Origin of the sequence: Sulfurimonas sp. HSL3-7 (genome assembly GCF_039645985.1) — a bacterium.
GTDB classification, from domain to species: domain Bacteria; phylum Campylobacterota; class Campylobacteria; order Campylobacterales; family Sulfurimonadaceae; genus Sulfonitrofixus; species Sulfonitrofixus jiaomeiensis.
This window is the reverse complement of record NZ_CP147919.1, coordinates 856489-914159: the sequence shown is the minus strand read 5'-3', so window position 1 is coordinate 914159 and position 57671 is coordinate 856489. Positions and strand designations below refer to the sequence as shown.

General features: G+C 47.4%; 54 protein-coding genes, 2 tRNA genes and 3 rRNA genes (1 of these 59 running past the window's edge). 17 read left to right on the top strand and 42 right to left on the bottom strand.

Going from position 1 to position 57671, the window contains the following annotated elements; all coding sequences use genetic code 11:
* Both edd and eda read left to right on the top strand, forming a co-directional pair.
* Nucleotides 1–266 carry the 3' end of a phosphogluconate dehydratase gene (edd, locus tag WCY20_RS04685; protein ID WP_345977391.1) on the top strand. The gene continues 1564 nt to the left of window position 1, outside the view, so 266 of the gene's 1830 nt are visible here — the last part of the coding sequence; its start codon lies off the left edge, out of view; it ends in the stop codon at nt 264–266.
* On the top strand, nt 263–886 hold the full coding sequence (gene eda / locus WCY20_RS04680) for a bifunctional 4-hydroxy-2-oxoglutarate aldolase/2-dehydro-3-deoxy-phosphogluconate aldolase (RefSeq protein ID WP_345977390.1): 624 nt from the start codon (nt 263–265) through the stop codon (nt 884–886). Before edd ends, eda begins: the two co-directional genes overlap by 4 nt.
* A 42-nt stretch (nt 887–928) precedes the next feature.
* On the opposite strand, the gene WCY20_RS04675 is transcribed toward eda, so the two are convergent.
* Complete coding sequence (locus WCY20_RS04675) at nt 929–1894, bottom strand: carbon-nitrogen hydrolase family protein (RefSeq protein ID WP_345977389.1); 966 nt, start codon at nt 1892–1894, stop codon at nt 929–931.
* Nucleotides 1895–2173: 279 nt separating this feature from the next.
* On the opposite strand from WCY20_RS04675, the gene WCY20_RS04670 reads away from it, so the two are divergent.
* From WCY20_RS04670 to WCY20_RS04630, 9 genes are all read left to right on the top strand, one after another.
* Nucleotides 2174–2398 carry a hypothetical protein gene (locus WCY20_RS04670; RefSeq protein WP_345977387.1) on the top strand — a complete coding sequence of 75 codons (225 nt, stop codon included), beginning with the start codon at nt 2174–2176 and terminating at the stop codon, nt 2396–2398.
* A gap of 181 nt (nt 2399–2579) precedes the next feature.
* Nucleotides 2580–2945 carry an STAS/SEC14 domain-containing protein gene (locus WCY20_RS04665; RefSeq protein WP_345977386.1) on the top strand — a complete coding sequence of 122 codons (366 nt, stop codon included), beginning with the start codon at nt 2580–2582 and terminating at the stop codon, nt 2943–2945.
* A gap of 108 nt (nt 2946–3053) precedes the next feature.
* Complete coding sequence (locus WCY20_RS04660) at nt 3054–3551, top strand: DUF2628 domain-containing protein (protein WP_345977384.1); 498 nt, start codon at nt 3054–3056, stop codon at nt 3549–3551.
* 130 nt (nt 3552–3681) lie between these two features.
* On the top strand, nt 3682–4275 hold the full coding sequence (locus tag WCY20_RS04655; RefSeq protein WP_345977382.1) for a DUF2238 domain-containing protein: 594 nt from the start codon (nt 3682–3684) through the stop codon (nt 4273–4275).
* Nucleotides 4276–4398: 123 nt separating this feature from the next.
* A complete protein-coding gene (locus WCY20_RS04650) occupies nt 4399–4605 on the top strand; it encodes a hypothetical protein (protein WP_345977381.1) in 207 nt (68 codons plus the stop codon).
* Between the two features lie 27 nt (nt 4606–4632).
* Nucleotides 4633–5019, top strand: a complete 387-nt coding sequence (locus tag WCY20_RS04645; RefSeq protein WP_345977379.1) for a hypothetical protein — start codon at nt 4633–4635, stop codon at nt 5017–5019.
* A gap of 482 nt (nt 5020–5501) precedes the next feature.
* Nucleotides 5502–6032 (top strand): DUF4136 domain-containing protein, encoded by a 531-nt coding sequence (locus WCY20_RS04640; protein ID WP_345977377.1) that lies wholly within the window; start codon nt 5502–5504, stop codon nt 6030–6032.
* A 72-nt stretch (nt 6033–6104) separates the two neighbouring features.
* Nucleotides 6105–7433 carry a hypothetical protein gene (locus tag WCY20_RS04635; protein ID WP_345977376.1) on the top strand — a complete coding sequence of 443 codons (1329 nt, stop codon included), beginning with the start codon at nt 6105–6107 and terminating at the stop codon, nt 7431–7433.
* Complete coding sequence (locus tag WCY20_RS04630; RefSeq protein WP_345977375.1) at nt 7430–8518, top strand: trypsin-like peptidase domain-containing protein; 1089 nt, start codon at nt 7430–7432, stop codon at nt 8516–8518. Before WCY20_RS04635 ends, WCY20_RS04630 begins: the two co-directional genes overlap by 4 nt.
* Nucleotides 8519–8525: 7 nt before the next feature.
* Here the strand turns inward: WCY20_RS04630 and WCY20_RS04625 are convergent, their stop codons facing one another.
* Nucleotides 8526–9095, bottom strand: a complete 570-nt coding sequence (locus tag WCY20_RS04625) for a YceI family protein (protein WP_345977373.1) — start codon at nt 9093–9095, stop codon at nt 8526–8528.
* Between the two features lie 142 nt (nt 9096–9237).
* Here WCY20_RS04625 and WCY20_RS04620 point away from each other — a divergent pair, with 142 nt between their 5' ends.
* The gene (locus WCY20_RS04620; protein WP_345977372.1) at nt 9238–11193 is read left to right on the top strand and encodes a M3 family metallopeptidase; all 1956 of its coding nucleotides are present in this window, start codon (nt 9238–9240) and stop codon (nt 11191–11193) included.
* Nucleotides 11190–12191, top strand: a complete 1002-nt coding sequence (locus WCY20_RS04615; RefSeq protein ID WP_345977370.1) for an endonuclease/exonuclease/phosphatase family protein — start codon at nt 11190–11192, stop codon at nt 12189–12191. The genes WCY20_RS04620 and WCY20_RS04615 overlap by 4 nt, the downstream gene beginning before the upstream one ends.
* A 3-nt stretch (nt 12192–12194) precedes the next feature.
* Here the strand turns inward: WCY20_RS04615 and ung are convergent, their stop codons facing one another.
* The 15 genes from ung to WCY20_RS04540 form a co-directional block, all read right to left on the bottom strand.
* Nucleotides 12195–12869, bottom strand: a complete 675-nt coding sequence (gene ung / locus WCY20_RS04610) for a uracil-DNA glycosylase (RefSeq protein ID WP_345977368.1) — start codon at nt 12867–12869, stop codon at nt 12195–12197.
* Nucleotides 12866–14833 (bottom strand): bifunctional diguanylate cyclase/phosphodiesterase, encoded by a 1968-nt coding sequence (locus WCY20_RS04605; protein WP_345977367.1) that lies wholly within the window; start codon nt 14831–14833, stop codon nt 12866–12868. The genes ung and WCY20_RS04605 overlap by 4 nt, the downstream gene beginning before the upstream one ends.
* Nucleotides 14834–16243 carry a DUF3373 family protein gene (locus WCY20_RS04600; RefSeq protein ID WP_345977365.1) on the bottom strand — a complete coding sequence of 470 codons (1410 nt, stop codon included), beginning with the start codon at nt 16241–16243 and terminating at the stop codon, nt 14834–14836.
* 9 nt (nt 16244–16252) lie between these two features.
* Nucleotides 16253–16513 (bottom strand): hypothetical protein, encoded by a 261-nt coding sequence (locus WCY20_RS04595; protein WP_345977363.1) that lies wholly within the window; start codon nt 16511–16513, stop codon nt 16253–16255.
* A 629-nt stretch (nt 16514–17142) separates the two neighbouring features.
* Nucleotides 17143–17258, bottom strand: a 5S ribosomal RNA gene (gene rrf / locus WCY20_RS04590).
* 156 nt (nt 17259–17414) lie between these two features.
* Nucleotides 17415–20326 (bottom strand): 23S ribosomal RNA (locus WCY20_RS04585).
* 173 nt (nt 20327–20499) lie between these two features.
* Nucleotides 20500–20575: transfer RNA gene (locus WCY20_RS04580), tRNA-Ala, on the bottom strand.
* 23 nt (nt 20576–20598) lie between these two features.
* Nucleotides 20599–20675, bottom strand: a tRNA-Ile gene (locus tag WCY20_RS04575).
* Nucleotides 20676–20794: 119 nt separating this feature from the next.
* Nucleotides 20795–22305: ribosomal RNA gene (locus WCY20_RS04570) — 16S ribosomal RNA — on the bottom strand.
* Together the 16S, 23S and 5S rRNA genes with 2 tRNA genes alongside form the textbook arrangement of a ribosomal RNA operon.
* A 386-nt stretch (nt 22306–22691) precedes the next feature.
* Nucleotides 22692–23285, bottom strand: coding sequence for a type II secretion system protein (locus WCY20_RS04565; RefSeq protein ID WP_345977361.1), 594 nt, complete (start codon nt 23283–23285; stop codon nt 22692–22694).
* Nucleotides 23286–23910: 625 nt separating this feature from the next.
* The gene (locus tag WCY20_RS04560; protein WP_345977360.1) at nt 23911–24513 is read right to left on the bottom strand and encodes a type II secretion system protein; all 603 of its coding nucleotides are present in this window, start codon (nt 24511–24513) and stop codon (nt 23911–23913) included.
* 170 nt (nt 24514–24683) lie between these two features.
* Nucleotides 24684–26501: a citrate/2-methylcitrate synthase gene (locus WCY20_RS04555; protein WP_345977358.1), complete on the bottom strand. Its 1818-nt coding sequence runs from the start codon at nt 26499–26501 to the stop codon at nt 24684–24686.
* 9 nt (nt 26502–26510) lie between these two features.
* Nucleotides 26511–27830 (bottom strand): ATP citrate lyase citrate-binding domain-containing protein, encoded by a 1320-nt coding sequence (locus WCY20_RS04550; RefSeq protein WP_345977357.1) that lies wholly within the window; start codon nt 27828–27830, stop codon nt 26511–26513.
* An 86-nt stretch (nt 27831–27916) separates the two neighbouring features.
* Nucleotides 27917–28921 (bottom strand): hypothetical protein, encoded by a 1005-nt coding sequence (locus WCY20_RS04545; protein WP_345977356.1) that lies wholly within the window; start codon nt 28919–28921, stop codon nt 27917–27919.
* 179 nt (nt 28922–29100) lie between these two features.
* Nucleotides 29101–29670, bottom strand: a complete 570-nt coding sequence (locus tag WCY20_RS04540; RefSeq protein WP_345977354.1) for an aminodeoxychorismate/anthranilate synthase component II — start codon at nt 29668–29670, stop codon at nt 29101–29103.
* Between the two features lie 233 nt (nt 29671–29903).
* Between WCY20_RS04540 and WCY20_RS04535 the strand changes: the two genes are divergently transcribed.
* Nucleotides 29904–31073 carry a hypothetical protein gene (locus WCY20_RS04535; RefSeq protein WP_345977352.1) on the top strand — a complete coding sequence of 390 codons (1170 nt, stop codon included), beginning with the start codon at nt 29904–29906 and terminating at the stop codon, nt 31071–31073.
* 129 nt (nt 31074–31202) lie between these two features.
* On the opposite strand, the gene WCY20_RS04530 is transcribed toward WCY20_RS04535, so the two are convergent.
* The 4 genes from WCY20_RS04530 to mqnE form a co-directional block, all read right to left on the bottom strand.
* Complete coding sequence (locus WCY20_RS04530) at nt 31203–32420, bottom strand: diguanylate cyclase (RefSeq protein WP_345977350.1); 1218 nt, start codon at nt 32418–32420, stop codon at nt 31203–31205.
* Nucleotides 32421–32707: 287 nt separating this feature from the next.
* The gene (locus tag WCY20_RS04525) at nt 32708–33517 is read right to left on the bottom strand and encodes a glycosyltransferase (RefSeq protein ID WP_345977349.1); all 810 of its coding nucleotides are present in this window, start codon (nt 33515–33517) and stop codon (nt 32708–32710) included.
* A gap of 290 nt (nt 33518–33807) precedes the next feature.
* On the bottom strand, nt 33808–34107 hold the full coding sequence (locus WCY20_RS04520; RefSeq protein ID WP_345977347.1) for a hypothetical protein: 300 nt from the start codon (nt 34105–34107) through the stop codon (nt 33808–33810).
* Nucleotides 34108–34219: 112 nt separating this feature from the next.
* Nucleotides 34220–35281 carry an aminofutalosine synthase MqnE gene (gene mqnE / locus WCY20_RS04515; RefSeq protein ID WP_345977346.1) on the bottom strand — a complete coding sequence of 354 codons (1062 nt, stop codon included), beginning with the start codon at nt 35279–35281 and terminating at the stop codon, nt 34220–34222.
* A 132-nt stretch (nt 35282–35413) separates the two neighbouring features.
* On the opposite strand from mqnE, the gene WCY20_RS04510 reads away from it, so the two are divergent.
* From WCY20_RS04510 to WCY20_RS04500, 3 genes are read left to right on the top strand one after another with little or no spacing between them, the layout of a single operon-like run.
* The gene (locus tag WCY20_RS04510; protein WP_345977344.1) at nt 35414–37930 is read left to right on the top strand and encodes an HD domain-containing protein; all 2517 of its coding nucleotides are present in this window, start codon (nt 35414–35416) and stop codon (nt 37928–37930) included.
* The gene (gene glmS / locus WCY20_RS04505; RefSeq protein WP_345977342.1) at nt 37930–39744 is read left to right on the top strand and encodes a glutamine--fructose-6-phosphate transaminase (isomerizing); all 1815 of its coding nucleotides are present in this window, start codon (nt 37930–37932) and stop codon (nt 39742–39744) included. The genes WCY20_RS04510 and glmS overlap by 1 nt, the downstream gene beginning before the upstream one ends.
* On the top strand, nt 39737–39871 hold the full coding sequence (locus WCY20_RS04500; RefSeq protein WP_345977340.1) for a hypothetical protein: 135 nt from the start codon (nt 39737–39739) through the stop codon (nt 39869–39871). The genes glmS and WCY20_RS04500 overlap by 8 nt, the downstream gene beginning before the upstream one ends.
* A gap of 76 nt (nt 39872–39947) precedes the next feature.
* On the opposite strand, the gene WCY20_RS04495 is transcribed toward WCY20_RS04500, so the two are convergent.
* The 21 genes from WCY20_RS04495 to WCY20_RS04395 all read right to left on the bottom strand — a co-directional run bounded on the left by WCY20_RS04495 (nt 39948) and on the right by WCY20_RS04395 (nt 57581).
* The gene (locus WCY20_RS04495; protein WP_345978218.1) at nt 39948–40253 is read right to left on the bottom strand and encodes a polymer-forming cytoskeletal protein; all 306 of its coding nucleotides are present in this window, start codon (nt 40251–40253) and stop codon (nt 39948–39950) included.
* Nucleotides 40250–41191: a M23 family metallopeptidase gene (locus tag WCY20_RS04490; protein WP_345977339.1), complete on the bottom strand. Its 942-nt coding sequence runs from the start codon at nt 41189–41191 to the stop codon at nt 40250–40252. The genes WCY20_RS04495 and WCY20_RS04490 overlap by 4 nt, the downstream gene beginning before the upstream one ends.
* Nucleotides 41192–41292: 101 nt before the next feature.
* A complete protein-coding gene (locus WCY20_RS04485) occupies nt 41293–42825 on the bottom strand; it encodes a BatD family protein (protein WP_345977337.1) in 1533 nt (510 codons plus the stop codon).
* On the bottom strand, nt 42806–43642 hold the full coding sequence (locus WCY20_RS04480) for a tetratricopeptide repeat protein (RefSeq protein ID WP_345977335.1): 837 nt from the start codon (nt 43640–43642) through the stop codon (nt 42806–42808). Before WCY20_RS04480 ends, WCY20_RS04485 begins: the two co-directional genes overlap by 20 nt.
* Nucleotides 43635–44606: a VWA domain-containing protein gene (locus WCY20_RS04475; protein WP_345977333.1), complete on the bottom strand. Its 972-nt coding sequence runs from the start codon at nt 44604–44606 to the stop codon at nt 43635–43637. Before WCY20_RS04475 ends, WCY20_RS04480 begins: the two co-directional genes overlap by 8 nt.
* Nucleotides 44596–45492, bottom strand: coding sequence for a VWA domain-containing protein (locus WCY20_RS04470; RefSeq protein WP_345977332.1), 897 nt, complete (start codon nt 45490–45492; stop codon nt 44596–44598). Before WCY20_RS04470 ends, WCY20_RS04475 begins: the two co-directional genes overlap by 11 nt.
* Nucleotides 45485–45871 carry a hypothetical protein gene (locus WCY20_RS04465; RefSeq protein WP_345977330.1) on the bottom strand — a complete coding sequence of 129 codons (387 nt, stop codon included), beginning with the start codon at nt 45869–45871 and terminating at the stop codon, nt 45485–45487. Before WCY20_RS04465 ends, WCY20_RS04470 begins: the two co-directional genes overlap by 8 nt.
* Nucleotides 45871–46701, bottom strand: coding sequence for a DUF58 domain-containing protein (locus tag WCY20_RS04460; protein ID WP_345977328.1), 831 nt, complete (start codon nt 46699–46701; stop codon nt 45871–45873). The genes WCY20_RS04465 and WCY20_RS04460 overlap by 1 nt, the downstream gene beginning before the upstream one ends.
* An 8-nt stretch (nt 46702–46709) precedes the next feature.
* Nucleotides 46710–47657 carry a MoxR family ATPase gene (locus tag WCY20_RS04455; RefSeq protein ID WP_345977326.1) on the bottom strand — a complete coding sequence of 316 codons (948 nt, stop codon included), beginning with the start codon at nt 47655–47657 and terminating at the stop codon, nt 46710–46712.
* Between the two features lie 365 nt (nt 47658–48022).
* Complete coding sequence (locus WCY20_RS04450) at nt 48023–48949, bottom strand: DUF302 domain-containing protein (RefSeq protein ID WP_345977324.1); 927 nt, start codon at nt 48947–48949, stop codon at nt 48023–48025.
* Between the two features lie 10 nt (nt 48950–48959).
* Entirely contained in the window at nt 48960–49394 is a 435-nt protein-coding gene (locus WCY20_RS04445; RefSeq protein ID WP_345977323.1) for a DsrE family protein, read from the bottom strand.
* A 22-nt stretch (nt 49395–49416) separates the two neighbouring features.
* A complete protein-coding gene (locus WCY20_RS04440) occupies nt 49417–49806 on the bottom strand; it encodes a DUF255 domain-containing protein (RefSeq protein ID WP_345977321.1) in 390 nt (129 codons plus the stop codon).
* A complete protein-coding gene (locus WCY20_RS04435) occupies nt 49799–50710 on the bottom strand; it encodes an MBL fold metallo-hydrolase (RefSeq protein ID WP_345977319.1) in 912 nt (303 codons plus the stop codon). Before WCY20_RS04435 ends, WCY20_RS04440 begins: the two co-directional genes overlap by 8 nt.
* Before the next feature lie 17 nt (nt 50711–50727).
* Nucleotides 50728–51936: a hypothetical protein gene (locus WCY20_RS04430; protein ID WP_345977317.1), complete on the bottom strand. Its 1209-nt coding sequence runs from the start codon at nt 51934–51936 to the stop codon at nt 50728–50730.
* A 188-nt stretch (nt 51937–52124) separates the two neighbouring features.
* Entirely contained in the window at nt 52125–53891 is a 1767-nt protein-coding gene (gene soxB, locus WCY20_RS04425; protein WP_345977315.1) for a thiosulfohydrolase SoxB, read from the bottom strand.
* Nucleotides 53892–53902: 11 nt separating this feature from the next.
* Nucleotides 53903–54673: a sulfur oxidation c-type cytochrome SoxA gene (gene soxA / locus WCY20_RS04420; protein ID WP_345977314.1), complete on the bottom strand. Its 771-nt coding sequence runs from the start codon at nt 54671–54673 to the stop codon at nt 53903–53905.
* 3 nt (nt 54674–54676) lie between these two features.
* Nucleotides 54677–55012, bottom strand: a complete 336-nt coding sequence (gene soxZ, locus WCY20_RS04415; protein WP_345977312.1) for a thiosulfate oxidation carrier complex protein SoxZ — start codon at nt 55010–55012, stop codon at nt 54677–54679.
* A gap of 50 nt (nt 55013–55062) precedes the next feature.
* Nucleotides 55063–55530, bottom strand: a complete 468-nt coding sequence (gene soxY, locus WCY20_RS04410) for a thiosulfate oxidation carrier protein SoxY (protein ID WP_345977311.1) — start codon at nt 55528–55530, stop codon at nt 55063–55065.
* A gap of 12 nt (nt 55531–55542) precedes the next feature.
* Nucleotides 55543–56103: a sulfur oxidation c-type cytochrome SoxX gene (soxX, locus tag WCY20_RS04405; RefSeq protein WP_345977309.1), complete on the bottom strand. Its 561-nt coding sequence runs from the start codon at nt 56101–56103 to the stop codon at nt 55543–55545.
* A gap of 121 nt (nt 56104–56224) precedes the next feature.
* Nucleotides 56225–57391 (bottom strand): HAMP domain-containing sensor histidine kinase, encoded by a 1167-nt coding sequence (locus WCY20_RS04400; RefSeq protein ID WP_345977307.1) that lies wholly within the window; start codon nt 57389–57391, stop codon nt 56225–56227.
* Nucleotides 57381–57581, bottom strand: a complete 201-nt coding sequence (locus tag WCY20_RS04395) for a hypothetical protein (RefSeq protein WP_345977305.1) — start codon at nt 57579–57581, stop codon at nt 57381–57383. Before WCY20_RS04395 ends, WCY20_RS04400 begins: the two co-directional genes overlap by 11 nt.
* Nucleotides 57582–57671: the final 90 nt, after the last annotated feature.

Sequence of the window (57671 nt, the reverse complement as noted above, 5' to 3'; positions counted from 1 at the left end):
CCATCCACCTCTCCCCGGAAGCCAAGGATGGCGGGGCAATCGCCAAGGTCGTCACCGGCGACATGATCCGTATGGACATCGAAAACGGCGAGATCACCCTGCTGATTGATGAAGATAGATTTGATACCCGTCCGCTTGGAAGCTGCGAGCTCACACCGCGTCACCACGGTTTCGGCCGGGAACTTTTTGCAGCGGTACGCCAAGAGGTCAACAGTGCCGAAGAGGGTGCGACCATCTTTGACCTTCCCGGAGAGGAGCGCGCATGAACGCCTATGATGTCATGAGTATCTCGCCGATCGTCCCCGTTATCGCCCTGGACAATGAAAGAGACGCCCTCCCTTTGGCTGAAGCGCTTTTGGAAGGCGGTATCAGGATCATGGAGATCACCCTCCGCACTCCGGCCGGGTTGACGTCCATTGAAACGATCGCCAAAACGATGCCCGAGATGCATGTCGGTGCGGGTACCGTCTGTAATCCGTCCGACCTGAAAAGTGCACTCGAACACGGGTCCGGTTTTGTCTTCAGCCCCGGTATCACGCCGGGGCTCATCGCCAGTGCCGAAGCGAACAAGATCCCTTTTATCCCGGGTGTCGGCAGTGCCTCCGAGGTCATGCTCGCACAAAACAGCGGCCTGCTGCACGTCAAACTCTTTCCTGCAACGGTCGTCGGCGGGACATCGGCACTCAAAGCCTTTGGCGGCCCTTTTGCCTCTATGCGCTTCTGCCCCACAGGCGGTATCACCCTTGCCAACATGAACGACTTTTTGAAACTCGACAACGTTTTATGCGTCGGCGGCAGCTGGATCGTCCCGAAAGGGGCGATCATGCAAGGCGATTTCAAACAGATCACCGCCCTGGCCAGAGAAGCACTTCAGAGCATACGCTGAATAGGCTCACCGACTCTCAAAAAAAACATTCCGTGTCGGGCATTACGCCTCCTCGGTTTCACTTTCTCCCTTTTGCGACTCGTCTCTGTTCTGCTCAAAGGTCCGCGTCCAAAGGCTGAAGGCATCGGGACGGGCATAGTGTCCGGCGACATCGAGGTTCCACTTACTCCCCAACAGCTTTTGCGGGTCGACCTCCGCATATAGGGTCCCCTCCTCTTTACTAAGCGGTTCTGCCAACACATTGCCGTTCGGATCGGCGATCATGCTGTTGCCTTTGTTGATCCACTCGCCCACGTGCTCGTAGAAGGGTTCCAGTTCGGGCAGCGCCTTCAGCACATCCTCTTTGCGCAGGACCATGCAGCATCCGGCGATATAGACGCGCCCCTCTTTACCGATATGGCGCATGCTCGCCTGCCACGCCTCCCCTTCGTCATAGGTGGGTGCGACATAGAGGCCGATCCCTTTTTCATAAAGACTTTGGCGCACCAGCGGCATGTAGTTCTCCCAGCATATAAGGCCGCCTAGCCTGCCGATCTCCGTCTCGTAGACCTCCAATGTCGCCGGGTCGCCATACCCCCAGACCGTGCGTTCGGCGATGGTCGGCACCAGTTTCTGATGACAACCGAGAATTCCGCCGTCAGGTCCGAGGTAGAGCAGAGAGTTGTAGACAGAACCGCCGCTTGAACTGCGCTCATTGATGCCGATGCTCAGGTAGACACCGGCCTCTTTTGCCGCCTCCCCCAGCCGTTCGGTCGCATCCGAAGGCACGGAAACAGAAGCTTCGAGAAGTTTGGCGTACAGCGACTGGTTCAGACGCATTTGTCCGGGCGGGACCTGCCATATCCAGTCCGGATAGCCGGGGATAAAAGCTTCGGGAAAGACGACAAGTTTCGCCCCCGCCTTCCCCGCTTCCGCTATGAGTCCACAGGCCTTTTCAACGCTGGCGTCACGGTCCATAAAAACAGGGGTAGCCTGAACCACGGCCATTTTAAAAGGTGAATGCTGCATAACAACCTCCTTTTACGCTTTATCATTCATTATCGCTCGCCCGAGTATGATATAAGCTTCTGCAACAGAGCTAATCGCATATTCCAAAAAAAGTTTAAAACAGTCGCACCCAGCGTTCCCCGGTATGCAAACCTTTTTCTGACAGAGGAAAAGAGAAACCGCACTGCCTATTTAATAGACATTTTTTTGCATCTTTAGTGCTCTATTTTTGATATTATTTTTCAAATATATATTTTCAAATAAGCGATCTACCCCGTGTAGAAAAAAGGATGCCTGTTTATGAAAGATAATGTTTTTGTGATTCGCTCGTTGGACAACGGTTGGGACTGGCCCGATATTGACAATGAAAATGACATCGAGCTTTACTGCCTCGAAGAGCTGGAGGTCCCTGAAGAGCTGATCGACGACGTCGCCTGTTTTGACCATGCCTTTCAGCTCACTCTCAAACGCAAACGAAGCTACCGCCGCGACGACTGGTACGTCAACCTGCTGCGCAGCGCATAAGAACGGATACAAAACCGGAAGGTTACGTTTTCCGGCTCCCCGCAAAGACAAGGCCCTCAACAACCTCGGAGAACCTGACCCGGCCAACCCTGATGTCGGCATAGTCACTCTTTCAGGCGAATCCGTATAAGATAGTATGACGGAGCACACAACGCGCAACGTCACACATCAAGGAGCCTCAATGTTTACAGTCACGCGCGTCGGTGCGAACCGGTTAGAGATCGAGATGAGCGGGAAACTGGATGCGGGGCAGATGCAAAAGGCGTTGAACGAGCTGGTTGAGAAGTCCGAAGGCATTGAACATGGACAAATGCTCTACGACATTGTGGATTATCACCTCCCCTCTTTTGACGCGATCATCCTCGAATTTTCACGCTTTCCTTCGATGATAGGGTTTATAACGCAATTCGACAAAGCCGCCGTTTTGACCGATAAATTGTGGTTGAAAATGGCCAGTGAGTTTGAGGGAGCTGTCATTCCGGAGCTGGAGATCAAGGCGTTCAAAAGAGATCAAAAAGCCGAAGCCGAAGCCTGGTTGGCAAGCTGATACGCAGCATGTCAACACGACTGCAAAGCCGTCAGGAAAACGTTGTACGTTCCCCCTTTAATCGTTTATGCGATATAGTTTTTCATATTTACTAACAAAGGTATGGAAATGGTATCGACAGCCGACACAATGAATGATTACGACGACAAAATGGTCGAAGCCTTTGTCAACAAGCCTGAGTCTACCGCCTGGTACAGATATGCTTTTAAACAATACAGCGTCAACGGCATTGACAAGATGTCATGGGTCTGGAGCTGGTGGGCTTTTTTCGGCGGCATCTTCTACCTGCTCTACCGCAAAGCCTACATGGCTGCCCTTGGCCTTTTGGCCCTCTCAATCGTCAGTTTCGCTATTCCTTTCGGCGGGTTGATCGTCTGGATCCTCACCGGAGGACTCGCCCCCTACTTCGTCTATAAGACCTACCAGAGTAAAAAAGCGGAGATCGAAACAAACATCGCAGACGAACAAAAGCGCATCCAGACCATGCGCGCCGTCGGCGGTTACAACAACTGGGCTATTTTGCTGGCCGTCGCGTTTCACACGTTAATTTGGATCTGGGTCTTCTTTGCATTCTCGACTATGATGGCGATGCTGTCGCAGCAATAAACTTGACGATGTTAGATTCTTTTCTCGTTCTATCTCTCTTGAGATGGAACAAGAAGGAGAAAAATCTACGCAGCTATGTTAAAATCATTGTAAAAGCTATAGCCCTCAATAAGGAAAGTAATCAACTGTTATGTTCAAAAAAAGCTTGATCGTCATCTTTGTTGCATTGTGGATCGTACTTGCGATCAACCCGGTCGATGTCGGCATCTGGGCACTCGAAAACATTCTGGTCGTCACGGTGTTTCCCGTCGTGCTCTGGCTCGACAAACGTTACCGCTTTAACAACCTCACCTACCTCAGTCTGACAGCCTTTGTCATCTTGCATCTCTTCGGCGCGCACATGACCTACAACAACATGACCTATTTCATCTGGTATTCGGACTGGTTCGGATGGGAGCGGAACTATTACGACCAGTTCATCCATTTTCTTTTCGGCCTCATGGTCTTCGTGCCGTTTTTTGAGGTCTTTTACCATCAGGGCATCTCCAGGCGGCTCAGCTACCTGATCGCGTTTTTGTTCATCACCAGTATCGGTGCCGGGTATGAGATCCTGGAGTGGCTGAGCATGGAACTGTTCTGCCCGAAACCTCAGGAGATCTGTTTAGAACAACTCACACAGGGCGACATCTGGGATGCGCAAAAAGACATGCTCTTCGCTGTTATCGGTTCGGTTTTGGCACTGATCCTGCATAGCCTTTGGGGCAAAAAAACGCCCATTAGGTAACAAAACCGTCCGCTTTCTAAATGTTTCCATATTGAGACATTCCTGTAATCCTATCGATATCCTTAGCAATTACAATCTCCTCATCTTGTTTATAACGGGGCTATAATGAAAGATAATGTTTTTTTGATCCGTTCTTTGGACAGCGGTTGGGATTGGCCGGATATTTACAGCGAAAACGATGTAGAACTGTACTGCCTTGAAGAGCTGGAAGTCCCTGAAGAGCATATCGATGATGTCGAATATTTAGACAACGCATTTCGCTTGACCCTCAAACGACAACGTAGCTACCATCGTGATGACTGGTATGTCAACCTTTTGCGCAGTGCGTAATCGTAATCTACTATGACAGGAAAACAGATGAAACAGATGAGTGTCCAGGAGTACGCCAAGCTGATCGGCAAAAACGAGAAAACGGTCTACCGCATGATCAAAAAATCGAGCATTGTCGCCGTTAAAGAGAAGGGCAAACTCCGTATCAACGTCGACAAAAATCTGTTAAATGTAATCGACAGGGCGCAGCAGGCACTCGAGGAGGCAAAAGCCATCCTGCTTAACATTGAACAGGCATCCGAAAAGATCGTGAAACCGGCCAAAAACCTTATTAAAACAGCCCAGCCTGTCGCTAAAAAAAGCGTTCCTAAGAAAAAAATGATTACTAAGAGCACGAAAACTGCTGCAAAGCCCGTGAAAAAAACGGTTAATAAAGCTGCTGCCAAGAAAACTGTGCAGAAAAAGGGAAAATAGGCTGCAGGCAGTATCTCTGCCAGGGGTCATCCCTGATTTTCTCAGTGAAGAAAGGGGAGGCCCATTATCGCTGCACGCCTCAAGCGACTCGGCATCGGCCGGATTCACTTCTCAAGACACTCGGGAGAACGACCGGGTACCTTCCGGCCGGCAGATGGGTTCGGACAGAATGTTACCGATAGTAGCACTAAAAACCATGCTCTTTTCACTTCTATTTAGGATTAAAGTTCTTTAGGGTACGATTTCCTTCGTACCTTTTTCGGCATGTTTGGGGAATAAACAATTCTAAGCATGCCGAAAAGGGTATACCCTTCATCGGCTATCACCTAAAAATATTTCCAAACAAAATACTAAGCTACAGATCGAATCAATACCGTATATTCTCCGGAATAGAGCCGCTAGTCATCTACAAGAGCACATTTTTCAGCTTGATCGCGATAGAAATAGCTACAATATTATATTTTACGATCCAAGGAGTTCCCATGCGTATTTATCTGCTAGCTCTTTTTCTGATCTTAGTCAGCGGATGTTCGTCGCTGAAGGTCCAAACCGATTATGACCCCGACACCGATATACGTGCACCCAAAAATTTTGCTGTTGTCCACAAAACATTTGAAGGTGAAGACACCCTGACCTCCGACCGCATCATTGCCGCCCTCAAAAGTGAACTGACGCGAAAGGGTTATGTCGAATCGCCGCAGGAAGAGGCCGACTTCTATCTGCTTTTTCATACCGGGGTCACCTCAAAGACCCGTATCGACACCGACTACCAATATGTCAATATGTACCCCTACACCTACGGTTACGGCTACCATACCATCGCTGTGCCGCAGACGCGGACCTACAGCTATGAAGAAGCCAAACTGATCGTCGACGCAGTCGTTCCCAAAAAGAACAAGATCATCTGGCGCGGGACCGCGGTGGATTATCTCAAAGAGATGAAAACACCGCAGAAGAAAACGGCCTACATCAACAAGGTCGTCAAAGAGCTGCTCAAAAGCTTTCCCAAATAAAAGCGGCTTCATACGCTTTTCAGGCGACGCACTCTATACTCGTTTTATATTCGTAAAAAGCAGGAGTGTACGATGAGTGAATGGTTATACCGTCTTTTTCACCATTCAAAAGCTGCTCACCCGATACGACACTATTTCGGCCGCAGCATCAATGCACAACGCCATCCCCAGGAGAACGAGCTTTTCAACCAGGCGATGGAGGCCTTTAGCGAAGGCAGGACGGTACAGGCCTACGAACACTATCTGCGTTCACTTGAAAACTTCAACGCCGCAGAGTCCAACGAGAATATTCTGCTCCATTATGCGGATGACACCCTCCACTTTGAACTCTATCAAGGCACCGCCGTTATCCGCGGCAGCGTAAGCGATAAATATTTTGAAGCCCATGCGGTCATCACCGCGAAGGCACTGATGAATATCGCCATCAAACGCCATCTTCTCGAACGCAATGACCAGCTGACCTATGTGCGTTATTACACCCATGGCGAATTTTTGCAGCTCAAGCTCTATCTGGACAACACGACCATGACGCCCCAGAAGATCTTCTACCCGCTTCGTGAACTCGCCCTCAATGCCGATTATGAGAAAGAGTACATCCACTACCACTTCAAACAGAAGAAGCTGACCGAGGTGGAACATCTCCAGAGTATTGATGAAGATGAGCTTCGCATCAAATACGGTGCCATGCAGCAATGGATAGAGGATTGCCAGCTAGCGCTCAAACAGCTCCCGGCTAACGACAATAACAGCACTGTCTCTTTTACGCTCTTGAGTCTGCTGCTTCAGATAGACTATCTGATCGTCCCGCAAAATGACATTGCGCAGGAGATCATTGAAAAGATCAGCAGCTACTTTATGGAGGACGAACGTCTGGTCGAACAGAAGAATGATGAACTTCTCAACTTCATCCTGAAACTCCAGAAACTCGATTTCGAAACCTTTGCACCCTATTTTTACAAGGCCTGTTACACCTTTTCGCCGATGGAGCGTGCCACGATAGAAGAGCTGATCCAGTTTATAGAAGCCTCGCTGGAAAAGTCACGCTGGTTCAGACACCATCGTTATCCGCATGTCGTCTCGACCATCTATCACTATATGGCATTCTACATGCTCTACAACTACGGTCTTCACCCCTCTTATCAGGCGTTGCTGCATCTGCTCGTCGAGGTCAATAACAGTGACTTCTTTGTTGCACTGGGGTACAGACCGCTCTATCATACGCAGAGCAAGCATTTTGAAAAAGAGGCGATCATCAGAGCGGTCAATGATGCTATAGAGCCCTATCAGAAAGAGTTCAGCAACCTCGTACCCTTTGGAAAAGAGCTGAACTATACAACGTTGGAGGAGTTCAGTCACAGTTTTTACCTGCATCTTAAAAACCTGAACTATACCGAACTATGAACACACAGACGATACTGCAGACCTACATCAACAACATCATCCAGGTCAACACCCCCTACAGCAGCGGGAGCGGTTTTGTGGTCGACGGTGTCATCGTCACCAACGCCCATGTCGTCAGCGGCCTGAAAGAGGTCGTCATCTCGGCCAAAACGCTCAAACGCCAAAAAGCAGCCGTGATCTACGACGATCAGGTTCTGGATCTCGCCTTCATCGCATTGCCGCCACTAAATATTGAAAACCCCCTTCATCTAAGTTCAAAAGAGGTCCGCGACGGTGATCTTGTTGTTGCCGTCGGTCACCCGTACGGCCTCAACTACTCGGCAACAGAAGGGATCGTCTCCAAAGCAGACCGGCTGGAAGGCGAACTTGAATACCTGCAGATCGATGCCGCCATCAATCCCGGCAACAGCGGGGGACCGCTGCTGAATAAAAAGGGCGAGGTGGTCGGAGTAAACACCTTTATCCTGCTCAATGCACAGAACCTCGGGTTTGCCCTTCCCTACTATTATGTCCGTGAAGCACTCGATGCCTTCAAGGCCTTGAACAAGACAAATATCATCCGCTGTTTTTCGTGTAAAAACCTCATCGAAGAAGAGACAATAGAAAATGACTGCTGCCCCCGCTGCGGGGTCAAGTTGAATGTCGCGAAAGAACGGCGTCTGGGGTATCGGCCTTCAGGGACCGTTGCCCTGATCGAAAAGATTCTCTCCGCACTTCACATCGACGTGACCCTGGCACGCGAAAGCCAGCGCAGCTGGAAATTCACGCAGGGCAGTGCCCACATCAATGTCAACTACTTTGAAAGCGGCGTCATCGTCGCCGACGCCCTTCTCTGCAATATGCCGAAAGAGAATATCGAAGAGATGTATGACTATCTCCTCGAAAAAAATGACAGCTTCAACTACCTGCAGTTTGCGATCAACGAGAACAGTATCATCCTCTCCTACCTCATCATCGACTCTTCACTCACTTTCGAAGAGGGAAAAAGGGGGCTCGAACGCCTCAAACTGGCCGCCAACCGGTACGACGACATCCTGATCAATCAGTTCGGAGCGACCCGGCCGAAACGCGAAGACGAATTTTAGGGTTTTCCTAATCACAGTGCTTTGCAAGATCAAAAGAGAAACCGACTGCGACATCTTTCCACGTCTTCCCTTCGTGGGGTGCATAACAGTTTAAGGTCAACATCTTCAGTGGTTCTTGCGCATTAAAGTCGAAAAGGTCAAGGACACCCTTGGCACGGAATTTCCCGTCTTTGACGGTATAGCGCAAAGGGATATCGATGGCTCTGTTGTTCATCCCAATATTCACCACTAAACGGCCTGACGCCTCATCGCCCTCTACCGATATTATTTCGGCATCGATCACGGCACCCTGCATCATATTAAAAAAGAACTGAACCAACTTCGCATCTCTGAAAGGATCGTTGGTGTCGACATTGTTGACCTCTAGCTGAACACGGCTTTTAGTCAGTAGACGTTTTAGATCTTCCGCCTCTTTGTTGCCATGATATACCGTTGCCAGAAAGCCGCCGTCGACACCTATTTTTTTAGGCGTTTTATAGGCTGTCCACTCAACCTTGACCGGTGTGGTCATCTCAAGTCGGCACTCCGCCTGCAGAATCCCCGCCGTTGCCAATAGTATCATAAACAGTCTATTCATATTTTGTCCTAATTTTTGTGCAATAATTATAAGCAGATTAACTTTAATAGACTAATATTCATTAATAATTAGAGATCATTGAATAGATATTGCATATCTGGTTTTTATTCAAAGAACTCAACACAATAACAGCAGGATCCTTATGAGCAAATCACCTTTTATCCCTTTTGAAACCAATCTTGACAGCTTTATCAGCGAACTGAGCGAACGGCTTGACACCAACCGTAAAACACTTATCCAGCTTCTCGACATCAAGGAAAAAACCTACCAGAACTTCGTCAAACCCTTTGAGATGATGGACGAAAGGCTCGATCACTTCTTCACCCCCCTCTCCCATCTCAATGCCGTCAACAACTCCGAGACGACACAGAAGGTCTATGCCGACGCCCTGCCGCTTCTGACTGAATATTCGACGGAGATCGGACAGAACCTTGCCATCTATGAGGCTTTTAAAATCATCAAGGAACGCGAGTACCCTGCTCTAAACAAAGAACAGCGCCGGGTCATCGACCTGAACATCCAGGGATTTGAGCTCTCCGGTGCCCACCTTGACCACGGCCCGAAAGAGCGTCTGAAAGCGATCAACCTTCGCAAAAGCGAACTGACGAACGATTTTTCCCAAAACCTGCTTGATGCGACCAATGCCTATGAACTTCTTATCCCTGACGAAAAAGATGTCGAAGGTCTGCCGCAAAGCGATATCGAGGCCGCCAAAGTCGAAAAGGAAGGTAAGACGTTCTACCGTTTTACTCTGCAGATGCCGTCGTACATCGCCTATATGACCTATGGCCCCAACAGAGAGTACCGTGAAGAGCTCTACCGGGCCTATACCACTAGAGCCCCGCAGAACAGTGCCATTATCGATGAGCTGCTTGCGCTGAAGATGGAGAGGGCACAGCTGCTGGGCTTTAAAAGTTTCGCCGAGTACTCTCTCGCAACGAAGATGGCACCGACGACACAGAGTGTCATAGACTTTTTGGAAGAGCTTGCGGCCAATGCCCACCAACAGGGGCAGGAAGAGCTAAAAGTACTCAGAGGGATGAGCGAAGAGCCGCTGGAGAGTTTCGACACCGCCTACTACAGTGAGATCCTCAAAAAAGAGCAGTACGATATCGATGCGGAGACCTATCGTCCCTATTTTGAACAGAACTCCGTCGTAGAAGGGATGTTCGTCTTTCTGCACCGCCTCTTCGGTGTCAGCTTCAGGGAGACGGATGTGAAGCTGTGGGATGACAAAGCGGGCGCCTATGATCTCTATGTCGATGAGACGCTTCGCGCCCGCCTCTACCTCGACCTTGAAGCCAGAGAGAGCAAACGCGGCGGCGCATGGATGCACAACTGGCAGAGCCACTGCAAAGACGAGAACAACCATGAGCAGCTCGCCTCGGCTTTTGTCGTCTGCAACTTCCCGCCGTCCAGTGCCGAGAACCCTTCTCTCCTGCGCCACGATGACGTCGTCACCCTCTTTCATGAGATGGGTCACGCGCTCCATCACCTGCTATCAACGGTAGATGAAAACGGGGTGAGCGGGGTCAACGGCGTCGAGTGGGACGCGGTGGAGTTTCCGTCACAATTTCTGGAGAACTTCGCCTACGAGCCTGAAGTCCTCAAACTCTTTGCAAAACATTATGAAAGCGGTGAGATCCTAAGCGATGTGATGATAGAGAAACTCGTGCGGGCCAAGAACTTCCAGTCTGCGATGGGGATGCTCCGCCAGCTCGAGTTCTCTCTGTTTGATTTCAAACTGCACCTCAGCCTTTATCAGAAAGAGGAGGTACAGCAGCTGCTGAACCGTGTTCGCGAGAAAACAGCACTGATCACGCCGCCGAGCTACAACAAGTTCCAAAACGGGTTTTCGCATATCTTTGCCGGCGGCTATGCGGCGGGGTACTACTCCTACAAATGGGCAGAGGTCCTGAGTGCCGACGCCTTTTTCGCTATTGTCGATCAGGGTATTTTCGATACGAAACTGGGCAGGGACTATCTCAACATCATCCTGGCAAAAGGCGGATCACAGAGCATGCAGGAGCTCTTTCTTGAACTGCTCGGACGGGAACCTGAAACACAGAGCCTGCTGCGTCTTAACGGCATCAAATGAAAAGGGCCCTGCTCCTTGCACTCTTTTTGGCAACACTACTCACAGGAGCAGAAGTGAAAATAGCGACCTATAATGTCGAAAACCTCTTTGACCTCACCTACAGCGGGCACGAATATGAGGAGTACATCCCCAACAGTTCCTGGCAGTGGAACAGCGACACCTACCGCAAAAAACTCAAAAATATCGCCCGGGTCATTGCTGATATAAAGCCCGATATCATTGCGCTTCAGGAGATTGAGTCCCTGCAGGCGCTCAAAGATCTGAAAGCGCAGATCCAAAGAGAGGGACACTATTTTCCTTACTATGCCATCGCCACCGCAAAAGAGACCACCGTTAAAGTAGCACTGCTTTCAAAGCACCCTCTCCAGACACAGGAGCTACGTGTCACCGCCTCTTACCAGTACCGCAACATCATCGAAGCCAAAGTACAGCTCGGCAGTGAAAAGCTCTATATCTTTGTCAACCACTGGAAGTCCAAGTCAGGTCCGGAGAGCATGCGCATCACGTCTGCAAAAGCGCTGAAACAACGGCTTAACACCCTTGGTGATGTTAACTACGTCCTTTTAGGTGACTTCAATTCGGACTACATAGAAAACGTAACATTTAGCAAAAAACGAAAACTCAATAACACAGACGGCATCACCGGTATCAACCATATCCTGAAAACGACAGCGCATAATGAAGCGGTTACCTATGATGATCTAAAGGGATGTACGAATTGCGCCTTCAACCTCTGGTATGAACTCCCGAAAAAACAGCGCTGGAGCCACAAATACCGCGGTCGGGGCGAAGGGCTTGACAGCATCATCATCGCACCAAAACTTGCGGATGGTAAAGGGCTAGAGTATGTCAGAGGAAGCTTTCAAAAATTTGATGCCCCTTATCTCTTTAAGAAAGACGCCATCAATCGATGGGAACGCAGCCGAAAATACCCTAAGCACCACACCGGGAGAGGCTACTCCGACCATTTGCCTATATACGCTGAATTCAGCTATTAAGCGTTATGAATCCAGGCACCAGTCTATCGGTCCTATTCCATTCGCACGAAGATAGGCATTGGTCTTAGAAAAAGGTTTTGAGCCGAAAAAACCTCTATAGACTGATAACGGTGAAGGGTGTGGCGCTTTTAAGATCAGATGCTTATCCGCGTCGATCAGCTTCTCCTTACGTTGTGCCGGCTTGCCCCATAATATAAAGACCAGATGCTCCTTCTCGTCGTTCAACAACTTTATCGTTGCATCGGTAAACCTCTCCCATCCTTTTTGCTGATGCGAGCCCGCTTCCGATGCACGCACACTGAGTACCGTGTTGAGCAAAAAAACCCCTTGTTCGGCCCAGAAAGTCAAATCCCCCTCTTTGGGCATAGAACAGCCGATATCATCGACCAGTTCCTTATAAATATTCTTAAGCGAAGGCGGCAATATATGCGTGCGCTTGACCGAAAAAGAGAGGCCATGCGCCTGGTCGGCGCCGTGATAAGGGTCCTGACCCAAAATGACCACCTTCACATTTTCATAGGGTGTCATATTGTAGGCGTTAAAACGGTCTTCTTTCGGAGGGTATACCGTCGCTATCTCATCCTCTTGGCGCAAAAAAAGTATCAGCTCTTTATAGTACGTTTTTTCAAACTCACCGGCTAGCTTTTCCCGCCAGCTTGTCTGCTCTCCCTGCATCATGAAAGGCTCTTTTTGATCTCTTTGAATGGTACCGGTTTACCCAGCCAATACCCCTGTGCCCAATCCACGCCAAGGTCTTTAACGGTATTATATATCGCTTCCGAACTGACAAATTCGGCAACGGTTTCAATCCCAAGCTTCTGCGCAAGTTTGACAATGGTCTCCACCATTATTTTTGAGTTCTTGTCTGTATCTATGTTTGAGATCAGTGAGGAGTCGATCTTAATATAGTCCACCTCTATATTTAAAATATGGGAAAAATTGGAATAGCCCGAACCAAAATCGTCGATGGCCACTTTCGCCCCGAAAGAACGCACTGAGTCTATAAAAAGCTGCACATCGGCATAATTATCCATTGCCTCTGTTTCCAAGATCTCAAACGTTATAAAATGGTTATACTCAAAAGAGTCAAGTGCATTAGTGATCATTTCTACGATTACGCTGTTATTAATATCATCGACCGATAGATTGATCGAAACAGCTATCATTTCATTCTGTATCGTCTCCAATACTTTATAAAACATTGCACGTGTGATTTCAGGGTAGAGGCGCAGACGCTTGGCAATGTCAAGAAACTGGAACGGAGGTGTCACCGTGCCATCTTCTTCTATCATACGGGCAAGACCTTCGTAACGAGCAGGCGCAGCACTCTCTTTAAGTGAGACGATAGGTTGATAGTAAGGTACGACATTACCGCTGTTAATGGCATGCACCAGTTTTTTGGAGCAGCGAAGATTCGATTCATATACCTTCTCCATCTCCATCGTCGATGTATAGACAGAGAGCCCGGTATGATGTTTTTTTGCCTCTTTCAAAGCGATATCTGCGCAGGCCAGCTGATTGAAGCTGCTCGAAGCGACACCCACACTGGCCGTTAGGAAATAGACATCTTCGCCATAGACAAACTGTTTTGAGTTAAGACGCTGCTGCAGTTCTCTTATACTCTCAGCGAACTCCTCTTTTACTCGGACCTTATTGCTCAGAAGTGCAAACTCATCGCCGTTTACATGATAAAGACCGCAAGAATCGGGTGTACTCTCTTTTAAAAATCCGGCCATCTCTTTAATGGCTATATTACCGAGTTCTTCGCCGAAGTAGTCATTGAATTCCTGAAACTTGTCAAGATTGAAAAGTGCAATATTGACACTCCCCATATTTCTAATATCCTCGATCAAACGATTGCGATTCGGTAGCTGTGTCAAAGGGTGATGATAATAACGGTACTCCAACTCTTCTGTTTTTTTCGCCACATCACATTCGAGATCATGGGAATAGTTTTCCAGACGTTTTTGCAGTTTTCGTTGCTCCGCTTCTGCCTCCAATGCCCGTTCGGTCTGCGTCTTGTATTTTTCATTTAACCGATGCATAGAGTAAAAGGCAAAAAGCAGTAGAATGATCCCTCCAAAAATAGAGTAGATCACAAGCTTTTTAGCCTTGTCGCTGCGCTCTTGTATCTGTGATATCGCCTGACTTAAAAAGATACCGCTGAGATCCTGAAGTTCAGTGACATCGCTTGTCACTTTTTCAGTGACACTGTCGTAGCCTGCCAAAGCATCTGTAAAATCGATCTTTTCACCGTTTTTCCACGCGCCAACCATTGATTCTTCGACCAACTTGAATGCAATAATGCGTTTATGAAGTCGCGCAAGATGGCCTTTTAGTTCAGTATTATCCGTTCTTTCTACCATAAGATCAAGCAACTTGATGTTATCTTCAAGCGCAAAGCCTTCTTCACTAAGATCGATCTCCTCTTTTCTGATCATTTTTTCCAAGATTAGGGTTCGGTGCTCTTGTACATTGTGCTTGACCGCGTAGGTCAATTCCACCAGATTCAAGAGTTCGTCTTGAATATTCTGTATAATGGTTTTAGCATTTGAAATGGCGCTGTTACCTACATAAAGAGGTATAATAAAAAGGAAGATGGAAAAGACAATCAGTATATAACTGCGAACTCTCAGACTCATCTAAAAACTCGCATTCAATTGCAAATATCCTACCTGTTGAAGACCGTTTTTTTCAATCGGCGTACCAAAATGCCATCCCGAACCGGTATAGGCCTCTTTAGTGTACATATAGCCGACCTTGGTGAACATATAGCGGTCAAACTTCCAAATCAGGTATCCTTCGCCGACATGACCGCGAGTCGCGAGTTTATTATACATATCTTCCGCTCCCTGTGTCGCAGCAAACCAATATTTGCTTCCGTAATTGTATTCGCCTCCCAATATCCATGTGTGGCCAAGGTCATACAGTATCCCCGTATAAACGGAATACCCGTCAGTCGAGAGCATCTCACCTGTCGCATAATCCGAATTACTAAAGTTGACACTGCTCCCTGGTCCATAATCGTCTACGTTTCCGTTAGCACGAGGATGAGACATTGCCGTATGAACAAAAAGTGTCATACCGCTGTCGGCTATCTTTTCCGCATCTACTCCCAGACCAAATGTAACCATAGTTCCAAGATTATCTGCATTATCCGCTGTCACATCAGGCCCTAAATAGGGATGGGCTTTAAGAGCATGCAGAATATTGACCCCCGCACTGAAAAGTGTATATGGGGTCAAACGGGTATCAAAGTAGAGTCCATAGATATCGGCATTGTCTATCGTCTCTCGGTTACACTGATAGGGATATATATTCGGGTCTAATGTATAAGCCTGCGCTGCGATCGCACGCAAAAAACTTTTACCGCCGAAAAGATGAGTCAATTCTGACGTCAGAATTACGCCGTAGCTGTCCATATCAAAGACAAGTGCAGGAAAGACTGATTGACGGGCACGGACTTCTGCATATTGCATCGGTGTACCTCCGGAAGTGGGCAGTACGCCAAAACTGAAAATAAATGGGTAGTCGGAATGGTGAGAAAAACGGTAATCAAAATAGGCCCTGTCAAAATCGATACCGCTGATCGAACCGGAAGTTTTGATATCATTTGAAAGTATACAAAGGCGCTGGTCGGATTGCGTCGAATGCTGAAATACCAGACGACCGTGAAAAGAAATATCTTCAAGGAGTTTTGCCCGCATGTTCAGTCGGAAGCGGACCGAAGAAGCAATCCCAAAGTCTTTGTCAAAATCATCCCGATTACGGTCGATAGAACCATCTGAACTCGGAGTTGGAACAGGTTCAAATTCTCCGACTTTATAGTGCATCTTGTCAAAACGCAGTCTTACTTCTGGCGTAAAGTCAATAACGTCAGTAAAAGATTTTCTCTCAACACTATCTACGACAGATTGCATATCATCTATATTGGAAGCAGTCGTGTTATGTTGACCTTCCAAGTGCAATATTCGGTCTTCTAAACTTTTAATACGTTCATCAGCTGCATCAGCGATAAGTATAAGTGGAAAAAAAAGTAATAATAAACGCATCTATATCCTTTATAAACCTGGAACCATTGGCTGAGATGAATCTGCAGCATGCTTGATCAAATACGTTTTTAATAATACTTGCGTTTCAGGAGACAACTGATCAATACCGTATTTACGTTTGCGTTTTTCACTGCTAAAAACTCTTTCCCACTGAACAATAGCTTTTGAAGCCGGTACAAGTTTTAACTCTTTACATATACCTGCTATAGCATTATTATTTGCATAGGAAGTAGATACAAACAGAAAAAAAAGTATGAAAATCTTTTTCACACAAAAACCTTTTTAAGAAATCCCGATTATAACAGAATGAAGATGATAGATAAAAGAAACTTGTAGGGAAATAGCTAATTTGAATTTAAAATAAAAAGAGAACCGACAGAGAAGTAGGCTCTCGTATACTGTGATCAACATCAACGTCAACATCGCGGCATAAAATAGACCTGATACATGCACAGAAAAGATGTGCAGAGGCATGTTTTATGTGTGGATAAAGATATAGCGCACAGATAGTTTGTAATTAAATGATTATAGGGATGTGAGATAAATCCGAGAACAAGGATATGCCAGAGAAAAGGAGACCGACGTCTCGTTTTGTCTGGATAAAATGATAATAGATAAAGAGCGAAGCGATACAATAAGCCGCCGAAAGCCGCCGATTTGTATGTGATAAAAGTTTATGAGTAATGATTGTGTAAGTAATGTTTGAAGTGATTGTAAATCCGAGAACTAGGATATCTCATAGAAAAGCTGACTAAATGTCAGGTTTTATCTGAGTAAAGTCGCATAAGATGGAGCAAATGAACGAAGTGAATACGCAGACAATAGCCGCCGATATGGATGTGAAAAAGTTTATAATAATTGTAAATGATTGAAGTTTAAAAGTTGAAGTAAATCCGAGAACTAGGCGGCGACCTACGTTTCCACACCTGAAAGGTGCAGTATCATCAGCGAAGGGAGGCTTAGCTTCTGGGTTCGGAATGGAGCCAGGCGTTTCCCTCTCTCTATAGCCACCTAGACAATCGGAAGTAAAAGCATCGAGATGATCTTACTTCCAACTGCTTGGATATATTGGAGTAGTTAATTATTGTCAGTCAACAGGTTTTGTAACTATAATCGATTCATGCTGCTCATTCGATATATACTGAATAAGGCAGTGATTACGCAATTATGAAAGAAAAAGACGAACGGACTATTAGTACTGGTCAGCTAAACATATTGCTATGCGTACACACCCAGCCTATCAAGCTTGTAGTCTTCAAGCGTCCTTCAGGGAAAGTTCATCTTGGAGTTGGCTTCCCGCTTAGATGCTTTCAGCGGTTATCACATCCGTGCGTAGCTACCCAGCGATGCTCTTGGCAGAACAACTGGTGCACCAGTGGCACGTTCCCGGTCCTCTCGTACTAGGGGCAACTCTCCTCAACTTTCCTACGCCCACGGAAGATAGGGACCGAACTGTCTCACGACGTTCTGAACCCAGCTCGCGTACCGCTTTAAATGGCGAACAGCCATACCCTTGGGACCTGCTCCAGCCCCAGGATGCGATGAGCCGACATCGAGGTGCCAAACCTCCCCGTCGATGTGAGCTCTTGGGGGAGATCAGCCTGTTATCCCCGGCGTACCTTTTATCCTTTGAGCGATGGCCCTTCCACACAGAACCACCGGATCACTATGACCGACTTTCGTCTCTGCTCGACGTGTATGTCTCACAGTCAGGCTAGCTTATGCCATTATACTCTACGATGGATTTCCAACCCATCTGAGCTAACCTTTGTAAGCCTCCGTTACTTTTTAGGAGGCGACCGCCCCAGTCAAACTACCCACCAGACATTGTCCTCGCACGAGATAATCGTACCAAGTTAGCTATCAGAATATTCAAGGGTGGTATCTCAAGGATGCCTCATCATGAACTGGCGTCCATGAATCAAAGGCTCCCACCTATCCTGCACATGAATATCCCAATAGCAGTGTCAAGCTATAGTAAAGGTGCACGGGGTCTTTCCGTCTTTCCGCGGGTAGGAGGAATTTTCACCTCCACTACAATTTCACTGGATTTACTGTTGAGACAGCTCCCATCTCGTTACGCCATTCATGCAGGTCGGTATTTAACCGACAAGGAATTTCGCTACCTTAGGACCGTTATAGTTACGGCCGCCGTTTACTTGTGCTTCAATTCACCGCTTCGCAAAGCTAACGGATCCTTTTAACATTCAAGCACCGGGCAGGCGTCACACCCTATACATCCTCTTACGAGTTAGCAGAGTGCTGTGTTTTTGGTAAACAGTCGGGAGGGACTCTTTGCTGCGACCATGTAATGCTTTCGGGAGCAAGTCCCTAAACATTTATGGCACACCTTATTCCGAAGTTACGGTGCTAGTTTGCAGAGTTCCTTAACAGTAATTCTTCCACGCGCCTTAGAATACTCATCTCACCCACCTGTGTCGGTTTACGGTACGGGCAACGGTTGTTCTCATTTAGAGGCTTTTCTCGGCACGACGGCATCATCGATTCTCCTCGCTAGCCGAAGCTATTGAAGAGCCTGTAAGATCTCGGTCTAATGTACAGCGGATTTTCCTACTGTACAACCTACGTCCTTCGACCCACTATTCCATCAGTGAGCTCGATTAGCCCTATGCGTCCCCCCATCATTCAAACAAACAACCGTCGGTATCGGAATATTAACCGATTTGCCATCGTCTACCCCTTTCGGACTCGACTTAGGTCCCGACTAACCCTACGATGACGAGCATCGCGTAGGAAACCTTGGGTTTACGGCGAAGAGGATTCTCACCTCTTTTATCGCTACTCATGCCTGCATGCTCACTTCCAAACGCTCCAGCACTCCTTACCGGTATACCTTCAACGCTGTTTGGAACGCTCTCCTACCACTCGTACAAGTACGAATCTAGAGCTTCGGTGACTGTCTTAGCCCCGTTATATTTTCGGCGCAGAATCGCTAGACCAGTGAGCTGTTACGCTTTCTTTAAAGGATGGCTGCTTCTAAGCCAACCTCCTGGTTGTCACAGCAACTCCACATCCTTTTCCACTTAGACAGTACTTAGGGACCTTAGCTGCTAGTCTGGGTTGTTCCCCTCTCGACATAGGATTTTATCACCCTACGCCTGACTCCCGAGGTTACACATGAAGTATTCGGAGTTTGATAGGGTTTGGTACCGCTGTATGCAGCCCTAGCCCTGTCAGTGCTCTACCCCTTCATGCTACTGCTCGAGGCTATACCTAAATATATTTCGGAGAGAACCAGCTATCACTAAGTTTGATTGGCCTTTCACCCCTATCCACAAGTCATCCGAAGACTTTTCAACGCCTACCGGTTCGGTCCTCCACCGGCTCTTACACCGGCTTCAACCTGCTCATGGATAGATCACTTAGTTTCGGGTCTGCAGCATCTGACTAATTCGCCCTATTAAGACTCGCTTTCGCTACGGCTTCTCGTTTGATTAACCTTGCCAGATACCACAACTCGCAGGCTCATTATGCAAAAGGCAGTCCGTCACACGTATATATAATCGTGCTCCGAATGATTGTAAGCCATAGGTTTCAGGTTCTATTTCACTCTGCTCACCGCAGTTCTTTTCACCTTTCCCTCACGGTACTGGTTCACTATCGGTCTGGTAGTAGTATTTAGGATTGGAGGGTGGTCCCCCCGGCTTCAGTCAAGATAACACGTGTCCCGACCTACTCTGGATCCTGCTAGCGTTCTTCTGATTTCGACTACGAGGCTATCACTCGCTATGGCCCGACTTTCCAGACGGTTCGTCTATCATCCAAACTACATATCGCAGTCCGCAACCCCAAGCACAAGTGCCTGGTTTGTCCTAATCCCATTTCGCTCGCCGCTACTATGGGAATCTCGTTTGATTTCTCTTCCTTCAGGTACTGAGATGTTTCACTTCCCTGAGTTCGCCCCCCGTAGGGTAACATGAATCGCTCCATGCTGGGTTGCCCCATTCGGAAATCCCCGGATCAAAGCTTCTTGGCAGCTCCCCGAGGCTTTTCGCAGCCTAGTACGTCCTTCATCGCCTCTACCAGCCAAGGCATCCACCTATGGCCCTTAATATCTTTATTCTAATTTGCGTATTCACTACCTTATTCAATATACATCAAATAAAGCAGTCAATGAATTAATTGTAGTTACAATTTTGTTGACTTTGACAATAATAAGTTAAATAACATCTAGACTTCTAAAAGTCTAATTCAAATACTTCGTTTAGTACTTGAATTAAACTTCTAACCTCTAATGGTGGAGAATAGCGGGATCGAACCGCTGACCTCCTGCGTGCAAGGCAGGCGCTCTCCCAGCTGAGCTAATTCCCCATCCGGTCTTCGTGATCTTTACATGGTGGGCCTAGGAGGACTTGAACCTCCGACCTCACCCTTATCAGGGGTGCACTCTAACCAGCTGAGCTATAGGCCCTAATTAATATGTTCAAATAACATAGATCACTGAAAACTAAGTAAGTAGACACGTTAACTCTTCTAAGACGTGAGATTTTCTCTTGAGTTCGTCAATCGAATGCGAACTCGTTACTCTAGAAAGGAGGTGATCCAACCGCAGGTTCTCCTACGGTTACCTTGTTACGACTTCACCCCAGTCGCTAATTCCGCCGTAGAGGGTAGCTACTTTAGCATCCCCGCTTCGGGCGAAATCAACTCCCATGGTGTGACGGGCGGTGAGTACAAGACCCGGGAACGTATTCACCGTAGCATTGCTGATCTACGATTACTAGTGATTCCAGCTTCATGTTCTCGAGTTGCAGAGAACAATCCGAACTGAGAGACGCTTTGTGAGATTGGCTCCACCTCGCGGTATCGCAACTCTCTGTACGCCCCATTGTAGCACGTGTGTAGCCCTAGCCATAAGGGCCATGATGACTTGACGTCGTCCTCACCTTCCTCCTCCTTGCGAAGGCAGTCTCGCTAGAGTGCTCAGCCGAACTGTTAGCAACTAACGACGAGGGTTGCGCTCGTTGCGGGACTTAACCCAACATCTCACGACACGAGCTGACGACAGCCGTGCAGCACCTGTTTTCAAGCTCCCCGAAGGGCACTCTCTCATCTCTGAAAGATTCTATCAATGTCAAGGCTAGGTAAGGTTCTTCGCGTATCTTCGAATTAAACCACATGCTCCACCACTTGTGCGGGTCCCCGTCTATTCCTTTGAGTTTTAATCTTGCGACCGTACTCCCCAGGCGGAATGCTTAATCTGTTAAGTGCATCACCGAAGAGACAAGCTCCCCGACGACTAGCATTCATCGTTTAGGGCGTGGACTACCAGGGTATCTAATCCTGTTTGCTCCCCACGCTTTCACGCCTCAGCGTCAGTAATGTCCCAGCAGGTCGCCTTCGCTTTCGGTATTCCTAGTGATATCTACGGATTTTACCCCTACACCACTAATTCCACCTGCCCCTTCCATACTCTAGGTTCCCAGTTTCAAGTGCAGTTCTATGGTTGAGCCATAGGATTTCACACCTGACTTAAAAACCCGCCTACGCGTCCTTTACGCCCAGTGATTCCGAATAACGCTTGCTCCCTCCGTATTACCGCGGCTGCTGGCACGGAGTTAGCCGGAGCTTATTCATCAGATACCGTCATTTTCTTCTCTGATAAAAGGAGTTTACACACCGAAATGCGTCATCCTCCACGCGGCGTTGCTGCATCAGGGTTTCCCCCATTGTGCAATATTCCTCACTGCTGCCTCCCGTAGGAGTCTGGTCCGTGTCTCAGTACCAGTGTGGCGGATCATCCTCTCAAACCCGCTATGTGTCATCGCCTTGGTGAGCCATTACCTCACCAACTAGCTGATACAATATAGGCCGATCCCTTAGCGAAAAACCTTTCCCGACTTGCATTAAACAAGAAGGAGTATCCGGTATTAATCACCGTTTCCAGTGGCTATCCCAGACTAAGGGGCACATTACCTATATATTACTCACCCGTGCGCCACTCGTCAGCAAGAAGCAAGCTTCTCCTGTTACCGTTCGACTTGCATGTGTTAAGCACGCCGCCAGCGTTCATTCTGAGCCAGGATCAAACTCTCCATAATTAATTATGTAAAGACTGCCTAAGCAGATTACTGATCTTATGCCCAAGATTTTAAAATCATTGGCTATAAAAAATAGTGTCAATTTCAATCTAAGTATTTAAACTTCAACTGAAATAGACGGTTGTGTTTTTGTGTCTTATAAAGTTAACTTCCAACCCCGAAAGGTCAGTGTCAAACTTACTTAGTTTTCAATGATCTCAAACTTTTAAAAAGCTTCAACTCGAAGTCTTTCTCGTCTCTCTTTCAAGCGACTCATCGTTTGTGGACGGGAATTATAGACAAATCAAAACCCTATGTCAAGAGCTTTTCGCGCGAATTGTCAAATTTCTTGAAATTTGTATTTTTTTGTAAAAAACAATCAATATATTGACTACTTTGTATGCATCTCATTCAAAGGATAGTACTTTAACGTAACCTGTTTCCGGTAAGATAGATATGACCGCCTTTCTCAAGCCGGCATGTAATGTAATGAGACATTCCGATATGATAAAGTCGTTCGCACTGGTCAAAGTCTTGTGTGGTCGCCCCATATAGTCAAATGCTATAAATCTGTTATTACCGCATGTTCTGCTAAATTCAATTCTGTCAATCCCGTATTTCTCAAATAATAGCATTTTACTGTCATCGCCTGGTTCCAGTATGCAGTCGGTATTTGAGTAAAGCAATGTTTTTGTTAAAGGATCTGTAGTAGATTCATCTCTATCGTAATTCATATCTAGGTCAGTATTGCTGGAGACAACATAACAGTTATTACTTCTAAAACTTATACGCCACATCGCTTTATACCACTTAGCCTCTGTCGTGTTGTATATATCATTGACCAGTGCCAATTGTTGAGTATAGCGGATATGTCTTAACACTTGTTCTGTCGCTTCTACTAAAGGGGCTCTTTCCAGACGCGGAATTATCGTTATAGCAAGAATACCAGTCGTTATTATCACAATAATTAACTCTATCATAGTAAATGAACTTTTGTACATAAAACATCTTTGAATTATTTTTGTTAAATTTTATTCTATTATGTTTTCCATATTCTGTCAAGGCTTTTTTTGCTTTAATTTATATCCGTTATACAGCACCAGGATCATACTCGATAGACCGAGAGCATATATCTACTATTTTCGTAACGGAAAGCAGACCCGTAATTAATCTGGTATATTAGTTTATTACAGTAGAAACAGTTTTGTCTCCGATACAACTGCAAAGAGAAGTTTGAAGGGCTATTAAAATTATCCTGTATAGCGTTGATCTCTCTCTGTCAAAATGAAAGAAGCACCTATAAATGATTGCACACAGTTAACCGAAGTACAAAAAGATAAGATTACCACTATAAAAACGAGAAGTTGCGTCAAAAGGCAGCCACGTCTAATATCGAAAAGATTACCTACTGACTGTATAAGACCGACGTTTGTTTTGTTCTTGCCTATGCCCTCTTCTATTTAATAGGTAGAGGGTTCAAAAAGATCTCGAAAGAGCGGATCAAGATTGTTCAAACCAAGATCAATCATGCCAGAGAAAACCTCCGGAGCTCAAAACACGATATCAACTCTTTTTTGTTAAAACATTAGCAGGTTTAATAGCATATGCAGTGAATGGGGATCAAGCTTATAGATCGTCTATAGCTGTTATTCGGGTGTATCCTGTTTCAGGTTCAACAGTTATGACAGCAGATCGTTCACCGTTAGACAATGTGATTGTACACGGCGCAGTAATAAAATCGGATGCATTTCTGGTTTTCAACGGACGTCCAAAATTGTCAAATGCTATGTAATTATTACCGCCTTGGCAACTTTCAGATAAAGATACTGTGCTGATATCGTATTTGGTATTTAAAAATAGATCATTATTATTTAACACATTTTCTGTACAGGAAGTACTGGAGTATAGATATTGTTTTGATAAAGGGTCATAAGCAGCCTCTGTTTGCGAAATTCCACCGCTTAGATCATTATCGCTTGCAACGATATAGCATTTTTCAGCATCAGTTCTAAAACTGATATGCCAATAGGCTTTTTCCCAGTCAACGCCCGCATTATACACATCATTAACCATCGCTAAGTGCTGTGCATATTGAATATGGCGCACAACTTGATTTGCTCCGTCTCTAAGCGGATCGCCATCAAGTTTTGGCATCATTGCGACTGCCAGTATACCGGCCACAACAATCACAATAATAAGTTCGATCATAGTAAACGCAGATTTTTTCAAAATATCACCTTAATGGACATGAACTAAATTCTGTACAGTTCAATGTACTCTGTTGTTATGTAATAGTCAATTATAGCTAAAATATTCAAAGATAGAATTAGGGAGTAACTAATTAAATTGCGGATAAAAAAGAGGTGAAGAGTCAAAGACTCTTCAGAAACAGAAGTCGATTAGAGCTCTTCTGCTTTTTCGACATTGTAAAGAATGTCAGATGTCGGGTGACGGTACATTGGCATACCGAGACGTTTTTCGTCAAGGATGTGACCGATGAAACCGATCGAGCGGCCGACAACGAAGAATGCATTCAGTGCACCCGCGTCGATGAAACCGTCAATCTCTTCTTCAGAGTATCCAAGAGCACGCCACATATCAACCATCAAGATACCGATAGTACCGTCAACGTTTAGGATAAGGTTGTCTTTCTTAGATGTTGTCAATTTTTCTACTTCAAGTGCATAGTCAAGAAGCGGTGTTGCCGGGAAGTTTTCCGCAGCAAACTTCTTAAGACCTGAAACACGAAGGTCCGGGTTACGTACCGATTTGATACGGTGACCGATACCAGAGATCGTCTTACCCTCTTTTTTCATATAAGAGATGAATTCAGCCGGACTCATACCGTTGTCGTTTGCATATTTAAAATAACGTGCCGCATCGTCAATCGCACCACCGAAACGCGGACCGATAGTCAATAGACCGGTTACCAATGCAGAGATAACATCTTTACCTGCACGTGCTGTTACTTTTGCATTATGTGCACCTGATACGGCCGGACCATGATCAGCAACAGTTTTGATAACAGTTTCGATGTAATCTGTTGCCCATTTCGGATAACGTTTTTTGAACCAAAGAAGTGAAATCACATCACCGATACCGAAACCGGTTTCCGGTGTTGCAACAGCAGAAATTGGATAACCTGCATATGTCGCTTCTTCGCCAGTGTCATCAGAGATCGTACAGATGAACTCTTTAGCACGACGAACTTTAGGAACGACTTTTAGTTCCAGCTCAGCGATATCAGTAATGACACCTTTGGCTTTAAGGTCATTGTACACTTCATTGATCTTAGCAGGAAGGTCATTGAATGATGCCGGTACGTGAATACCTGCTTCAGCCATTGCAGCATTTTTAGCTGCAGCCGTCTCAGCGTCAGCATTAGCAGATGCACCTGCGTGACCGAACTGTACACCTGAGCTGAAGTGCTTAGCAATCGTACCGATACACCATGCGATGATCGGCTTTTTGATCTGACCGTTTTTAACTGCCTCGATCACTTTGTACTCTTCAGTACCACCGACTTCACCAAGAAGGATCATGTATTTAACGTCCGGATTGCTTTCCATACGTAGAAGGTTGTCAATGAAAACAGAACCTACGAAACGGTCACCACCGATAGCAACACCCTCGGCGATACCGTCAGCATTGATGGCGATGATGTTGGAGAGTTCGTTAAACAGACCGCCTGAACGTGTAACAAGTCCACAAGAACCTGCACGGTGCAGTTTAGAGTTAACGATATTTTCGATTGTACCACCAACATTAGCGATCTTGAAAGCACCTGGAGCAATACCACCGACCGTTGCAGGCCCGATGACAGTTACACCGGCATCACGAGCCGCTTGGTTCATACCACGTGCAAGACGTTCAGGGATACCTTCTGCGGTTACCATGATCGTTTTGAACTGACCTTTAATCGCGATCGCTTCCATCGTTACATCATATGCTGTACGGAAAGATGCAAAGTTCAATAGTACATCAGCATTTGGGAATGCTGCTGCCGCTTCAGTCGTACTTCTGAACATCGGAACCATGATCTCATCCGGACCATAGAAGAATTTCTCAAACTTGCTACTTGAAGTCGGTGCAACGATTGCCGCAACAGAAGGCGTCTTACGATCAATTGTATAGTCGTAATCAAGCATACGCTGGATAGCACTTTTGTTGTTATTCCAGAAAATCGCTTGTGTGTCTTTAGTAAATAATGCTGCCATATCTCTCCCCTACTTCTCTAATGCCATACGCACGATATCAGTTACGTGTGTTTCCGGACCATATACTTCAATATAAAGACCAAGACGGTCTGCCGCCTCTTTAATATCTTTAAGACCTTTTTCATAGTTTGGTCCACCACGACGAACATAAATCTTAACGTTATGCTCTTTCATCTTCGCTACATTTTCTTCAAATGACTGGATGATACCTGTAAATGTTTTTGCAACATCGGTAAAGTTCGCAATCGCACCACCGATGATAAGGATCTTATCACGGCCTTTAGCATCTTTATGGCGAGTCATAAGGTCGATCAATGTATCTGCGTAGAACTTAGTCTCACCCGTAGTCGGTCCACCTGAGTACTCACCGTAGTTGGCAAGCTCTTTGACATCACCGGAAAGGTCAGCGATCGTATCAGCGTAAACAACAGATGCACCACCACCGGCAACCATTGTCCAGATACGGCCCATCGGATTAAGGATAGTCAGTTTAAGTGAAGCACCTGATTTAGAGTCCGCTTCTGCCACCGCTTTTTCTTCAGGAGACTGATCTTCCATACCGAATGCTGTCGGGTATTCAATGTCACCCCATGCATCTGCCATCATGAAGCCCGCTGTGTCGTCAAGACGTGCAACAAGGTCAAGGATCGCCATCTCATTATTGTCAAGCATAACGATCGGGTTGATCTCAAGGTAGGCAAAGTTCATATCGCGGTAGAATTTAAAAAACTGGATCGCGAATGATGCGAATGCTTCTCTGTCTTTAGCCTGGATGTCTGCAGGAATGTTTGCTTTGACAGCATGTTCCATATCAGCGTCATCCATGTTGATCGGGATAGCGACTTCGTTAACTTTCTCGTCCCAGCCCTCTTCAACTTCCATGCCACCTTCTGCAGACATATAAAGAACGTCGTCTTCGCCGACAGTAGTTGCAGAAATATAATATTCTTGTTCTTGAGAGTGCGGCGTGAATGGCTCTACGACAAAGTGTGTCAACTGGCCATGCTGACCTGAAAGAAGTGTGGTTGTAACCGCCATCTTCTCGTCAATCCACTTTGCAGCATCTGCCAATGTCACATCACCCGGCTTATTCGTTCTAAAAAGAACCAGGTCATTTTTACCGCGTTTACCAAAAAGCATATCCGGTTTAGCAACCAATGCCTCTTGCTTTAACCACTCGAAACCATGCTCTTCAGCTTTTTCCAGTAGTTCTTTGCCGCTAGTCACCAATACAGATTTAAATCCGTAATGAAAACCGCTGAAGTATTTATCCCAATGTTTTGAGAAAATAGCTTTACCGTCGTATTCACGAATCGCTCTTTGAGCCATTGCAACTCCTTCGAATTTTTAGTCTGAAGATTATAGCATGCAATATCTATGGCTCTCTATATAAAGTTAGTGGCAAGCTTTTCAATTTATAATATGGGAACTTTTGTAACATTATAGGCTGCAACAATTCGTCCCATGTAACTTACAGTAACATCTGCCTTTTCATCGAGAGGGGCTTCTTTTAAATGATTGGCCGAACAAACTTCTATACCGTAAAACTTAAGACGGTTTTGCATATGACGACCCGTGGCAGTAACACAATTGATCTCTTTTTCTTTCAGTTCCGAGGACAGTTCTTTAATAATGTGGGTTTTATAGGCAAAATGGTTTTCCGGATCATCTAAAAAGAGATAAAGGCCTTTATTTAAAAGAATCAAGAAAAAGTGAAATGCCAAAATACTGAACCCGACCGTCAGTAACACACGGTACCGTCCCCGGAACATACGCAGTCGCACGCGATAGGAGCTGAAAAAGGTCTGTGCGGCAAGAGGCAGCAGAAGCATCATATAGGGTGCAAAATGTTCGATATGAATCTGTTGCCTGAACGACAGCAGCAAGGAGACAACAAAGACAACACCACTGACATATAGAGTTATATCATATTCTTTGCTTATCATTTTTCGGTACAGGACATACACCAAGAATACGAAGACTACAGGTGAAAAAATGGTTGCGTAAAGACCGAGCGTGTCTAAAAAGTGTCCGCTAGGTTTGCCCATTGTGTCAAAACCGTATAGATAAAAGGAAGCAAAGAAGAGGAGCGTGTTCAGCACCATATAAAACAGGTTGTTTTTATTCAGGGCATAAACGAAAAGTGCAAAATACAAAAACGCGTATGCTCCGTCAATCGCTAAAAGTCCGACAAGGACAAAAGGGATTAGCGGTGACTTGATCTGATAAAGATAAAGCAGTAAAAAAAGTGAAAATATCATGATAGCCGCATTATCGACCAAAAGCGCCGAACTGATGACCCCCGGCAGCAGAATGAAGACAAAGACAAGCCATAAGCGGTCACTGTTACGTTTAACATAGGGCTTGGATACACGGTACAGAAGTAAAACCGAGAGCAGATGAAGAATCATCATCGGCATACGCAATCCGTAATCATTTTGGCCAAAAACAGCTAGAGAGGCTTCTGTCAGGTAGTGTATAAAAGAGCGTGCCTCATAGAGTATATATGCCTCATGCGAGGTAATAGAGAGAGTGGATGCCTCATAAAAGAGGACCAGTGCATCGAATCCCAGAAGTAGAAAGAGGATGATGCGTTCTCTCATATTTTTAAGAAATTTCCTATCATTTCGTGACCGAATTCGCTCATGATCGATTCCGGGTGGAACTGTACCCCGAAAATAGGTCGGTTTTTGATCTGCAATGCCATGATCTCATGATCATCGGTGCTATAAGCGGTAGGTTCGATCACATCCGGAAGATTTTCTTGCTCAACGGTCAAAGAGTGGTACCTTGTTGCTCTGAAGGTCTCCGGCATCTTGTCGAAGATCGGGCAGCTTCCCTTTGTCTCGACAATCGACGTCTTGCCGTGCATCATCTGCTTGGCCCTGACGACTTTTCCCCCGAATGCCTGAGCGATACTTTGATGCCCCAGGCAGATACCGAAGATAGGAATCTCATCTTTAAAACGTTCAATGACATCAAGACTGACCCCTGCTTCGTTTGGCGTTGCCGGGCCGGGAGAGATGATAATCTTATCAGGCTTCAATGCTGCGATCTCATCAACCGTCAATTCATCATTACGGATGACTTTGAGATCAGCCCCCAACTCCAGACAGTACTGAACAATGTTGTAGGTAAAACTGTCATAATTGTCGATCATCAAGACCATAAATCTATCCTCTGTGCCAAAAAGCATCTTTTGTCAATTTATATCGGATTATAGCTCAGAGTAGCTAAAAAAACATGGGCATTTTTTAGGCATCCAATCTTAATGTTTCTCATGCAAAGAGCCCATAACCTACATGGTAACATTAACAAAGCTCTCTGTACCGGGTTATCGTGCCATCTCTGAAATGAGGGGACAAAAAGCAACAAAGATGTATTATTAAAAAGGAGACATTCATGAAAAAGCCAGATATTATTCAGACTATTATGACCGGTTTTTCCGAGCGAAGCTGTATTTCAGGGGTCGGGTGTATTCCGGTACGCTACCTCTGGACCGATGCCTTTGCCGTATGCAACTTCCTGGAGCTTTTCCGTCGTACAGGCGAGCAAAGATACAAGGAGGAGGCTTTGCTGCTTGTCGACCAGGTGCATCACGTACTGGGGCAGCATCGCAGCGATGACTCCCGCAGCGGATGGATCAGTGGTCTTGAAAATAAAGAGGGCGAATTGCATCCTACGATCGGCGGTCTGAGAATAGGGAAAAAGAGCAATGAACGAAAATTCGATGCACCCTACAATGAACGTCTGGAGTGGGAACAGGACGGTCAGTATTTTCACTACCTGACAAAATGGATGCATGCACTTAACCTTGTCACGCAGGTAACGGGTGATTTCAGATATAACCGCTGGGCTCTGGAACTTGCCAAAACGGCACACGGCAGATTTACCTATACAATACCCGGCAACGAAAAACGGATGTACTGGAAAATGAGTATCGACCTCTCCTATCCCCTCGTACCCTCCATGGGACAGCATGATGCTCTGGACGGGTACATTACCTATCTTCAGCTTGTCAAAACAGCTTCCGAAGATCCTCAAACATCGCATGAACTTCATTTAGAGAGTGAAATAGCCGAAATGGCGGAGATCTCCCAAGCTGTCAACTGGGCTACAGATGACCCGCTGGGAATCGGCGGACTCCTCAGTGATGCCTTCATGCTGACACAACTTATCATCGCAGGCAGTATGGAACATCTCAGTGATATGTTCCCAAAACTGCTGGCCCATGCCAAAAGTGGCATAGATTTGTTTATGCGTACGGACACATTGAAATACCCGCCACACTATCGGCTGGCATTTCGTGAACTTGGTTTAAGCATCGGTCTTCATGCGATCGAAAAGACAGAGCAGCTCTTCAGCGAACATGCAGACTGTTTTGCGGACCGTCTGCTTTTGCAATCACAGCTTAAAGAATTAAACGCATATCTTCCCCTCTGTGAAATCATTGAAAATTTCTGGATGAAACCTGAAAATCAGAAAAGCAGCACATGGAACGAACATCTCGACATCAACAGTGTCATGCTGGCTACAAGCCTGGATCCTGACGGATATCTGATGGCAGAGTAAAATGTCTGTCTTTAAAAGCCTCCTAAGAACTCCTAAAAACATCGATCATTGAAGTGGACAATGCAAAATAAAAGTGTAAAATTCCCGGCTTACAATGACTAAACGATCTTGATTACATTTTTGAGAAGATCATATAACTTCGCGGAAAGAGATAACGCGATTGCGTCCCTCATCTTTTGCCTTGTACAACGCCATATCGGCATAGGTCACCAACTGTTCATAGGAAACATCGGACGTCCCCTCTGATGTTGCGACACCGAGGCTCAACGTCACAACCTCTAAAGGGGATGAGTTCTTATGCGGTATTGCCATTTTTTCTATGTTTGAGCGTATCGTTTCGGCAATGTGCATTGCACCTTCAAGCGATGTGGTCGGCAAAAGAACAACAAACTCTTCACCGCCATACCGTGCTACAAAATCACTTGGCCTGTTAAGAGATGCCTGTACCATTTGTGCAACTTTTATCAGACATAGATCCCCGCTCATATGCCCGTAAGTATCATTATATTCTTTAAACTTGTCGACATCGCACATGATGATCGACAGAGGTAGATGCTCTCTCTGGCAGCGCTTATACTCTTTTAACAGACTTTCTGTAAAACTTCGGCGATTCGGGACACCTGTCAACGCATCCAAGACAGCCTGCTTGTTCATTATTTCATAGATTTTTTTTAATCTCCCGCCGGTAATAACAATACCCAACAGCCCCAACAGCCCTATCGTAACATGCCCCACCAATAGAGAAAGAAAAGGTATTTTCATGACGAACGGCAATGTCACACTGATACCGCCCCTTATATCGCCTTCTTTATAGCCTTTATTAGCGTGACACTGCAGACACGATTTGTACGTCAGCAGAGGTGCCATATAAAAATAGGAGTTTTTTTCTCCCTCTTTTATAAACTCCCCCTTCTCTTTTATACCCGTCTCAAATTCTTTTAAAAATTTTTCTTCTCTTGAAGACGGCCTGTTTTGGGGGCGGATAGGCTTTAGACTGGTGATGTGAAACTGCACCCTTTTTTGTTCCAGGGCAATTTCAGCAAGCTGGCGGGTCATAAAAGCCGGGTTCACCTTAGTCAGTGTCAATGTTTCATTGGCATCAATTTCCCGCATCGCTTTCTCAAGATATGGGTTAGGCTGTGTTTTTTCGGTTACAGGGACATAGACACCGCCGTGGCGGGAGTTCCAGATACGGGTTATGACAATCTGATCAAAAAAACTTCTCGCGGACTCAAGCGCTATTCTTTCCTGTTCCTGTTTTGCACTACTGTAGTTCCATAGAAAAGAGGCAGAGACTAATGTTATCCATACCAGAACAAAAAATATCATGGTCATTTTAATTTTCATCACTTCCACTTTCGACTCTTTTTTTCTATTAAAAAACTGACTATTCTATACATGATATACCATATTGACTTTAAATCCATCAATGTGTCATTTCATCACAAAGGTACCGTTTGTTAGAAGAGACAGCTATCGTTTATTATTTTGTGAAGTACGCGAGGCTTGAAAGGGGCTGACAGAAGAGGAGATCGGCAAGTGAAAAGAGGGTGACGCGTAAAAGATAAGTTTTAAATACGATGTATCCGGCTTTGGTCCAAAAGCAGCAGATTGGGAAGAGGAGTTTGTTGACGTTAGAACCCGGCCTTCAACTGTTCGATCCTGGCCTCATAAAGAAAAACATCATCCTCTTTTTGATACTTTCTGGCTCCCTCTGCCAGAAGCGCATATTTATGAAGAAGCTCTTCTCTCACCAGGCTATCGAACGCCGTATCAAGATGTTTTTCAAGCGCTTTCACGCGAAAACGGTCCATCCCCCAGTGTTTCATCGAAAGCTGATCATCGGCGCCGCCGTATTTGTTGACAAGCTTTTGGTCGACCAGGGCGATCTCTTCCTCTTTCAGAATACGCAGCCAAAGGTCATAATCTTCACAGACTTCTAACGACTCGTCGAAGCCGCCCAAAGAGTCAAAGAGTTTTTTTTGCATCAATACCGATGAAGGGGCAATATTGCAGTAGCTGAGACACGTTTCAAAAGTTGCTTTCTCGGGCTTTTGGAACTTTTTGGGGATGGCGACCTCTTTCTCATCGCGTATCCACACCTCATCGGTATAACTCACTTTGCAGTTCTTGTTCTTTTGGTGGTATGCCACCTGTTGCCGAAGCTTTTCAGGATGCCACGTATCATCGGAGTCCAAAAAAGCGATCCAATCGTTTGAAGCCATCATCACACCGTTGTTGCGTGCCGAAGAGACGCCCATGTTTTTCTGACGAAGAAGGCTCACCTCATCATACATCTTCGCCACTTCACTGGTCGCATCGCTGGAACCGTCATCGACGACGATAATCTCGTCAGCACTGTAGGACTGTTGCAAAACGGAGTCGATGGCACGTGCCAGAGTGGCGACACGGTTATAGGCAGGAATAATGACTGAGATCTTCATCTGCACCCTTCTTTATATTTTTACTCTGACCGCAGTAACACGTTGCTGACATTCCGCGATCCCGGTATCAGTATCAGCTGATTCAAGATAGCGGCGAACGGTATTGTGTATTTGCATGTCATTATTATCAATCAAACCATATCGCTGCCATTTCAATAATATAATGATTATATCGGAGGTAGACTTCGCCAGCTTAATATTTAAATGCTTTTGCGGTCTGGCATCTGTAATGGATGGCGGGTTTTAGATAAAGGCAGCATCATCTAGCTCAATGGCTTTGATTTGCCGTATCAGCGGTGTTTTTTCTGCTGGCCCGGAGCATGTTTTCTGCCGTGTCCCTTACCCTGGGCACGGTTTTCGGAAGGGTGACGGTAGTAGCGCTCTTTCTGCTTATATGTCATACGGCTTTCTCTCACCTTCAGCTCTTTGTCCAAGAGAAGACGCTGATGGCTGTCCAGCACTTTTTCATTCAGGTCCAATAGTGCCTCAATAGGCTTTTTGTGAAGGTCAATAAATGCTTTTCGCAGGTCGAGTGCCGATGCCGCAGATGCACATAGCATAACGGCTATAAGAAGGTTTACAAGTCTCATAATATTTATCTCCGGTTTTGGTATTGAATGACCACATACGCTCGTATGAGTTGCGCTATCTTAACAAAACAGCTCTTAAACGCCAAGTGCTTGGACAGAACGTCTGCCGCCGTTACCACACCTTCAATTCGTTGTAGAGGCTATCCCTCTCTACGGGAATAAATCCGGTGTCTTTAATCTGGTCAATGAACTCCTGAAGCTCGACCCCGTTGGCACTGGCGGCGCCTGCGGCCGAGTTGATCGACTCTTTTTCGATCGTACCGTCGAGATCGTTGGCACCGAACTCCTGTGAAAGGAGCGCAAGATTGACCGTAGAGGTGACCCAGTAAGCTTTAAGGTTGGGCACGTTGTCGAGTACCAGACGGCTGATCGCCATCGTCTTGAGGATCTCGTGCGCCGTCATGAACTCTTTGATGTTCAGAAAGTTGTTCTCGCTCTGGTAGACCAGCGGGATGAAGCAGTTGAAGCCGCCCGTCCTGTCCTGAAGGTCACGGATGCGCATCATATGGTCGATGCGGTGGCGGCGTTCTTCGACATGGCCGAAGAGCATCGTCACGTTCGACTTGCGCCCCCGGCTGTGCCACTTCTCGTGGATCTCGAGCCACTGCCGGGAGTTAACCTTCCCCTTGCAGATGTAGTCGCGCACCTCTTCGTCGAAGATCTCGGCACCCCCGCCCGGAAGCGAATCGACCCCGTTTTCGATCATGATGTCGATGATCTCGTCGTAGCTCTTGTTGTACTCTTCAGAGAGAAAGTGGATCTCTGCCGCCGTCAGAGCTTTGATGTGCAGCTTCGGGTATTTGGCCTTGATCTTGGAGAAGACGGTCGTGTACCAGTCCAGTCCGGTGTCCGGGTTATGTGCCGAGACGATGTGCACCTCTTTGATGCCGCGTGACGCGATATCGTCGACAATCGCCATGATCTCTTCATGCTTCAGGGTGTAGGGCTTGGGATTTTTCCGGCTCGCCGAATAGGCGCAGAACTTACAGACATCCTTGCAGATGTTCGTCGGGTTGATGTGGCGGTTGATATTGAAATAGGTCTTTTTGTCATGCATCTGCTGACGTTTCTCGTTCGCCAGGGCCCCAAGTTCAAAAAGATCCATCTCATAGAGACTAAGCGCCTCGTCAAAATCGATACGTTGACCGGCTTTTATCTTCTCTACTGTATTCATATTGCACTGTTTCCTAAAATATTGTCTAATTATTGAGCGCATTATAGCAAAAGCTGACGCGTGCATTGTGATAGAATAAGAAGTACTTTCAAAGTATAATATAAAGATAAAGAACCGAGGACAGTCTCCCTTATGAACATTCAAATCGCTATCGAAGACCTTATTGATAAAAATGCAAAAGATTTTGAGATCTCAAAGCTTTTTAAAAACTATATCTCCGAGTACAAGGCTTCTCTGCCCGAACTGTTCGAAAGTTCACAGGGCAAGGACTTTCTGGTCAAACACACCAAAACACTCGACAAGATCATCACCTTGATGTACAAGACCGTACTGCGCCGCATGTTCGGCAACTACCTGCCGATGCGTTCCTCCATACCGATCGCCATTATCGCACTCGGCAGTTACGGGCGCGAGCAGCTCTGCGTCCACAGCGATATCGATCTGATGATCGTCTATGAGACATGCGACGGCTACAAGACCGATGCGATCATCGAGAAGCTCCTCTATCTGGCCTGGGATGCCGGGCTTAAACTCGGGCACCGCGTGCATGAGATCAGAGACATTGAAAAGGCGGCAGCGGAAGATATCACGATCCGGACCGCTTTTATGGAGGCGAGACTTATCATCGGCTCGCCGTTCACCTGGAGTGCTTCACAAAATGCCTTTACCAACATCCGCCATACCGACCCAAAAGGGTATATTCTGGCCAAGATCGAGGAGGCCCACGAACGGCGCAAAAAGTACCCCTCTTCCATGCAGCCCAACATCAAAGAGAGTGTCGGCGGACTGCGTGATTCGCAGCTTCTTTTCTGGATCGCCGCGACGATCTACGGCGTCACATCGCAAAAAGAGCTTATCGGCACAGTCTTTACCGATGAGGAGTACAGAGAGTACCGCATCGCACTCGAACTTCTCTTCCGTGTCCGTTCTGCGCTGCACCTTGTCAGCAACAAGCAGCAGGACCAGCTTGTCATGCAGTATATGCCGCGCATTGCAAAGATGCTCGGGTTTAAGGATGAACGCAAAATGGTCTCACGCCTTTTGGAGGCAATGTGGCGCATCGACAATTTTTCGCAGATCTTCATCAAAAAGATCATCCGGCCCTACCTCTATAACGAACATGATATCGCTGCCTATCGCAAACAGCGCATCGGCAGCGGTCTCTACCTGATCAATGACCGCCTCTTCAGCGTCTACTCCGCCAAAAACGACAACATCGTCCCGCTTCTCGAGTTCCTAAGCAAACTTGAGGACAAGCCCTGGCGGTTTGACCCGAGTCTGCTGGGACGGTTCACCTATGCCACTGTCCCCTATCCTCTGGGCAAGAAAGGGCTTACCCTTTTGCGTAAACTCTTTGAACGCCAACACAGCTACTCCTTCCTTCAACTCTTTTTTGAGGCAGGAATATTGCACCAGCTCATCCCTGCTTTTAGAAAAGTGCTCCATCTTCCGCAATTCGACGGTTATCACCACTACCCGGTCGACCTGCACTCCATCGAGTGCATCAAAGCGCTCGAAAACATAGCGGAGCCCTTTATCGCCGACCTCTTTACGAGCCTGACGCTGCAGGAGAGAACACTGCTCAAGGTCATCACGCTGCTTCACGATACCGGCAAAGGGAGAAAACAGGACCACAGCGACGTCGGTGCCAAACTGGTCGTCTCTTTTACCAAGAAGCTGGGCTTTTCACAGGAAGAACAGGCCTTGGCTTCTCTTCTGGTAAAGCACCATATTCTGATGACCACTGTCGCTTACAGAGAGAACCTTAACAGCGAGAAGACACTCTACAAGTTCATGTCCAAGATACAGACAGAAAAAAACCTCAGGCTGCTCTATGTTCTGACCTATGCGGATGTCAACGGTGTCGGCCCTGATACCTGGACCAGTTTTTCAGCCAATCTTCTTCGAGAGCTTTACGATGCCTCAATGGAGATTGCACAGCAGAACGAACGTATCAGTGATGCCGCCAAACGTCTTGCCGTTGAAAAACGCATCAAAAACCGTGAAAGCTTTAAAGCGCTGCCGCGTACCGTACAGAAAAAAGTACTCTCCATCGAGTCGAACCTCTTCTTTTTCAAACACTCTCCGGATGAGATCATCCGCATTGCCAATGAAGCAAGGAACGTCAAACGGTACCACTATCTATTGAACATCGAAGGCGACGGACTGAAAATCCAGATTATCCGCCGTGTCCCGCTGAACCTGACCTATCTGCTTGGAAAATTCGCCTATCTCGATGTGGCCTCTATGGAAGTTTTCACACTCTTTGACGATCTCAAGTTCTTCAAGATCGACTTCCTGCATCTTCCGGACGCTGACAGTCTGCAGCATATCGAAGAGATCATCGATAACGCCTTTGATATGAGCAAAAAGCTCACGCTGGAGCAGCCCCGCATCAAGCCCGAAGAGATCACGATCGATTGCGAGCACTCCAAGGCTTATGCCCAGATGAATATCAACACCACCAACCAGCGCGGTCTTCTTGCCTACATCATGCACGCCTTTGACGAGTTAGACATCAATATTACGGCGGCAAAGGTGCACAGTACCAAAACCCGCGTGCGCGACTACTTTTTAATCGAGAAACAAAACCAAATGTGCGATAATGTGCCGAAATTAATTTCTATACTCACCAAAGGCAACAATTAATGTGTGGAATAGTCGGATATGTAGGAAAACACAAGGTCAAGGATATACTGCTAGACGGGCTCCAAGAACTTGAATACCGCGGGTATGACTCTGCCGGCATCGCCGTCTTGCAAAAGGAAGATTTCTCTTTTTATAAAGCGGTCGGAAAACTTGAAAATCTTATAGAAAAGACCGCCGACTTCAACCCGGAAGGTTTTGCCATCGGTATCGGTCATACCCGCTGGGCAACGCACGGCAAACCCACCGAGCTCAATGCCCACCCCCACCTTGGCGAATCTTCTTTCGTGGTGCACAACGGCATTATCGAGAACTACCAGGAGATCAAGAATGCTCTTGTCAAAGAGGGCAAACACTTTTTGAGCCAGACTGATACCGAAGTGATCGTTCACCTTTTTGAAAAGCATCTCAAGAATGAAGCGACTCCCTTCGATGCCTTTAAGAAAATGCTGTCCCAACTCAAAGGGGCCTACGCCATTCTCCTGGCGACAAAGTCACTGCCCGACACTATCTTTTTTGCCAAGAACGGTTCGCCGATGATTATCGGCGTGACCGAAGAGAACGAAAAGATCTTTGCCTCGTCAGACGCACCGCTTATCGGCAATGCAAACCATGTACTCTACCTCAACGACGGAGAATACGGCTATGTCTCACCGGACGAGCTGAGACTCTTTGACAATGAAAATAAAGAGGTGCCACTCCAGTTCTCCACCCTGCCGGCCTCAAAGCTTTCTGCACAAAAAGAGGGATTCCGATTCTTTATGGAAAAAGAGATCTACGAGCAGAGTAGCGTCATCAGTGACACCTTCCTCGGCCGCATCCAGGATGAGGGGATCGCCTTTGAAGAGCTTGACCCATCACTGTTTGAGGGCATCAACGAGATCAAGCTCTGTGCCTGCGGCACCTCGTACCATGCGGCTTTGACCTCCTCCTATCTTTTCGAGCGCTATGCCAAGATCCGCTCTTCCGTCGAGATCGCGAGCGAACTGCGCTACAAAGAGCCGCTTCTAACGAAAGACACCCTCTTCGTCGTCATCTCGCAGAGCGGGGAGACGGCAGACACCCTCGAGACGCTCAAGATGGCCAAGAAAGCCGGTTTGAAGACCCTTGTGATCTGTAACGTTGACAATTCCTCGATGGTACGCCTGGCCGATGCCACCATCCTTACCCGAGCCGGCATCGAAAAAGGGGTCGCCTCGACCAAGGCCTTTGCCACACAGATGAGCGTCCTCTGGATGCTTTCACTCTTTTTGGCAAAAGCGCGCGAAACGCTGAGCACCGAAGAGATCCAGCAGCAGATCCAGGCCCTCCGCGGCGTGCCAAACAGTGTCAAGGTGACCGACGAACTTCACGAGAAGATCCGACGCCTCTCCAAGCGTTACCTTCACGGACATGGTTTCTTCTTTATAGGCCGCGATGTCTTCTACCCGCTTGCCCTGGAAGGCGCGCTCAAACTCAAAGAGATCACCTACCTGCATGCCGAAGGCTACCCGAGCGGTGAGATGAAGCACGGCCCTATCGCCATGGCCGACCCCGATCTCTTTACCATCGCACTGTTACCGAAAAATATGCTCTACGAGAAAGCCAAAAGCAATGTCGAAGAACTGAGTGCGCGCGACAGCACCATCTGTGCTATCAGCCCTCTCGAGTTCGACAAGGCTGACGACTTCATCAAAACAGCGGATCGTGACCACTATATGCTGGAGTTCTTTGAGATGATGGTAATCGTACAGCTGCTGGCAATGGAGATCTCTATCCGCCTGGGCAACGATGTCGATATGCCGAGAAACCTGGCGAAGAGTGTGACGGTTGAGTAGCGAAGAACGCATCAATGAAACCGATGCAGATGCAAAAGAGTCCGAAACGAACGAGACAGATACCCCTGCACCCTCAGAACAAGACCATTATGTATACGAAACCATCATAGCCGAAATCGGCTACTGATGTCCTCGTTTGCATTACATTTTAAAAATGGCTTTGTATGCACTCCCACCAAAACCGTGGAAATGAGAAAAAGAGGTTAAGCTTTTTTAGGCACTTCCGCCTGCTTTTTGACCACCGAACTTTTAATATGGCTTTCACCCTCGAAGATACCTTTGGCTTCGATCACCATCTCATTCGAAGTAATGACACCTCTGACATGGCCGTTTTCCTTGATCTCGATGCGTTCGACGTCAACGCTGCCTTCGACTTTCCCCTGAACGATCAGGTGTGACGCGCTGACTTCGCCTTTGATCCTGCCGTTTTTACCGACGGTAATCATCCCTTTTGAGAGGATCGTCCCCTCCATCTCCCCGTCAAAGTAGAAATCGCAGTCGAGTGCTATTTCACCTTTGAGAGAAGCGCCAGCTGTGATGATGGTGGTGTTGTTTGTACTGGGTTTTGCAGATTGTGATCCTGTGTTATCGTTGCTACCAAAAATTGCCATGGAACCTTAGTCTCCTTTTCGAATATTGTGTTGTAATTTTCCACATCCCACTTGACAAACCAGTAAGGGTTCAGCACCCGTTGGATGTATCGCACTTCATAATGCAGATGCGGCCCGTTACTCATCCCGCTGTTGCCTGTCAGACCGATGAGATCGCCTTTTTTAACATACTGGCCCGCTTTTACCAGTATCTTGTTCAAATGGCCGTAATAGGTCTTGAAACCGTAGTTGTGATCTAGAATAATCAGACGGCCGTAACCACTCGCTTTGTGATTGCCCGCATACTCGATAACCCCGTCTGCCGTGGCGTAAAGCTTCGTCTTCATTGCGGCACGCAGGTCGGTACCGCGGTGTAACTCTTTGCGCTGCAGCGTCGGATGAATACGATAGCCGAACTTGCTGGTAATGCCCTTGTACTCTACCGGCGAACCGCTTGGGATATGCTGAAGCAAAACGGCACGCTGCGCCGATGTCAGGTTGGCGATTTCGACCCGTTCAAGCAGGGTATTCTCAGCCTCTGGTGCCAGGCCAATGAGCGTTTCGATGCTACCGAGTTTGTCGGAGACGACGGAAAGCTCTTCCTGTTTGGCCTGCAGATCGTTTTCGGCGGAAAGGATCGACTCGCGAAGCTCGGCATTGTGTTCTTCGAGTGCGCGTTTCTTTTCATCGATCGTGTCAAGGGAAGCGTTCAGGAAAAAAATAAAAGCAACCCCTGCAGCGATGAACGTCACAAGCCCGGCTCCCGCATAGAGAAGCACTTTTTTAACGATCTGGTGAAGGTTGTACTGTTTGACACCGTTAAGATCGTGTATCGTTACCGTAAAACGTTTATCCATCCGTCACTTTCAGCGCTGCCGGTACTTGCAACAAACCAGCATTATTAATTAAAAATATAATTAGAAGTCTAGATTATACCCTTTTTTTGTTGCAGCTGCCATTAGAGCAGTTCGGGTTCGTTCGGCAGACCATTAAAAAAATCGATCAACGCCTTTTTGTCAACCGTGTTCGTACCCCCGTAATAAAGGTTCTTTTCCAGTTCGGCCAGGGCACTTTCGATCACGGCACTCTCTTTTTTATACGGCAGCAGCAGTTCAAAGAGGGCTTTATCGTTTTTTGCCTTTTTGACGCTTTCAGCCATCGTACTTTCTCGCCTCTTTTTCGGCAGTGCTTCAGAACGGCTTCGCATAAGCAGCCACGCGAATAGACCACCTACCACAAATCCCGTCGATGCTGCATAGAGCAGCTCTATCCGGCTGCTCTCTTGAACAGACGTTTTCAACGTGGTAGATTTCTCTTTGATCGCATCTGCCACCTCGATCTTGCTTTCAAGCGTGCTTTGCGGCGAAGCCGCCCTCACGGTACCGCCCGTCACTTCGACCGCAATCGGATCGCTCTTTTTGACCACCTCTTTCTGGCTCTCGCGGTCAAAGTAGCGCAGCATCAACGGCGGTATCGTGTAGTTGCCATCAGCTATGATGACAATCTTCTGCTCGAAACTGCCCAGATAATCTTCGCCGACGACACGTGCTTTGATCTCAGGGGCATTGGCATAGATCACCGCCCCGTCAATATCGAGCGAATACTTTTTGATATCATCGATATTGCCAACGCCGTCAATCGAGACGGTCAGGTTAAGCGGCTTGTTTGCGACAACTGCCGTCTTGTCGACGCTTACGTTGATATTGAAGTCCCCGTAGAGTTCAAGCCCGTCCGGCAGCGGCTCCACGGTAAGGCTCTCTTCATTGGAAATCACGCTGCTAACACGCAGATTTCGCCCGAAAGCGTTGTCAAAGAAAGGGTCAAGGCCTCGGCGCGACTGGACATACTTGCCCACTTTGGCCACTACCGCGGGAATCTTCAAGGTGCCGCTTTTCTGCGGAAAAAGCAGATAGCTGTAGGCCTCCGTGCTGTATTCTCCCTCAACACCCTGTCGGACACCGTCTATCTTTTTGACCCAGAAATCCTCAAACTTCGGCTCTTCGATCTCCAACTTGTCAACACGAGTGTCAGGCTTTTTCTTTAAGACAAGATCAAACCGTACCGCCTCGCCGACATACGCCTGCTCTTTTGAGAGGTGCATGTCCAAAACAATCGGTGCCCTCTTATCCTGTGACGGTTTGACAATTTTGACATCGACAGGTTTTGTCCGTTCGACACCGCCGTCGACAAGCACTTTGTAGCTTGGAATCTGCAACGACGCTTTCGGCGTAAAGGTATAACTTTTGGAATGTGTTTTTGTGTAGTTTCCGTTGGTGATGCTGATGTTCTGCGAACTGTTTGTCGCCAGGATCGGATTGCCGTCGATGGAGGTGATAACGGGGAACTCGATATCACTTCCCGTCGCCGTGATCGTATAGGTGACGTTGTCACCGGCGTACAACACATTGTTATCGACACTCACCTTCACCTCGGCAAAAAGAAGAAGCGGCAGCAGCAAAAGTGCGGCTATCTTACCAATCGGTAGTTTCATTATCCTGACCTCCTTGTGTTTTAAGCGGGACCATCAGGGTACGGATACCGCGCTTGTTTAACTGGTTCTCATATTTGCGTTCCTGCATGTCGCTGATCGGCTCCTCTTTAGCTTCGTTTTGGCTCATAGCATTCTGCTCTTTTTCAGGTTTATCCTCTTTGGAGGCTTCATCTTCTTTGGCATGCTTCTCTTTTTCGTCTTCTGCGTTTTGTTCATCAGACTGCTCTTCGTTTTGCGCCTTTTGCCGGTCATCTTGTCTCTCTTGCTGATCCTGATTGCTCTTTTGATCAGAGCCCTGATCCTGTTTTTGATCCTGCTGATCGTTTTTCTGCTCTTGTTCTTTTTGATCTTGTTTCTGATCATCCTGCTTTTTCTGATCCTGATCGTTCTGCTGCTGATCCTGGTTTTGCTTTTGTTGCTGTTCTTTCTGCTTTTTCAACAGTTCCAGATTGTATTTTGTATCTTCATCATCACTCTGTTTCAAAGCCTCTTCGTATGATGCGATGGCCTCGTCGATCTTGTGGGTTTTTGCATAGGCATTGCCCATATTGTGCAGGGCCTTGGCACGGAGCTCCGGCTTTTTCACCTGCTCGTACTGTTTCAGTGCCTCGTCAAATTTCTGCTCTTTATAATAGGCATCGCCCAGGTTAAAACGGAGGTCGTCGTTTTTCTCTTCTATCGTTTCATAGAGCTTCGCCGCTTCATCGTAGCGGCCTGCAGCATACGCCTCTTTGGCCTGATCGAGCGTTCTGAAGTCCAAAATACCGCCGAAAAGCGTCGAACCGGCAAGAAGTAAAAGAACAATAAGCCTACGCATGTTTCCTCCTTGTTGAAGGCATCGAATAGAGCGAGGTTAAGAGCAGCAAAAGGGCCAGAGCAAGCGGATAGTAAAAGAGTTCCCTCTCATCTCTGATAGTCGAACTCGCTTCATTTTTATCACTGAAACGCTGTTTGATCGCCTGAGCCAAGGCATTTATATCGTTGCTCTTTAATGAATATTCCATATAGGCACCGCCGCTTCGGAGCGCCAGCTCTTTGATCTTCTCGTTGAGACGAACAACGACGATATCACCGTTTTTATCGGTCAGTGCACCTTTCGCGTCGGGGATGACACCCCCTTTTCTGGTACCGATATTGTAGACGAAGACGACAATATTGTGCTCTTTGGCATAGGCGATCTCTTTTGCAAAGTCCGCAGAATCACCCCCGTCGCTAAAGAGCACAAGCGCTTTTTTCTCACTCTCTTTCAGAAGGTCGTTTGTCACCTCCAGGGCGTTCATTACCGAGGTTCCCCGAAGCGTAACGGAGTCGAGGTTCATGTTCTTGACCAGATAATCAAGAGTCGCAAAATCCTCGGTCAGCGGCGAGACCAGAAAGGCACGGGAGCTGAAGCCCACCACCCCGATCTTCGCCTCCTGAAAGTCGCCGCTGAACGCTTTAAACTTCTTCTTCGCCAGTTCCAGACGGTTCGGATAGACATCGTTTGCGAACATGGAGCGCGAGATGTCAAAGGCTGCCATGATGTCGATAGTGCTCGACTTGACCTTAATCTCGCCGTTGTCGATATAGGGACGGGCCAGGGCAACGATCATCAGTGCCGATGCGATCAGAAACAGCGCGTTCCTGAGAGCAGGATTCAGGAAGCTTTCTGAGAGCTGCAGCTTTTTGAGGAGCTCCGCATCAAAGTAGTGGCTCAGACTCGCCCCCTTTCTAAAAAGCATCACCGAAAAGGGAATAAGCAACAGTAGAAGGAGCAGCAGTTCAGGCGATTTAAAGAGCATAACGTCTCCTTCTGGCAAAGAGATAGAGGAACATCACCCCGACTGCGGCACCCAGAGGGTATTGAAAGAAGTAGTGTTTTCTGACATACTTGTTTGCCTTGATCTCGCTCTTTTCAAGCCTGTCTATCTCCTCATAGATCGCCCTGATACGCTCGCCGGAACCCGCCTCATAAAACGTACCTCCGGTCTCCCGGGCTATCTGCTGCAACACGGCAGGATCATAATCACCCGCCCCGCCGACACCGATGACGTAGACTTTGATGCCGTACTTCTTCGCCGTCTTAACCGCCACATCAAGCGGAATCGTGCCCGTATTGTCGATACCGTCGGTCAAAAGGATCGCGATCTTGTGTTTGGCCGTTGACGCCTTAAAGAGTTTAGAGCTCATAAAAAGCGCTTCATAAAGCGCGGTACGCTGTCTACCCGCAACACCCACATGGATCTTTTCAAGCAGTTCGCTAATGCTCTTCTTATCGTAGGTCAGCGGGATGGCGACATAGGCGAAATCCGCGAAGATCGTCAGCCCCAGCTTGTCGTGCTCGCGCTTTTTCAGAAAGTCCAGAACGATCTCTTTGACGATTCCGAATTTGTTGTACTGCTCCATCGAACCACTGGCATCAAGCAGAAGCGAGATCTCATATCCTTTGTCATTCTGGACGACGATCTCATCCTCCTTGATGGGGCTTGCCATTGCCGTGACCAGAAGCGCAAGCATCAGGAACTTCAGAGCGTTGACGAGAAGGCCCTGTTGCTGCGCCGCCTTTTTCAACATCGGCAGGTTCGGCAGGATCAGCTGCTGGCGTTTTGCCTTGCAAAAGCGCTCGCAGACAACGAAGAGCAACGCAAGAAGCAAAACATACGGGTATTCGAAAACAATATTACCCACGGCTCAGCTCCTTGATAAAAGCTTGCATCCTGGACTTCAACGCCGCATCGAGTTCGGGGACCTCTTTTTTGAACTTGTAGGGTTCCAGCGCTTCCAAAATCTGTTCAAGCTCTTTACGCTGGGCTTCATTGACAGCGTAGTTTGCCAGATGCGTAAAGTCATAGGCGCTCTGTTTCGCATCGCCGAACTCGAATTTCTCCAGCAGGGCTATCGCCACTTTCTGTTGCGTCAACGGCTCTTTTCTTGTGAAATATTTGTAGAGTATAACGCCCAAAACGGCAAGCAGTATCAATGTCATAGTGACGGCCCCGATAAAGTAGTAGAGAGAGTAGTCCGTCACTTCGACAAGACCTTTAATATCGCGCAGTTCTTCCATCATCAATGCCTAAAGAGTGAAGAGAGTTTTATAAACGGCTCTTCATCGGTGTAGATTTTCGTATGTTTGATGCGATGCTGGGCAAAGTGTTCAAAGAGCTTTTCGTCGTGCGCTTCAAGCGCTTTGCGATAACTCTGCATAATCTTCGGTGAAAGCATGAATGCCTCGTTGTGCATCGTGGTCGGATCGATCAGGTCCATCTCGCCGAAAAGTTTCGGCTCCTCTTCAAACCGATCGCGCACCATAATACCGAAGACCTCGTGTTTGTTCAGCAGCGAAAGGTCCACATCCCCGTAAAAGTCACTCACGACAAAGATGAGCGAACGGCGTTTTATCCGCTCATTGACGTAGTGCACCAGGGCGTTAAAGTCACTCACCTTCTCCAAAGGGTCGAGACCGAGCGCTTTTTCCAGAGTGATATGCAAGGAGCCCATCTTCTTGGTAGGCGGCATAAAGAACTCCTCTCTGTCCGAGAAAAAGAGTGTGCTCAGGCGGTCATCGTTTTTAAGCGTCGAGTAGGAGAGCAGTGCCAGTATCTCCGCCATCAGCTCCTGTTTGAAACGCCTGGTGCCGAAATAGATGCTGCCGCTGACCATAAAGGCGACAACGATGTTGAGTTCGCGTTCTTCATTAAAGAGGTTGACAAAGGGTCGGCCCGCCTTGGCCGTCACCTTCCAGTTGATCTTGCGGACATCGTCACCGACGTCGTATTCGCGGAGTTCCTTGAAGTCGAGACCGTTGCCGGAGAAGAGAGAGGGGTTCCCGCCCACGTTCTGACCAAAGATATTACGGCGGGTCTTGATCAGAATCTCTTCGCGCTTATCGATGAACATACCTGTCCCTACGGAAGTTTAATGGCTTGGAGTATCTTCGTGACGATATCGTCGGCAGTGATGCCGGCAGCTTCTGCCTTGTAGTTCAGAATGATACGGTGGCGCAGGACCCCGTGCAGCACATCGGCGATATCAAGCGGTGTCACAAAATCGTTGCCGCGGATGTAGGCGATCGCCTTGGCCGCTTTATAGAGGTTGATGGAGGCACGCGGGCTCGCCCCGTATTCAAGATAGTCTGCAACACCCCCTACCCCGTATTTCTCGGGCTCACGCGTCGCATAGATGAGCTTGACGATATAGGCCGTCACCGTATCGTCGACATGGACCTGTTCCACTGCCTCGCGCATCGCGATGATGTCAGCCGCGTCCGCAACCTTCCCGATAAAACCGAAAGTACGGTTGGCAACACGGTTGACGATCTCGATCTCTTCGTCAAAACTGTTGTAATCCACATTGACCTTCAGCATAAAGCGATCAAGCTGTGCTTCGGGAAGCTGATAGGCCCCCTCCTGTTCAACCGGGTTCTGCGTCGCCAGTACCAGAAACGGCGCCTCAAGCTTGAAGGTCTCTTCGGCGATGGTGATCTGTTTCTCCTGCATCACCTCCAAGAGAGCCGACTGCACTTTCGCCGGTGCGCGGTTGATCTCATCAGCCAAAAGCAGGTTGGTGAATGCCGGCCCGCGTTTGATCTTGAACGACCCCTCTTTCTGATCATACATCTCCGTACCGACAATATCGCTCGGCAAAAGGTCCGGGGTAAACTGCACCCGTTTGAAATCCAGACCGAGTGCTTTTGCCAGGGCATTTATCGCCGTCGTCTTGGCCAGACCCGGCACCCCTTCGACCAGAATATGGCCGTCACTGATCAATCCGATAAGCATCGCGTCAATCAGCTCTTCCTGGCCGACCATCACTTTTTTGACTTCAAGTTTAATAGCATCTATCTTCTGTTTCAACACGCTGTCCTTTTTACGTCTCTGTAACGTCTCATCAACACCGTAATAGGCGGATGACGCTCTTTAAAGTATCTGCAATTATAGAGATGGAATGTTAATCTTTAGTTAATATAGTGACCGCAGCAGAACAAGACATATGTTGCTGTTCAGCGCATATTTTCACGGATGCATTCTCTTTCGAAACAGCTGATGTCGATGTTAAAAAAACAGGGTAGGAGAAGGTGGCGGCGAGAGCTACCTGCAGCATAAAAAAACCTAGTCAATTCTTAAGGAGTGAGCATGAAATATAGGTACTACAGGCAGGTCTCGCCGTCAGCCCTGAAGGCGGCTTTTATACCGCTTCTGCAGGTCGGTAAAAAGAGCGACTATTCCGTCGCCTCTTTTAAAATGTTTTCAAAATCCTTCTGCGCCTTCATCAGCACAGCTTTGGCGTTTTTGTCTTCAACACGGGCGCTGCTCATCCAGTTGTAGACACCTGGAAAGCCCATAACGATCTTATCATCGCCTTTTTTCTTGTAGACCATCATGGTACACGGAGCAAATGCAGAGGCTTCCGGACGGGTTTTCGCGACATTGTAGATGACTTTCAGTTTACAGATCGAGTAGGTGTCGTAAAAATCGAACGGACTCTCTACCTTGTCTTCTTGCGTAAGAATATAGTTGTATTCCGTATAGTTGGACATGACGAAGCCCATCGGCTTGAAACCGTCTTCGATCGTCATCTGAAGCTCTTCCTTCGCATCTTCCCAGTCATCGGCATCGACTTCCATCTCTACGCGTGTCACAAGCGGTCCTTCCGCCGGAAGCGGGTTCTCATCACTGATAGCCACTGTCGCTTTCGGCATCGCCTTCATCAGTGATGCCGTCACCTCTTTTTCGATCGACTTCAAAAGAGGGTCAACCGTTTTCAGACCCAGGATCTTTGCCTGCGCCTCTGCCGTCAATACCGAAGCATGCAGCGACTTATCGCCTTTTGCCTGATAGATACCGATACCCATCGGGACAAAGATTCCGGCATCAGGATACTTTTTCACCAGAGTATCACTGAGTTTCAGGTGGAAAACCGTCAAAAGATGGAACACATCATAGTCGCTCTGCTGGAACTGGATATTGAACGGCCCGTTCATCTCGCTGTTGGCGGAGATGTAAAAACCGTTCGCTTCAAGTGTCTTTTCTATCACTGAAGGCAGATCACTTTTAGGATCATTTTCTACAGTGAATATTTTGATATCGCCTTGCGCCAATATGTTGGTCGTAATGAACAACAGCGCCAATACTATTTTTTTAATCATGGGGTTTCCTTTATGGTTTGATATATGTCCATCCGGACTTTACGCGTTCTATCATCTCGACAATACCGGCCGTAACGATCTCCGTACCGTCGATCAACTCTTTTTCATCGATCTTTTTCGTCCGCATGGTGTTGCCGCAGGCGACAAATTCGACGTCGTACTGCATCAGTGCATCGACACGCACCGCGATCTCTTTTTCTTTTTTCAGCAGGGCGCGGATGCCGTGGTAATAAGCGACGATGCGCATCTCGACATTCTCCGGTCCGTAAAACTTCAGGACGTTGTTCGCCGAACTCAGTACATGGTGGATCGCCTCATCATCACCTTCGGTGATGCAGAAGACGATCTGGCGCGGATTGTCAATGGACGGTTTCGGCTCTGCAAACTCCGTGTCCGCACCTAAAAGACCCGCCATCATGACGATCGTCATCAAAATACGTTTCATTTGTCTTCCTCCTCTTTAGATATCATTTGACGCCATCGAGAAATGAGCGGAAATCTTCCTGGTTCCATGAGCCCGGAACCGTTTTGAGAAGTTCACCCTCTTCCGAGATGAAGAAAAACGATGGCGTCATCGAAACAACCAGTTCCAGAGGCATCTTCTCCTTGGAAAGGTTGATCTTGACCGGGACAAACCGCTTGGCAATGTACGCCGCCATCGCTTCATCTTTAAAAACCGCCTCTTCCATCTCATCGCAGTAGTGGCACCCGGTGCGGACCGCGTCGATCATAACGATCTTGTGCGAGGCTTTCGCCTCTTTCATACCGGCTTCCCAGCTGCGCCACGCTACACCTTCGGCGAAGAGTGAAGAGAAGGTCAAGGACAAGAGTAAAAACAGTTGCGATAACTTATTCATCCGACCACTCCAACATGCGGTACGCCGCTTCAATATTTTGTGCATGCATCTCATCATAAAGTGCTGCCGATGAGAATACATCCATTTTAATCGTCTTGACAGCATCCTCGATGCCGACATCATTGTCGATCGCCTCACTCACCTCGTCACGTAACTCTACCAGATAACGGTAGGTCAGATCAATGGCATCACTGCCGACCCTATTACCGTGCCCTCCGATGACATACGGCAGTTGCATCGCCCTGACCGTCTCCAGAGCTGCGATCCACCCGTTGATGTCACCGTCTCTCAAGGAGGGTATCCTGTCGTTAAACACTACATCACCGCAAAAGATCGTCTGCATCTTCGGCAGATATACAAGAATATCTCCAGAAGTGTGGGCTTTTTGTGCGACTTTGATCAGCCGTATTTCATTCCCGTCGATATGCAGTGTTCTGCTCTGATCGATAAATTTTGTCGGCAGTTTCGGCGAAGTCAGGGTATAGGCCTCTTTCGAGACCCTCTGCTCCATCCGCGTCACTGCCGAGGGGTTAACTTCCTCTTCAAAGGCGGAGCTACCTAGTACTTCCGCCCCTCTGGAGATGTAAAACCCGTTGCCCAGCCAGTGGTCATCATGCACATGCGTATTGATGACCGTGGCTTTCGGCATCTTTTTAACAGCTGAGATCTCATCCCAGGCCTCTTTCGCATAGGCGTAAGTCGGGCCCGAATCAATGACCAGCCACTGTTTGCCGAGATCGACAAAACAGCTGTTGACCATGTTCCCGTTATTCTTGATGTTCATCACCTCTGGTTTTCCAAAGAAGCAGTAGACTTTATCGTTGACCTTCTCAGGCTTCAAGCCGTATTCAAAGGCCGATAAAAGCGTCGCTGACGTCAGCAAAACCGTAAGGGATTTCATCATTACAACCTATTAACTTCTTAGAACTTGTACTGGTACTGGAATATCCAAGCGTCGTCTTTATAGCCCTTCAGACCGTTCCATACTTTAGCACCATCTGTGTCACCGCTTGCGATGACATAGTCAAACATCATACGGTGCGCATTTCTCTTACGTTTTGAGCCGCGGTCCATTTTATTATCAAATGGACTGATGTAAAGGTTCACACCTACATAAGTATTGCCAAGTTTCGTCTCAACACCGCCTTTTTCAGATGTACCCTGGATATGTTTAAACGACGGTTCAACATATTCGTTGATCGCATAGGTACCTGTCAGTGCCATTGTCGTCTCATCCCAGCCTTTGACACCTTTGATGTTTTTACTGTCATAGTACTCAACCTTCACATTTGCGCCATCCAAGAAGTGCGAGTCAACACCGAAGTTAAGCGATTTGTAATCCTCGGTATCTGCAGTAACCAACGTGCCGTCGGCCTGCTTATGCCCTTCTATACCGCCCGCTTTTTCAGATACGGCATAGGATACTTCTGTGTGAAGCAATTCAGTCCAGTCAAACATAAGACGACCGACATATGAGTTTGCATCACCCGGCTTGGCATTCGTTACCGCACCACTACGTGCTGCCTGGTTACCGATCATGATATCGTAACCGAATCCTTTCCACGGACGTTCGTGTCCCATTTCGAAACCGTTGACTTTGCCGTTGTTTCCGAAGAACATGTCACGGCCTGAAAGCATGATACCCATATTTCTTTCCATCGCCAGTGCTTTGTCAAATCCACGCTCGACAATATCAAGGTTCCAGCCCGGGATCGTAAAGCTCATACCGTGAGGCATTTTGATCAGACCCACCTTAAGGACAAGTGCATCATCTTGCACGTACGAGACAAAGGCATCTTTAACCATTTTTGGCATACCGACGTCACCGTTTACAGCATTGATCGAAGCGTCCTGGTTGAAATCAAGGAAGACCTTACCGCGAACCTTACCTGCCGTGTAGTTCCAGCCCAATCGGACACGCTGTGCACCGAACTTGACACTTGCATCTTGATTATCTGCAATAACACCGTCACCGCCGCGGGCTTCCAACTGTGCGAAACCGTAGATATCAAGTTTCGTATCGACGTCGCCGATCTTTTTCGACATTGTATAAGCGGCCGAAGCATCCGCACTCATCATCAACGCAGCAGCTGCTGCAGTAGCAAGGCTTAAAGATTTAGTCTTTTTCATTGTATCACCCTTTTTTTTAACATAAAAGTGAGATAATGCCGTTTGTGACGAACCTATGTCCCCGGACATTTCTCACACTCTGCGGCAGCTGATACCTGCCGCTTCCTGACCGGATATCTCCGAATCACTCTTTTCCCTGCACGACATCTTTTCAAAGAGGCCATGCACTCCATTTTTGACAGTTCAAATTAACACGTTCCTCCTTTGTTTGGACAACCACAGTCGTAATCCAGCAACTTGACATTGCCCGCATTACTGACATCCACCACTTTTTGACGACGGATATAGTCGCGCGTCACGTCATAGACAGGACGGATCTTGTCTTTCTGGAGGTTCTCCCCCGCATTCTGCAGGTTACCGCCCCAGGAAGAGACGACATAGGTCTTCTCAAGATCGATCGGTTTACCGCCGATCATAAGGTCAGTGATGCGCTGACCCGCTTTCGCGCCGACGGTGATCGAATAGGTCACCCCGCCGAGACGGCTCATATCGCCGCCCTGTTGATAAAGCGGGTTGGCATTGAAGACATTGTCCGCTATATCTTCGAGCAACTGGGCGATTCGCGCGCCTTTAAGCTCGAAGGTGTAGACGTTCGGATAGGTAATACCGCACATCTCATAGACGTTGTCCATCAGGATGTCATCACCGGCCAACACGGTCGTTCCCCAGCGGTAACCCGGCGTAAACGAGATATCACACTTCATCTCGTCCATGATCGCATCATTGATCAGCTGATCGAAGGTCGAGAAGAAGGTGTCACGCTTGTAGAGTGTCCCTTTGGTCTTGCCCAGCACTTCATTGAACTCTTTGTCAAACGGCGCGTAGAGCTCGTTTACCAGCTTTTCACCTTCCGGATCGGCCGGGATGATGTTAGAGGCGATCGGAATAAGCTTGTACTCGTAATCTTTGACCTTGTGATCCTGGATGTCGATGTCAAGACGTCCGATATATTTACCGTGGCTGCCCGCAATGACGATCACCGTCCCATTGATAACGATCGGTTTCGGCGAAGGGTCGTGTGTATGACCGCTCAGAATGAAGTCGATACCGTGGACCTTGCGTGCCACCTCCTGGTCAACACTGAATCCGTCATGCGAAAGCACGACGACACAGTCGACTTTATGCTCTTTACGAAGCTCGTTGACATACTCCTGCAGCGTCTCAAGACGAAGTCCGAAGCTCCATCCCTCGGTAAACTCTTTCGGGTTGGCCGTTGATGTAAACGGAAACGACTGACCGATAATACCGATCTTGTGCCCGCCGCGTTCTTCGATGGTGTACGGTTCGAAAATCAGCTCTTCGTACTCATCGGCGAATGGGTCGTCACCGATGATGTTTTGCGAGATGAACTTCGCATCGAGCATCTCGATGAGCTCCTGGACACGTTCTTTACCGTAAGTGAACTCCCAGTGGCCGACCATAACGTCAACGCCCAGATAGTTCTGTGCTTTAACGATCGCTTCGCCGCCGGTCTTGAGTGCCACACCTGTACCCTGCCATGTATCACCCGAATCGAGGAACATGACGTTTTCCGCACCGCGCTGACGCTTGATCTCGTTGACTAATGTCTTCATATGCGCGACACCACCCATTTTCCCGAACTTCTTCGCCAGGGCGTCAAAATCCATATGGGTGTCGAAGTAGGCGTCAAGCGAGCTTGGTTCCAGACCATAATGTTTGGAGAAGGCCTCACCGCATAAAAAACCCGGCGTACCGACAAGGTTCGGCGCCGAGATCAGCGTCGAAGGTTCACGCCAGTAAAGCGGTTTGATATGTGCATGCAGGTCGCACATATGCAGCAGCGTCACATTACCTTTTGCATTGAAGTCATACAGATCTTTCGCACCGATGGCAGCAGGGTTTTTACCCGGAACCGTCTTGGCACAGCCGCCAGCGACCGTTACCAGTCCAAGAGCTGCCGCGATCTGCATAAAGTCTCTTCTAGAAATATCCATAACGCTTTTCCTTAACGCTTCAGACCGGGGATTGCGATCTCACGGTCTTTCGCTTTCTCTGTCACATACACTTCAAGTGCCACCATCTCAGGCGATCCGAGCGGGATCACCGCCAGAAGCGCGTTGTTCATACATCCCTGGAAACGACGCTGTAGCGTTCTCAGTGACGACTTTGTCATACGGTATGCAGGCCATGTAGCACCTGCTTTGTTGGCTTCCGACCCCAGGTCCGGCAGCGGCTGCGTACGCAGTACCGATCCGACCACATCCGGCGAATGGCAGCTCATACATGAGAGCCCGCGCCCGCCGCGTTTTGTCGTGAACACTTCTTCACCAAGGGCATACGCCGCTTTCATCTGCTCATTCGCATTAACATCGATATTGATCTTCTCTTCGTTTGCGATCGATTTTGCATAAGCGCTCATATCAAACATTTCAGAGCTTTTAAGTGCAAACGGCTTGTGCCCGTTTTGTGCCATCAAAGCCTGCAGTACCTGGTCGAGACCGACCACCATACCTAACTTGTCGATGTAGCGGGGAAATCCTGCGATGTAAGCAGGAAGCTCGTCTTCGCTGACACCCAGAAATTTTGCCAGTCCCGCATCGCCGCCGCAATACTCTTCAAGCAGTTCATTTCCTGATTCGATCATGATGTCTGCCGGATTGTTTTCCAGCATCTCGGCATACATCGCACGGTCAGCATCGCTCATGGCGAACTGTTCGCCACCAAATGCAAGCACACCGATCAGCGCCGATGCCAGTATAATTTTTTTACCAATCATAACTTAGCCTTTCGGTTTGATTTTCGTGCTTTTCTCGTTGACTTCGCCCTGGTTGTCTTTATAGATGACTTTAAGTTCACCTGGCCCCGGGACTTTGAAGTTTAACGTGAAAACCGGGTTTGTTGAGAGTGACTCCCATGTCGTCATTGTCGTGATCGGTTTGTCGTTGAAGAAGAACTTCACTTCATTGATATAGTGCGCAGGAATGATCTTTCCTGTTTTCTTGTCTTTACGCATCCCTGTATCCATCGGGTGCATCACCATAAAGTTGACTTTGACCACATCGCCTGTTGTATATTTTTTCGGCTTGATCTTGATTAATGATTTTCTTTTTGCCATTGTTTTTTCCTTTCAATCTTCAATAATTATTTTGTACTTGTCCAACAGGATCAACCACATCCGCCGATAGTCACTTTTACGTTTTGTGACGCACTCAGAAACTCGCCTTTGCTTGTTTCGACAAGAGCCATAACATCCTGGGATGTACCGAGTTTGATACGTGTTGCAAACATCGCTGCCCCGTTTGCCGGCGTCAACATAACGTCTGCACAACGCACATTGCTGTTTTTCGTCGCGAAGATATGGATCGCTTTGACATAGTCGTCGTCCGTCATAGGCGAATCAACTTCAACCGTTACCGGAACAACCGCGCCGTTTTCCGCAATTTCGGGTGCTTTCAGGTGTACTTTAGGCGAAGCCACAACAGCCTTCCCGCCCGTGATCGCCTTTAACGCTGCATCAATAGTAAACGCGTTCGGTCCTTTAGGCGCTTCCGCGGCCATTACCATATTTGGAGCAACGACTGTCGAAGCAGCGGCCACCAATCCAAGTCCTCTTAAAAATGATCTTCTTTGCATACTTTCTCTCCTTTATTTCTTGATTGATACGATGTATGATGTGATGTCACAGATCTCGCGTTCTGTAAACAGGCCTGTTGTCAGGTTGATCGTCATATGGGTATCCGGGTTGTCGATTCTTGCATCTGCAATCTTCTGATAGACGAAGGCGTTGTCACGCGCACCGCTCTTAATAAAGTTTGCGTTGTAGTTCGTCAGGTCAGGACCGATGTTTCCGGCGCCTTTGGCGCCTTCTATGTTATGACAGGCGACGCAGTTTCCGTATTGCTTTGGAGGAATCTTGTCTTGCGGCAAATATGTTTTCCCCGGAACCATCTGTGTCTTTGAAAGCCCTTTTGGCAAGGCCCCTTTGACTTTTTCGCCATTGAGATTATGAAAAATAAACTCCCCTCTTGCGATTGCATCCGCATCTGTTGTGATACAGCCTGCCGGCATATTGTAAACTTTGGCCGGCCCCAAAAGATCCTTTGCTATGATCTTGCTTGCATTCGGACTCTCTATAGCAGTGCTTAGATCTGATGCAAATGCCAGACCCAAACCGAATGTTGTGCTTAAAAGCAACCATCTGCTCATATTAGCTCCTCCTTGTTGATTTCGAAAATTGTAACAGCCCAATGTAAAAATAGTGTAAAGATTGCCATTAAATTAAATGATGATACTTATAAGTGGTTTTATAAGTATTTGATATAGTGGGTTATGATTTCAGGAGCGATGCAGGAAAAGTGTAGATGAAGGTGCTTCCCTCTTTGGGCGTCGACTGCACCGAAAGCTCGATGCCCGTCTCTTCCATGATGGATTTGACGATATTCAGGCCGATTCCAAAACCGCCCTTGCCGGTCTCTTCCCTATAGTAGCGGTCAAAGATCTTGTTAGTGTCTTCAATGCCGAATCCGTAATCTTTAAAAATCAGCGCGCATTGAGCATCAACGCGTTTGAGCGTCACTTCGATCTTGCTCTCCTCATACGAGTACTTGATCGCATTGGAGATGTTGTTGTCGATAATGCGCTGAAGCTGGGTCGTATTGAAATGCAAGGTGATGCCGTCTTCCACATCGGCAGAGATGGCAATACCCTTCATTGCAGCGACCTCATCGAAATAGAGGATACGTTCACGCACGAATGCGCTCGCATCGATATCCTGATACTCAAATACTATCTGCTGGTTCTTGATAAGGTAGTCCATATCGTTATAGATGTTTGAGAGTGTCTTGGTCGCCGCCTTGATACGTTGCAGGTATTTGTTTTTCGGGTTTTTCAGATTAAAAAGGTCGATGTTGACATTGATGATGCTCAGTGGCGTATTGATCTCATGCATCGAGTCTTTGATAAAATTGTCCAGCTTCTCATTGACCCGTTTGAACGGGAGGGCAAAACGGTTTAAAAAAAAGATCGAAAGAAAAAAGACCACAACGACGATCGAGAGAAGTATCGTCATCACTTTCTGATAGACCGGGGCATAACTGAGCGGATTGCCGACGATAAGGTAGTCCGCATCAAAGTAACGATATGGCGGCAGCGCCACGATCAGATAGGCATAGTCCGTATCATCGATATGATAACCTGAAGCGAAGTGTTCCATCGGCGCATCGATCAGTGTGAATATCGGTTCGAAATTCAGGTTGTAGAGGCCCGACTGCACCCGTTTGAAACGGGGAAACTCAAAATAGGATTCGCGCGTCTCATCATACTCCTCCATCGCACTGATGATAAGCGAAGACTGCTGCTTTAAAAAGAGTTCGTTCTGAATCTCGTGAATATTTTTGATATAGACGGTATAGACATACAGCGGTGCCAGCAGGATCAGGGCGATGAGTGCCGTGTAAAGCGCTGCATTCATATAGGCATACTGATTATCTTTCAATGATATACTCCAACCCCCGGCGGTTATTGATGTCACCGTTTTCTAAAAGGACGATCGCTAACCTCAGCGCGTTCTCCTGATCCAGGACGAGTTCTGAGCGCAAAGAGAGGCTCAACCGGTCGCTATCATTATCAACCGCCACCAAAAAAAGGGGGATAATAAAAAAAAGATGCGTTATGTTTATCTTCATAAATGTTTCTTGCTTGTTTATGTCGCCAAACTATAGCAAAAGATTATAAATAACACCCTGTACCTAGCTGTAGAGTTCCATCAGAACCTA

Bases quoted from the DNA above. Each gene is read 5' to 3' on its own strand.
- WCY20_RS04545 (WP_345977356.1), bottom strand. From the start codon at position 28,921: ATGCCGATGATGATTCTTCATCTGCTCTCGGTTTTACTTCTGTACCGT.
- mqnE (WP_345977346.1), bottom strand. From the start codon at position 35,281: ATGAATACAGTAGAGAAGATAAAAGCCGGTCAACGTATCGATTTTGAC.
- WCY20_RS04490 (WP_345977339.1), bottom strand. From the start codon at position 41,191: ATGGATAAACGTTTTACGGTAACGATACACGATCTTAACGGTGTCAAA.
- WCY20_RS04665 (WP_345977386.1), top strand. From the start codon at position 2,580: ATGTTTACAGTCACGCGCGTCGGTGCGAACCGGTTAGAGATCGAGATG.
- WCY20_RS04460 (WP_345977328.1), bottom strand. From the start codon at position 46,701: ATGTTCATCGATAAGCGCGAAGAGATTCTGATCAAGACCCGCCGTAAT.
- WCY20_RS04520 (WP_345977347.1), bottom strand. From the start codon at position 34,107: ATGAGACTTGTAAACCTTCTTATAGCCGTTATGCTATGTGCATCTGCG.
- WCY20_RS04445 (WP_345977323.1), bottom strand. From the start codon at position 49,394: ATGAAACGTATTTTGATGACGATCGTCATGATGGCGGGTCTTTTAGGT.
- WCY20_RS04640 (WP_345977377.1), top strand. From the start codon at position 5,502: ATGCGTATTTATCTGCTAGCTCTTTTTCTGATCTTAGTCAGCGGATGT.
- WCY20_RS04635 (WP_345977376.1), top strand. From the start codon at position 6,105: ATGAGTGAATGGTTATACCGTCTTTTTCACCATTCAAAAGCTGCTCAC.
- soxY (WP_345977311.1), bottom strand. From the start codon at position 55,530: ATGCAAAGAAGATCATTTTTAAGAGGACTTGGATTGGTGGCCGCTGCT.
- WCY20_RS04440 (WP_345977321.1), bottom strand. From the start codon at position 49,806: ATGAATAAGTTATCGCAACTGTTTTTACTCTTGTCCTTGACCTTCTCT.
- WCY20_RS04530 (WP_345977350.1), bottom strand. From the start codon at position 32,420: ATGAAAATTAAAATGACCATGATATTTTTTGTTCTGGTATGGATAACA.
- WCY20_RS04535 (WP_345977352.1), top strand. From the start codon at position 29,904: ATGAAAAAGCCAGATATTATTCAGACTATTATGACCGGTTTTTCCGAG.
- WCY20_RS04670 (WP_345977387.1), top strand. From the start codon at position 2,174: ATGAAAGATAATGTTTTTGTGATTCGCTCGTTGGACAACGGTTGGGAC.
- WCY20_RS04540 (WP_345977354.1), bottom strand. From the start codon at position 29,670: ATGGTCTTGATGATCGACAATTATGACAGTTTTACCTACAACATTGTT.
- WCY20_RS04475 (WP_345977333.1), bottom strand. From the start codon at position 44,606: ATGCTCTTTAAATCGCCTGAACTGCTGCTCCTTCTACTGTTGCTTATT.
- eda (WP_345977390.1), top strand. From the start codon at position 263: ATGAACGCCTATGATGTCATGAGTATCTCGCCGATCGTCCCCGTTATC.
- WCY20_RS04655 (WP_345977382.1), top strand. From the start codon at position 3,682: ATGTTCAAAAAAAGCTTGATCGTCATCTTTGTTGCATTGTGGATCGTA.
- WCY20_RS04555 (WP_345977358.1), bottom strand. From the start codon at position 26,501: ATGGCAGCATTATTTACTAAAGACACACAAGCGATTTTCTGGAATAAC.
- WCY20_RS04615 (WP_345977370.1), top strand. From the start codon at position 11,190: ATGAAAAGGGCCCTGCTCCTTGCACTCTTTTTGGCAACACTACTCACA.
- soxZ (WP_345977312.1), bottom strand. From the start codon at position 55,012: ATGGCAAAAAGAAAATCATTAATCAAGATCAAGCCGAAAAAATATACA.
- soxX (WP_345977309.1), bottom strand. From the start codon at position 56,103: ATGAGCAGATGGTTGCTTTTAAGCACAACATTCGGTTTGGGTCTGGCA.
- WCY20_RS04675 (WP_345977389.1), bottom strand. From the start codon at position 1,894: ATGCAGCATTCACCTTTTAAAATGGCCGTGGTTCAGGCTACCCCTGTT.
- WCY20_RS04485 (WP_345977337.1), bottom strand. From the start codon at position 42,825: ATGAAACTACCGATTGGTAAGATAGCCGCACTTTTGCTGCTGCCGCTT.
- WCY20_RS04620 (WP_345977372.1), top strand. From the start codon at position 9,238: ATGAGCAAATCACCTTTTATCCCTTTTGAAACCAATCTTGACAGCTTT.
- WCY20_RS04435 (WP_345977319.1), bottom strand. From the start codon at position 50,710: ATGATGAAATCCCTTACGGTTTTGCTGACGTCAGCGACGCTTTTATCG.
- WCY20_RS04525 (WP_345977349.1), bottom strand. From the start codon at position 33,517: ATGAAGATCTCAGTCATTATTCCTGCCTATAACCGTGTCGCCACTCTG.
- WCY20_RS04395 (WP_345977305.1), bottom strand. From the start codon at position 57,581: ATGAAGATAAACATAACGCATCTTTTTTTTATTATCCCCCTTTTTTTG.
- soxA (WP_345977314.1), bottom strand. From the start codon at position 54,673: ATGATTGGTAAAAAAATTATACTGGCATCGGCGCTGATCGGTGTGCTT.
- WCY20_RS04605 (WP_345977367.1), bottom strand. From the start codon at position 14,833: ATGAGTCTGAGAGTTCGCAGTTATATACTGATTGTCTTTTCCATCTTC.
- soxB (WP_345977315.1), bottom strand. From the start codon at position 53,891: ATGGATATTTCTAGAAGAGACTTTATGCAGATCGCGGCAGCTCTTGGA.
- WCY20_RS04645 (WP_345977379.1), top strand. From the start codon at position 4,633: ATGAAACAGATGAGTGTCCAGGAGTACGCCAAGCTGATCGGCAAAAAC.
- WCY20_RS04450 (WP_345977324.1), bottom strand. From the start codon at position 48,949: ATGATTAAAAAAATAGTATTGGCGCTGTTGTTCATTACGACCAACATA.
- ung (WP_345977368.1), bottom strand. From the start codon at position 12,869: ATGATGCAGGGAGAGCAGACAAGCTGGCGGGAAAAGCTAGCCGGTGAG.
- WCY20_RS04660 (WP_345977384.1), top strand. From the start codon at position 3,054: ATGGTATCGACAGCCGACACAATGAATGATTACGACGACAAAATGGTC.
- WCY20_RS04600 (WP_345977365.1), bottom strand. From the start codon at position 16,243: ATGCGTTTATTATTACTTTTTTTTCCACTTATACTTATCGCTGATGCA.
- WCY20_RS04480 (WP_345977335.1), bottom strand. From the start codon at position 43,642: ATGCGTAGGCTTATTGTTCTTTTACTTCTTGCCGGTTCGACGCTTTTC.
- WCY20_RS04430 (WP_345977317.1), bottom strand. From the start codon at position 51,936: ATGAAAAAGACTAAATCTTTAAGCCTTGCTACTGCAGCAGCTGCTGCG.
- WCY20_RS04510 (WP_345977344.1), top strand. From the start codon at position 35,414: ATGAACATTCAAATCGCTATCGAAGACCTTATTGATAAAAATGCAAAA.
- WCY20_RS04550 (WP_345977357.1), bottom strand. From the start codon at position 27,830: ATGGCTCAAAGAGCGATTCGTGAATACGACGGTAAAGCTATTTTCTCA.
- WCY20_RS04565 (WP_345977361.1), bottom strand. From the start codon at position 23,285: ATGTACAAAAGTTCATTTACTATGATAGAGTTAATTATTGTGATAATA.
- glmS (WP_345977342.1), top strand. From the start codon at position 37,930: ATGTGTGGAATAGTCGGATATGTAGGAAAACACAAGGTCAAGGATATA.
- WCY20_RS04630 (WP_345977375.1), top strand. From the start codon at position 7,430: ATGAACACACAGACGATACTGCAGACCTACATCAACAACATCATCCAG.
- WCY20_RS04625 (WP_345977373.1), bottom strand. From the start codon at position 9,095: ATGAATAGACTGTTTATGATACTATTGGCAACGGCGGGGATTCTGCAG.
- WCY20_RS04465 (WP_345977330.1), bottom strand. From the start codon at position 45,871: ATGATGGAAGAACTGCGCGATATTAAAGGTCTTGTCGAAGTGACGGAC.